Source organism: Burkholderiales bacterium, from assembly GCA_036262035.1.
Lineage (GTDB): Bacteria > Pseudomonadota > Gammaproteobacteria > Burkholderiales > SG8-41 > JAQGMV01.
Genome location: DATAJS010000009.1, coordinates 227,148 through 284,818, shown reverse-complemented (window position 1 = coordinate 284,818; position 57,671 = coordinate 227,148). Strand labels below are relative to the sequence as shown.

The following is a 57,671-nucleotide window of genomic DNA, read 5'->3' as shown; positions in this document are numbered from 1 at the left end:
CGCCGCCAGCGCAGGCCTTCCGGGCGGCTCGTTCAACGTGAGCACCGGCAGCACCGCGCTCAAGAACCTCACGATCTTCGCGAGCTCGAGCGGCGCGTCGGTCACGCCCGGCAGCGGTCCGCGGCAGGCGAGCCGCGTCACGAGCGAGGCCAAGACCTACACCTTCGACGGCTTCGGCGGCGAGCTGGTCGTCGATATCGGCACGGTCCCCGATGCGGGCACTCCGTCGCAGACGCAGTTCGTCAACGGCACGCTCGCGGTGACGAACAACCTCGGCAACCTGCGCATCGCGAGCAACACCAACATGGGCGCGGGCGGCCTCACGGCCGAAGCGCAGCGCGGCAGCGTGCTTTCCGACGCCGCGACCTTCGACGGACGCGCGCTCGACCTGCGCGCCGGAACCGCCGGGCTCCTCGCACCTTCGACTTCTGTCGTCGTTTCGACCGCCGCGATCGGCACGACGATCGCGCCGGAGAGCGTCACGTTGCGCGCGGGGCGCGCGGCCGGCGACTCGCTGCCGGCGGTGACGGGCTCGGTCCAGACGAGCGGCGACGTCGTGGCCAGCGCGGTCACGATGGAAGCGTTCAACGGCAGCATTCGCGTCGGTCCGACCGGGACGGGCGCAATCGGCTCGGCAGCGTCGCGGGGGGCGATCAACCTCACGCTCAACCGCTCTACGCTCGACCCGGCCGCCAGCATCCGCACCGGTAACATCACGGGGTCGAACGTCAACGGCACCAACATCGCCAACGCCATCGTCACCGGCAACATCGACGCGACCGGCGACGTCGTGCTGAAGTCGCGCGAGTCGGTCACGACCGGGAACATCGACGCCGGAACGATCCTCATCACCGACGACCAGCTGATAACGACGACCATCACGACCGTCGGCGCCATCGGCCAGACGCGCGCACCGACGAGAGCCACGCTCATCGGCGCGCCGCTCACGATTGGCGGTGCGGTGACCGGGGCGGCCGGCTCGACACTCGGTTTCTTCTCGAACGGTCGCGGCAGCGCCGTGGGCACCACGACGATCAGCGGTCCGATCACCGCAGGCGACGGCAGCACGATCACCATTCTGTCGCGCCGGGATTTCGACTTCACGCGCATCGATGCCGGCGCCGGCGAGAGCTCGGTATCGGTGACCGCCGATACCGGGTCGATACGGCAAACGGCGGGCGGCGCCGGGGGCGGGATCACGGCGAAGACGATCTTCGTGTCCGCGCCCGACGCGATCACCAAGACCGCGGCGGGCGGAACCGACCCCGTCGATCTGTTCGGCGTCACGAATCTGACTGCCAGGGCGACCGGACGCGCGACCTTCGACGCGCACGCGAGCACGCTCGAACGCCTGAGCGTCAACAAGGGGCCGATCGGCCCGACCACGCCGTTCGGCGTGAGCAACCTCGGCAGCGGCCAGACCGTCTCGGTCACCGGCGGTCCCGACATCACGCTCGTGGTCGACAGCCCGACGAGTCCGCTCAATTTCGAGCTCAACTACATCGGCGGCGCGATCACGCTCGCGGGGCTCGGCATACGCACCTCGGGCGGCGATGCGACCGTGACGTCCAACGGTACCTTCACCGGCCTGACCGATACCAGCCCGACGGGGCTCACCGGAAACGGCATCCATACGGCGGGCGGTGCGGTCGTCCTGCGGGCCCCCAGCATCGTCACCGGAACCATCGATACGCGTCCCGGCATCGGTGCTTCGGGTGGCGGGATCGACATCAACACGAACTTCGGCACCAACATTCTCGTGAGCGGCGATCTCAGGACGGGTGAGACCGGCGGCGCGATCGTGATCGGGACCGGCGGCGGCTCGATCACGCGCTCGGGCACCGAAACGATACAGTCGGGAACTCGCGCCGACGTGAGGGCGAGCGGCGACATCGGCGCCGCGGGCAACCGCCTGGTGATCGAAGCGCCGACCGTCGTGCTGGCCGCGGCGGGCACGGGCACTGCGTTCGCGCAGCTTACCGGCACGAACAACCTGGACCTGCGCGGCGACCATGGCTTCAACGTCTCGTCCGACACCGCGTTCAACACGCTGACGGTGTCGAGCAGCGCCACCGGCGCCGGCACCGCGGCGGCCGGCACGCTCAATCTGACCGCGCCCGGGCAAACCTTCGACTTCGCACACCCGGGCACCGCGTTCCAGGTCGTCAGGGCGGATCTCGGCGCCTCGCAGCCCGATGCCAATCGCGCGACGTTCACCACCTCGGCCGGCGATCTGCTGATCTTCGGCGGGACGTCGTCGACGCCGTCCCTCATCAACGTGCCGAACCTCGATCTGTTCGCCGCGCAGGATGTGAGGCTCGAAGGGGATGCGGCGAATCGCCTCGTCCTCACCAACGCCCTGCAGAATTTCAGGCCGACCCGCGATCTGCTCATCACAGGCAACGCTGCGATCACCGCGACCGCACCGGGGAGCGCGGCGCCCAGCGGCACCGCGGCGCAGATCTTCCGTCCGGGCCGTGACATCGTCGTACAGGCGCAGGGCGGCAGCATCGCCATCGACGCACCGACGCAGGACTTCACCGCGCTCAACGGCAACATCTCATTCCTCGGCGGCAGCGGCGCGGACGATGCGGTGACCGTCACCGGCAGCGTCAACCAGTTCATCTCGACCGCGCAAGGCGCGGCACGAAACATCGTGCTCGGCGCCGGCAGCGGCGCACGCTCCAACGTGAGCGTGGTGTATTCGGGCGGGGCCAACGTGTCACCGTCTGGGGACGGCAACCTGGCCGATCAACGGATAGAGGCCGGCGGCGACGTACGCGTGCTCGGCGGCAGCGGCGCCGATGCGATCGGCGAGATCAGAACGGGCGCAGGACGCCAGCAGGTGCGGGCGGACGGCACGGTGCTCGTCGCCGGCGGCGCTGGCACTGGTGCGCGCGCTCGCATCCTTCACAGCGGTACCGCGGACCATGCGCAGCAGATCGGTGAAAGCCGCCTCACCGGCGGGCTCGATCCGGTGCCGTTCCCGTACCAGACCGACGCGATCGAGGTGCGGGGCGGGACCAATACCGATGCGACTGCGGAGATCACGTCCAGCGCGCGGCAACAGGTGTTCGTTCAGAACCTGTCCGGGACGCCTGGGAGTGCGGGAACCCTCAAGGTGCTCGGCGGCAGCGGCGCGGGGACCACGGCCCGCATCGACAGCACCGGCACGACCGAACAGGAGATCGGGCTGCCCAACTATCTCGTCGACCGCCCCGGCTTCAGGATGGGCGACATCACCGTCGAAGCGGGCACCGGCGTCGGCTCGGCCGTGCGCATCACGTCCGCGGCCTCGCAGCGCGTCACGACGAGCAGCGATTTCGGGGCACCGGGCGCGCTCGCCGTCAGAGGCATGGCGACCGATGCGTCGGCGTCGCTCACGGGCGCGGGCCAGGACATTCGCGTCAAGGGACTGACCGTCGAAGCCGGCGCAGGCAACAACGCCAACGCGCTGGTGCAATCGAGCACGACACAGACCATCCAGCACTCCGGTGTCAACGTTTTCGGCGGCGGCGGTGCGGGCGCGACCGCGACCGCCCAGATCCTCGCTGCGGAGAATCAGGCCATACAGCAGTTCTTCTCGGCCAACAGCGTCGTCAGAGGCGGCGCGGGCGCGAACTCCTTCGCGCGCATCAACACGCCGGCGACCCAGACCCTCTCGTTCAGCAACCTGCGCGTCGCAGGCGGCGACGGCGCGGGCGCTTTCGCGCGCGTCGATTCGGGCGCCGATCAACGACTGAGTCTGTCCACGATGACGATCGCAGGCGGGGCCGGCACCGACGCGTTCGGCAAGATCGACGCCGCCACCTCGCAGGCCGGCACGTTCGGCAGCGGCAACATCGGCGTCGCGAGCCTCACCGGCGGCGGCGGCACCGGTGCGTACGCGGCGTTCGAATCGGGCACGCTGCAATCGCTCGGGTACTCCTCGCTAACCCTGCAGGGCGGCACCGCGACGAGCACGCCGGCGCGTTTCGTCGCGGCGACCACACAATCGCTGTCCGGCGGCAACATCACGCTCCAGGCCGGCGGCAACGCGGATACCGCGGTCGCCGATGCGGGCGCGCTGCTCGAGGGGCGCTCGCAGTTCTTCTCCGGGTTCGGCGCGGTCATGGTCAACGGCGGCGCAGGCGTCGCCGGCAGCACGTCCGACGCGATCATCCGCAACCTCGCCGGCAATCAGACGCTGAACGCGGGCAGCGTGACCGTGCGCAGCGGTTTGCGCAATTCGCTGGGCGCGATCGTCAATGCGGGCGACGGCACCCAGATGCTCAGCGCATCCAGCGGGATCGCCGTTGCCGGCAGGTCGGCGGATACGACGGCGAACGCCATGATCCAGAACGTGCCGGCGACCACGCAGACGCTGAGCGCAAGCTTCGGCGGCATCACGATCGCCAATACCGGCGCGGGCGAAGCGCGCATCATCTCGGCCGCCGCGCAATCGACGACCTCGCAATTCCTGCACGTCACTACGGATTCCACGGGCTTATCGAGCCTCTCGGCGTCGGGGAACCAGCGGGTGGTCACGACCAACGGCGGGGTCGCCGCCGCCGGCGGTCGCAGTCTGCGCGTCGCAGGCATCGGCAGCGGCACCGCGAGCATCGTCTCGGGCGCGACCCAGCTCTTCGAGATCGACTACCCGGGTGTCATGACGACGGTATTCGGGACGCCGCCGCCCGGGTCCTTCGTGATCGGCGACACGACGTCGACCGGAACCTCGCTGATCCAGGGCAACAATCAGTTCATTTTCGCCGGCTCTGCTACCATACAGTCGGGAAGCGGTTCGGCATCGTCGGCCAAGCTCGATGCCGCCGGCACACAGGTGGTGAGCACACTTCCCGGCGGCATAACAATAGCAAGCGGCAGCGGCGCGGGTTCGTCGGCATCGATCGACCCCGAGTCGCAGAGTCTCGTGAGCAATGGACCGATGACCTTGAACGCCGTGGGAGGACCGGTGACGCTGGTGTCGAACGGACCGCAGAACATCATCGTGACCAACGGTCCGTTGACCGTGGGAGGCAGCTCGAGTGCCGCCGCCTCGTCGATCTTCACGTCCGGCACCCCCGACCAGCAAGTCATTATCGCCTCGGGCGGGGTCACCATCCTGCCGTTCGGAAGCATCGGGGCGAGCCCGGCGGGCGCGAGCGCGGGCGCTCTCGCAAGCAGCGCCTCGACCAACCAGCTCGTGCGCACGCAGGACGAGCTGGAGCGCACCCAAAGCGAGTTCGAGCGCCTGCTGGAGGAGGCGGAGGCCGAAGACCGACGTAGCCGCCGCGGCATAGGAGCCTGCCAGTGAGCGCCGCGGCGATGGCGTTCAGGCTGGTCGGGCTGCTCGTCGCTTTCTTCGGGTTCGCTTCCGCCGCCTTGTCAGCCGTGCCGGAGGCCGCGGGTGAAGTCACGTTCGTGCAAGGCATCGCGACCGCCCAGACGCCCGGTTTCGCCGCACGCTTCCTCGCCAAGGGCGAGCCGGTCTACGAAGGCGAGATCCTGAATACCGGTGCAAAGGCCTTCGCGCTGATCACCCTCAAGGACGGCACCAAGCTCACGCTGCGCCCGAACTCGAGCTTCCAGCTCGAGCGCTTCAAGCAGGGCGGCAACGACGAATCGGCGATCTTCAGGATATTGAAAGGCGGCGTGCGCGCGCTCACCGGCCTCATCGGCAAGCGCAATCCGCAGAACGTCGAAGTGCGCACGACGACCGCGACCATCGGCATACGCGGCACCTCGTTCGACGCGCGCCTCTGCGAGAACGACTGCGCCGAGGAACAGCGGCGCATGACGACCAAATCGCGCGTTCCGCAGCCGGAGGCGATCGTCGCGCGCGTGGCGGTGCTTTCGGGCTCGGCGACCGCCGCGGGTCCCGACGGGCAATCGAGGCGGCTCAACGAAGGCAGCGCGCTCTTCAGCGGCGACACGGTGCGCACCGCCAAGGCCTCGCACGCCGTGCTCGGGTTCCGCGACCGCTCGAAGGTGACCGTGACGGCCGACAGCGAATTCAAGCTCGAGGACGTGCGTTTCGCCGGTCCCCAATCCGACAGCGGCAATTTCGCGGTGCGGGTGGTACGCGGAGGCATACGGCTGCTGACGGGCCTGCTCGCCAAGCGCGATCCGAAAGCCGCGACCGTGAACGCGACGACCACGGTCATCGGTCTGCGCGGCACCGGCGGCGACTTCTTCGTCGGACCGCACTGCCTCGCCCCGCAGGACTGCGTGAACGAAGCGGTGCTGGCATTCGTGTGGGAACCCGAAATCGAGATGCGCGTCGACGGCCGGGTGCTGCAAATCCCGAACGGGCAGGTCGGCCTCTACGTGCCGAGCCGCAACCTCCTCACGCTGCTCGACGCGATACCCGACATCATCCGCAACGAGCCGGCGCCGCGGCCGGACGGCGTAGACGTCAACTTCGAAGCGCTCTTCGCCGCGGTCGATCTCGACAATATCGGCCCGGGGTTCTACGTCGGCATGCGCGACGGCGACATCGTCCTGCGCGGGCCGGACGGCTTGATCTATCTGTCCCGTGACGAGGCGGGCGTGCTGCGCGACGGCCAGACCGTGCCGATCCGCATCACGCCGTATCCGCTCTTCCTGCTGAACGATCCGTATCCGACGCCGGAAGGCTTCGACGAACGCGCGTTCCGATTGCTCGAGCTGCTCAATCCCGGGGATGTGATTTGCGAAATTCGATGACGATGCGCTCCAAAGTTTCGTGGGTCCGCAGGCACAAGCGTGCATTCGCCGGTATCTCCTGCGCACTCGCGCTGGCGTTCGCTCCCGCGCTGCACGCCGCCGACACGCCGGTGCTCGAAGTCAACCGGTTCGTCATCGAAGGCGACAACCCGCTCTCGCAAAGCGAGACCGACGAGATCCTCAAACCCTATCTGGGACCCCACTCCAGTCTGCAGACGCTGGAACAGGCCGCGGCAGCGCTGGAGAAAGCGGTCAGGGCGCGCGGCAACTCTTTCCACCGCGTCATCGTGCCCGCGCAGCAGCCGACGGCAGGCGAGCTCACGCTGCGCATCCTGCCGTTCACGCTCGACCGCGTGACCGTCGTCGGCAACCAGCACTTCACCACCGAGAACATCCTGCGCAGCGTGCCCGGGCTCAAGCCCGGCCGTGCACCCGACGTGCGCCTGCTAGGGCAGCAGCTCAGCCTCGCCAACGAGCACCCGTCCAAGCGCGTCACGCTGCAGATCAAGGAAGGCACCAAGCCCGATGCGGTCGACGCGGACCTGCGTGTCGCCGACGTCGCGCCGTCGCAGTTCTTCGTGAGCCTGATCGGCGGCACGCGCGATTTCGACAACACGCTCAACCGCAACACCGGCTACACGCGCCTCACCCTCGGTTACCAGCACAGCAACCTCTTCAACCGCGATCACACCGCGACGATCGCATACACGACCTCGCCGGACCACGTGAGCGACGTCACGCAGATCGGTGTTTTCTATACGATCCCGTTCTACGGCTACAACACGATGCTCAGCGCGTACTACACGCACTCGGACATCGACAGCGGCAGCATCGGGCTAGGTACCCAGAGCTTCGACGTGAGCGGAAGCGGCGACTTCTACGGCATCAAGGCGACGTACCTGCTGCCGCGCTTCGGCGAGCTCGTGCACAACGTGTCGATCGCGTACGACTCGCGCTACTTCGAGAGCAACGTCGCATTCGGCGGCACTGCGCTGCCGGCGACCGCCGTCGGCAGCCGCCCGATCACGTTCCGCTACGCCGCGCGCATGGAAAAGGACCAAGCTGCGTACGCCGGCTTCGCCGAATACAGCCGCAATATTCCGGGCGGCCGCGCCGGCAGCGATACCGCTTACATGAACGCCCGCTTGCCCGGCGGGGCGGAGCGAGACTGGTCGGCGTTCCGCTACGGCCTGGATGGAACCTACAGCTTCGGCGCGCGCTGGAGTCTGAGCGGACGCCTGCGCGGCCAGTACACCGACGATCCGCTGATCCCCGGCGAGCAGCTCGGCATCGCCGGCATCACCGCGGTGCGCGGCTTCCGCGAGCGCGAAGTCACGGGCGACCGGGCGTACTTCGTGAACCTCGAAGCGAACGGGCCTGCGTTCTTCTTCAATATTGCGCCGTTCGCGTTCTTCGACTTCGGCTGGAGAAAGCTCGTCACGCCGGTGACCGGCGCGTCCCAGACCGACAACATTTCGAGCGCGGGCGCGGGGCTGCGCTGGAAATGGCAGGGGCTCGACCTCAACGTGGCGTACGCGCACGTGACCAACGGCGTGGCGTTCGGCACGCCGCGCGATCACGACAAGCTGCACTTCACGGCGTTCTACCGCTTCTGATTTCCCGATAGAGCAGGAACACCGCCGGCCGCCGGTTGAGCGCGGGCTTGCCGCGCTTCCAGTCGGCGATCGGCCGCGTGCGTACGAGCTCTGAGCTCAGAGTGAGATCCGCCGCCACGCACAACAGCGTGTCCGCGCGGCATGCCTCCAACACCGCGCCGAACATCGCGTCGTTGCGGTAAGGCGTTTCGATGAAGGCCTGCGCGGCGCCGTGCCGTTCCGACTCGCGCTCGAGCTCCTTCAATCTGCGATCGCGGGCGGCGCGCTCGACGGGCAGATAGCCGTGGAAAGCGAAACGCTGGCCGTTCAGGCCCGACGCCATGATCGCCAACAGCAGGGCCGACGGCCCGACGAGCGGCTTCACCGTGATGGCCGCGGCGTGCGCTTTCCTCACGAGGCCGGCGCCCGGATCGGCGACGGCGGGACATCCCGCCTCGGACAGGAGCGCGCAGTCGGCGCCGGCGACGATCGGTGCGAGCAGCCGATCGAGAGCCGCGGCCGGGGTGTGCTCGTCGAGCGTATCGATCGGCAGCCCTTGCAGCGGCCGCGGATAGCCGATCGCCTTGAGGAACGCGCGTGCGGTCTTGGGATTCTCGGCGACGAAGCGCTCGCAGCGCATGACCGCCTCCAGCGTCGCCGGCGGCAACAGCGGCAGGGCTTCGCCGCCGAGCCCGGTCGGCACGAGATAGAGCGTGCCCGGAGCCATCTACAGCACGGCTATGCCGGCGCTCTCGAGCATCGTGACGAGCGCGACGAGCGGCAGGCCGATGAGCGCGGTCGGATCGGCGCTCACGACCTCGGACACGAGGGCGATGCCGAGCGACTCGATCTTGGCGCTGCCGGCGCAGTCGTACGGCTGGTCGGCCGCCAGGTACTTCGCGGCTTGGGTTTCCGAATACCGGCGAAAACGCACCGCGGTCGGTACGCATTCGACGTGCGCGCCGCGGCTGTCCAGGACGCATAACGCGGTATGGAAGACCGCGCTGCGCCCGCGCATCTCCATCAATTGCGCCAGCGCTGCATCGTGCGTCCCGGGCTTGCCGATCGCCTTGCCGTCGAGGCTTGCGACCTGGTCCGACCCGATGACGACCGCGTTCGGGAAATCCGCGGCAACGGCCCGCGCCTTCATCTCCGCGAGCCGGCGCGCGGTCGCCTCGGGCAGTTCTCGCGGCAGCGGCGCCTCGTCCACGGCGGGGACCGCCACCGCGTACGGCACCCGCAGGCGGTCGAGCAGCATGCGCCGGTACGGGGAGGAAGAGGCGAGGACGAGCACGGGGTTGGTCGAAGGTGCGGCTGTAAGTGTCTGCTGAAGTTGAACTTTTTTAAACCGTGGCTTTGACAGCAGGCTGCAAAAATACTATCATCCGCCGCTTATGTCTGCACCGGCGGTCATCGATGCTCTGGAGTTCGCCCGCTCGGCGCAAGAATCGTCCGGCAGCGTCCCCGTTTCAGCCCTCGAGCGTCTCGAAGACCTCCTTTGCGATTCGGCCGGTATCCTCGATTGGAGGATCAAAGGCCGGCGCGACGAGCGCAATCGGCCGCTGCTCGACGTCGCCGTCGACGGAGAGCTGCACCTGCAGTGCCAGCGCTGCCTGGGACTGCTCGAGTATCCGGTCGCGGTCCGCAATTCGCTTCTGGTGGTGCCGGAAGGCGCTGCGCCCGAGGACGATCTCGAGGACCCGGAAGCGCCGGATACGCTGGACGCGAACCCGGAGCTCGACGTGAACGCGCTGGTCGAAGACGAGGTGCTGCTCTCGCTGCCGCTGGCGCCGCGCCATCCCGAAGGGACGTGCGAGAGCCGGTTCGCAACGCAATCACAGGAGAGCGCCTCACCCAAGGCGTTCGAAAAGCTGGCCGCTTTGAAGCGCCCGCAAAACAAGCATTAAGGAGCACGTAAATGGCTGTTCAGCAGAACAAGAAGTCCCCCTCCAAGCGCGGCATGCACCGCTCGCACGATCACCTGTCGGCGCCGCCGCTCGCGGTCGAGCCGACGACCGGTGAAGTCCATCTGCGCCACCACGTCAGCCCCACGGGTTATTACCGCGGCAAGAAGGTCGTCAAGACCAAGGGCGAATAAGCAGCCGGCGCCCGGCCGCGCGGGCTCGCGCCCGCCGATCTACAAGAACAAACGGCGGACGTTTGAAGTGGAGGAAACTCGATGGACGTGACCGTTGCCATCGACTGCATGGGTGGCGACCACGGCTCGCACGTGACGGTGCCGGCCGTGCTCAAGTACCTCGCTGACGATCCCGAATCCGCTTTTGTGCTCGTTGGACAGCAGCCCGCGATCGAGGCGGAGCTCGCTCGTCTGCGCGCGCAGCCCTCGGCGCGACTGCGCATACGCCACGCGGCGGACGTCGTGCAGATGGACGATCCGCCCGCGACGGCGCTGCGCGGCAAGAAGGACTCGTCGATGCGGGTCGCGATCGATCTCGTGAAGAGCGGCGAAGCGCACGCGTGCGTGAGCGCCGGCAACACCGGCGCGCTGATGGCGATCTCGCGTTTCGTGCTGAAGACGCTGCCCGGCATCGACCGCCCCGCGATCGCGACGACGCTCCCGACGCTGACCGGCCATACCTGCGTGCTCGACCTCGGCGCGAACGTCGACTGCACGGCCGAGCATCTGCTCCAGTTCGGCATCATGGGCTCGGAGCTCGTCGCTTCGGTCGACGCGAACCCTCGTCCCAGGGTGGGATTGCTCAACATCGGCGAGGAAGCCATCAAGGGCAACGACGTCGTGAAAGAAGCCGCGGAGCTCCTGCGCGCGAGCGAGCTCAACTTCCATGGCAACGTCGAAGGCGACGACATCTTCAAAGGCACCGTCGACGTCGTCGTGTGCGACGGCTTCGTCGGCAACGTCGCGCTCAAGAGCTCGGAAGGCGTCGCGCAGATGCTTTCCACCGCGCTGCGCGAGGAATTCAAGCGCAACTGGCTGACGCGGCTGGCGGCGCTGGCCGCCTGGCCCGTACTCCAGCATTTCAAAAAGCGCCTCGACCATCGCCGCTACAACGGCGCGACGCTCATCGGTCTGAAGGGCATCGTCATCAAGAGCCACGGCTCGGCGGACACGTTCGCGTTCGGTTTCGCGATCCGCCGCGCGGTCGAGGAAGCGCGCACCGGCGTTCTGCGTCACATCGAAGAGCGCATGTCTCACATCCAGAAAACGGCGGCATGACCATTTATTCGCGCATCGTCGGCACCGGCAGCTATCTCCCGGAGAAGATCCTCACCAACCGCGACCTGGAGAAGCTGGTCGACACGTCCGACGAATGGATTTACACGCGCACCGGAATTCGCCAGCGCCATGTCGCGGCCGAGCAGGAGAACGCGAGCGACCTCGCGCTCGCGGCGAGCCGCCGGGCCCTCACCGCGGCGGGGCTCACGCCGCAGGACATCGATCTCATCATCGTCGCGACGACCACGTCGGATATGGTGTTCCCGAGCACCGCCTGCATCCTGCAGGCGAAGCTCGGTGTCAAGAACTGCCCGGCGTTCGACATGCAGGCCGTGTGCAGCGGTTTCGTCTACGCGCTCGCGACGGCCGATCAGCTCATGAAGTCGGGCCAGTACCGCAATGCCCTCGTCGTCGGCGCCGAAGTGTACTCGCGCATCCTCGACTGGAAGGACCGCTCGACCTGCGTGCTGTTCGGCGACGGCGCGGGCGCCGTGGTGCTCAGCAGGAGCGACCAGCCCGGGGTGCTCGCTTCGCGCCTGCACGCCGACGGCAGCTACGCGCACATCCTGTCGGTGCCGGGCAGCGTGTCGCGCGGCGAGATCGCGGGACGGCCGCTGCTGCAGATGGAAGGCAACGCGGTCTTCAAGTTCGCAGTCAAAGTGTTGAGCGAGGTCGCCGATGAGACCTTGCACGCGGCGGGTATCGACAAGTCGCAGATCGACTGGCTCGTGCCGCACCAGGCGAACATCCGCATCATCCAGTCGACGGCGAAGAAGCTGGGATTGAGCATGGAGCGCGTGATCGCAACGGTCGAGCGTCACGCCAATACGTCGGCCGCGTCGGTGCCGCTCGCGCTCGACGAAGCGGTGCGCGACGGCCGCATCCGCGAAGGGCACAACGTGCTGCTCGAAGGGGTGGGCGGGGGCTTTACCTGGGGCGCGGTGCTGGTGCGGTGGTGAGCAGAGAACGACAGAGATGAAAAAATTCGCATTGGTGTTCCCGGGACAGGGCTCGCAGTCGGTCGGCATGATGCACGGCTACGCCGAGCTTTCGATCGTTCGCCGCGTTTTCGACGAAGCGTCGGATACGCTGTCGCAAGACCTGTGGCAGCTCGTGGCCGAGGGTCCCGCGGAGGACCTGAACGCCACGGTGAACACCCAGCCCGTCATGCTCACGGCCGGTTACGCCACTTACAAGGCGTGGTTGGAGCAGGGCGGCGCCGAGCCCGCGATGGTGGCCGGGCATAGCCTCGGCGAATACACCGCGCTCGTCGTTGCCGGCGTGCTCGAGTTCAGGGACGCGCTGCCGCTGGTGCGCTTTCGCGCGCAGGCGATGCAGGAGGCGGTGCCGCTGGGCACCGGCGCGATGGCGGCGATCCTCGGACTCGCCGACGACGCGGTGCGCAAGGCGTGCGCGGATGCGGCCAACGGCGAAGTGGTCGAGGCGGTGAACTTCAACGCGCCGAGCCAGGTGGTGATCGCCGGGCACAAGGCGGCGGTAGAGCGCGCGGCCGCGGCGGCGAAGGCGGGTGGTGCGAAGCGCGCGCTCATGCTGCCGGTCAGCGCGCCGTTCCATTCGTCGCTGCTGCAGCCGGCGGCGCAGCGGCTCGCCGAGTACATGTCGAAGCTCACGCTGAAGGCGCCGCGCATCCCGGTGGTCAACAACGTCGACGTTGCGGTGATCGACGATCCCGCGGCGATCCGTGACGCCCTCGCGCGTCAGGCGTGCAGTCCGGTGCGGTGGGTCGAGGTCGTCCAGGCGCTCGCGCGCGGGGGCGTGACCGACGTGGTCGAGTGCGGACCGGGCAAGGTGCTGGCGGGTCTCACCCGTCGCATCGATCCCTCGCTGCAGGGCCACGCGGTCAGCGATCCCGCGTCGCTCGCAAACACCCTGGAGGCGCTCAAGTGACGACACTCGAAGGCAGGGTCGCGCTGGTCACCGGCGCTTCGCGCGGTATCGGCCGCGGCATCGGCATCGCGCTGGCAAAAGCCGGTGCCTCGGTCGTGGGCACCGCCACCGGCGAATCGGGCGCGAAAGCGTTCGCCGACGCGCTCGCGGCCGAAGGATTGAAAGGCGCCGGCATCGTCATGAACGTGACCGATGCCGCGCAGGTGGACGCGGGACTCAAGTCGATCGAGAAGGACTTCGGCGCGATCGGCATCCTCGTCAACAACGCCGGCATCACGCGCGACAACCTGCTCATGCGCATGAGCGACGAGCAGTGGGACGACATCATGTCGACCAATCTGAAGTCGGTTTACCGGCTGTCGAAGGCGGTGATCCGCGGCATGATGAAAGCGCGCGAAGGCCGCATCATCAACATCACGTCGGTGATCGGCGCGATGGGCAACGCGGGACAGACCAATTACGCGGCGGCGAAGGCGGGTGTCGTCGGTTTCTCGAAAGCGCTCGCGCGCGAGCTCGGCAGCCGCAACATCACGGTGAACTGCGTAGCACCCGGTTTCATCGAGACCGACATGACGAACGCTCTGCCCGAAGAGACGCGCAGGGGATTGCTCTCGCAGATCCCGCTCGCTCGTCTCGGACATGTCGACGACATCGCACAGGCCGTGCTCTTCCTCGCTTCGCCGGGTGCTTCGTACATCACCGGATGCACGCTGCACGTCAACGGCGGCATGCATATGGATTGAGCGTCTCGTCTTTGTTTTTACAGCGCTTTTCGCTGAAACTAATGTGGTAAAATCCACGCCTGTCGAAAACCCCATCCCGCTTCGTCAGGGATGGCCGCAATTCACTGAACCCACAAAGCAAGAGGAAAGGGGACCGTATGGAGAACATCGAGCAACGGGTCAAGAAGATTGTTGCCGAGCAACTGGGTGTGAACGAAGCCGACGTGAAGAACGAATCGTCCTTCGTCAACGACCTCGGCGCTGATTCGCTGGACACCGTTGAGCTCGTGATGGCCCTCGAAGAGGAGTTCGAGACCGAGATCCCCGACGAAGAGGCCGAGAAGATCACGACCGTGCAGCAGGCGATCGACTTCATCAAGTCGCACGGAAAATCCTGATCGCGAGCCGGTGCTGATTTGGCAAGACGCAGAGTAGTCGTAACCGGCCTCGGCATCGTTTCGCCCGTGGGCGTGGGCGTGCCCGAGGCCTGGGCCGGCATCCTCGCCGGAAAATCCGGCATCGGCCCGATCACCCGCTTCGACGCTTCCCAATTGCCGTCGCGCATCGCGGGTGAAGTCAAGGGGTTCGACGTCGCCCAGTATCTCGCGCCCAAGGAAGCGCGGCGCTTCGACACTTTCATTCACTATGGGCTTGCAGCCGGCATAGAGGCCATCAAGGACGCCGGCCTCGATTTCGAAAAGCTCGACCGCGAGCGCATCGGCGCGGTCATCGGCTCCGGCATCGGCGGCCTGCCGCTGATCGAGGAGACCGACGACGCGGTCGACGCAGGCGGCCCCCGCAAGATCTCTCCCTTCTTCGTCCCCGGTACGATCATCAACATGATCGCCGGCCAGCTCTCGATCATGTACGGTCTCAAGGGGCCGAACCTCGCGATCGTCACCGCGTGCACGACCGCGAATCACTGCATCGGCGACGCCGGCCGCCTCATCGAGTACGGCGACGCCGACGTCATGGTCGCGGGCGGCGCGGAGTCGACGGTGAGCCTGCTCGGCGTCGGCGGGTTCTGCTCGGCGCGCGCGCTCTCGACCCGCAACGACGATGCCCAGGGCGCCAGCCGCCCGTGGGACAAGGACCGGGACGGCTTCGTCCTGGGCGAAGGCGCGGGCATGCTGGTGCTCGAGGAGTACGAGCACGCCAAGGCGCGCGGCGCGAAGATCTACTGCGAGCTCAAGGGCTACGGCATGAGCGCCGACGCCTATCACATCACCGCGCCGAGCGAAAACGGCGACGGCGCAGTGCGCTGCATGATCAACGCCCTGCGGAACGCGGAGATGAATGCCGACAGCGTCGATTACGTCAACGCGCACGGCACGTCGACCCCGCTCGGCGACATCGCCGAAACCACGGCGGTCAAGCGCGCGTTCGGGGACCATGCGCGCAAGCTCGCGGTGAGCTCCACCAAGTCGATGACCGGGCACCTGCTCGGCGCGGCGGGCGGCATCGAAGCCGTGTTCTCCTGTCTCGCCATCCGCGATCAGGTCGCGCCGCCGACGATCAACCTCACCAACCCCGATCCACAGTGCGACCTCGATTACGTGCCGAACACCGCGCGACCGATGAAGATCGACGTGGCGCTCTCGAACTCGTTCGGGTTCGGCGGGACGAACGGCACCCTGGTTTTCCGCAAGGTGTGACGCCCGCGCGCTCGGCGAGGCCGTCTCGATGATCCTCGTCGACGGCGTGCCGGCCGGCCAGGTGCGCGCCACCGATCGCGGGCTTGCCTACGGCGACGGCGTTTTCCGCACCTTCACCCTGACGGCAGGCAGTCCGCGTCACTGGCGCCGGCACTATGCGAAGCTCGCCGCCGACTGCGCCGCCATCGGTCTCGCGTGTCCGGCGGAACCGCTGCTAGGCGACGAGCTCCGACGGGCGTGCGGCGACGCCCCCGGCGAGCACGCGGCGAAAATCACCGTGACCCGCGGCGACGGCCCCCGCGGCTATGCTTACGCCCACGATGCCATCCCGACCCGTATCGTTTCCGCCTCACCCCGTGTGCCGTATCCCGCGGAGTACGCCGCGCGCGGCGTGCGCGTGATGAGGTGCGTTCTTGCGCTCGGCCACCAGCCCGCGCTCGCCGGGGTCAAGCATTTGAGCCGTCTCGAAAACGTGCTCGCACGGGCCGAATGGAATGATCCGTCGATCGCCGAGGGGCTGTTGTGCGACGCCGACGACAACGCGATCGGCGGAACCATGACGAACCTCTTCATCGCCGCGAACGGCGCGCTTGCGACGCCGTCCCTCGCGCGCTGCGGCGTCGCGGGCGTCACGCGCGATCGCGTGCTCGACGCTGCGCGCAGGCACGGCGTGGCCTGCGCCGTCCGCGACATCCCGTGGGCAGACGTGCTCGCGGCCGACGAAGTGATCCTGACCAACAGCCTGGCCGGGGCCTGGCCGGTCCGGGAGATCGACGGGCGCATGTTCGAGGCCGGTCCGCTCGCGCGCTCGGTTCAGCGCTGGCTCGAAAGCGACGATGAAGAAAGCGCTTAAGCTCCTCACGTTAGCGTTCGGGCTGGTCGCCCTCGCCGCGATCGGCTGGTGCGTCTATTACCCGACGCACGAGCTTCCGCTCGCGCGCTCGCCGATGCAGTTCAGCATCAACGCCGGCAGCAGCCTGCGCGCGGCCACCCAGCAGATGGTCCAGGCCGGCGTGGTCGACAATGCGACCGCCTTCGAGATCCTCGCGCGTGTGTTCGGCGATCCGCGCAACATCAAGGCCGGAAACTACGAGGTGGAGCAGGGCACCTCGCCGCTCGACCTCATCGAGAAGATCTCGAAAGGCCGCAACAGCACGCTCGCGATCACGTTCGTCGAAGGCTGGACCTTCAGGCAGATGAGGAAGGCGCTCGACGACAATCCCGAGCTCAGGCACGACACGCAGGGACTCTCGGATGCCGAGGTGCTGGCGAAGCTCGGCATCAACGAGCACTCCGCCGAAGGGTTGTTTTTCCCGGACACGTACCACTTCAGCACCGGCGTGCCGGACCTGAACATCCTGCGCCGCTCCTACGATCTCATGCAGAAGCACCTCTCGGCGCAGTGGGACCAGCGCGCGCCGGACCTGCCGCTCGCGACGCCGTACGAGGCGCTGGTGCTCGCGTCGATCGTCGAGAAGGAGACGGGCAGGGCGGTCGAGCGATCGATCATCTCCGCGGTGTTCCTGAACCGTCTGAAGCTCGGCATGAAGCTGCAGACCGATCCGACGGTCATCTACGGCCTCGGCGAATCGTTCGACGGCAACCTGCGCAAGCAGGACCTGCTCGCCGACTCGCCCTACAACACTTATCTGCGCACCGGCATGCCGCCGACGCCGATCGCGATGCCGGGGCTGGGGTCGCTGTACGCGGCGCTGCATCCCGCCTCGACCGACGCGCTCTACTTCGTCGCGAAAGGCGACGGCAGCTCGCATTTCTCCAAGAGTCTCGAAGAGCACGACCGCGCGGTGACGAAATATCAGAAGGGCGGCAAGAAATGAGGCGAGGGCGGTTCGTCACCATGGAAGGCCTCGACGGCGCAGGCAAGACGACGCAGCTCGACGTCGCCGCCGATGCGCTGAAAGCGCGCGGTCTCCCGCTGCGCGTGACGCGCGAGCCCGGCGGGACTCCGCTCGGCGAAGCGCTGCGCGGCCTGCTCCTCGATCCGGCGGCCCGCTATGCGCCGGAAACCGAGACGCTGCTCATGTTCGCCGCGCGCCGCGAGCACATCGACAAGGTGATCGCGCCCGCGCTGGCGGAAGGCACGTGGGTGCTGTGCGACCGCTTCACCGACGCGAGCTTCGCCTATCAGGGCGGCGGCAGCGGCGTCGAGTGGCCGAAGCTCGAAACGCTCGAGCACTGGGTCCACGCCGATCTGCACCCCGATCTCACGATCTATTTCGACGTCAGCCCCGAGATCGGGCGCTCGCGCGCGAGCGCGATCAAGACACCCGATCGCTTCGAGCAGGAGCGCGCGGAGTTCCACGCGCGCGTACGTGCGGCGTATCTGGAGCGCGCGAGAGAGCATTCGAACCGCATCCGCGTCGTCGACGCCGGCGCGACGGTCGACGAGGTGAGCGCGGCCGTGCGCGCGATCCTCTCCGGCTTCTGCGAGGCCGCATGATGCTGCCGCTGCCGTGGCATCAGGGCGAGTTCGACGCGCTCGCGAGCGCCAAGGACCGCCTCGCGCACGCGCTCCTCATCCACGGCCCGCGCGGCATCGGCAAGCTCGATTTCGCCCGCGCGCTCGCGCAGGCGCTGCTGTGCGAGACGCCGACCGAATCGAACGCGGCCTGCGGCGGCTGCACCGCGTGCGCGTGGTTCGAAGCGGGCGCGCACCCGGACTACCGGCAGATCGAACCCGCCGCCGAGAGCGAAGACGACGAAGACGAGGAGGGCGGGAAACCGGCGAAGGCGGCGAAGAAGAAGTCGGTCTTCATCACGGTCGCCCAGATCCGCGCCCTGCCCGAGCTCATCAATATCACGAGCCATCGCGGCGGTCCGAAGGTGATCGTGCTGCACCCGGCCGAAGCGCTCAACGTCAACGCTGCCAACGCGCTCCTGAAGAGCCTCGAGGAGCCGCCGCCGGGCACCCATTTCGTGCTCGTGTCGCATCGCCCGCACCAGCTCCTGCCGACGATCAAGAGCCGCTGCCGCCAGGTGGCGTTGCGCGCGCCGGACCGCGACAGCGCGGCTCGATGGCTCGCGTCGCGCGGCGTCAGGGACGGCTCGCTCGCGCTTGCGCATACGGGCGACGCGCCGCTCCTCGCCCTCGAGCTCAACGACTCCGATTACTGGGGCGCGCGCAAGGCGTTCCTGCGTCAGATCACCGCGCGCGAGGTGGACGTGCTCGACGCCGCCGAAGCGGTCCGCGACTTGCCTGTACCCCATATCGTGAGCTGGCTGCAGAAGTGGTGCTGCGACATCGCGTTCTACGGGACGTTGGGCCGCGTGCGCTACAACCCGGACGAGCGCGAAGCGATCGCGCGCGTCGCCGACCGCGTCGACCCGCTCGAAGCGCTGAGGCTCTACCGGCGCATGACCGAATACCAGCGGATCGCGCAGCATCCGCTCAACGCCAAGCTGTTCATCGAGCACCTGTTGCTCGCGTACCGCAACCTCGTACAACCGCAATGACTCTCGTCGATTCGCACTGCCACCTCGATTTCCCCGAGCTCGCCGCCGACCTGCCCGGCGTGCTCGACGACATGCGCGCGCACGGCGTCACGCACGCGCTGTGCGTGTCGGTGACGCTCGAAGATTTCCCGAAGGTGAGGGCGCTCGCGGAGGGGCACGAAAACCTCTACGCGTCGGTGGGAACGCATCCCGATTATCCGGACGCGCCGCTGGTGACGGTCGACGCGCTCCTGCGGCTCGCCGACCATCCCAAGGTCGTGGCCGTCGGCGAGACCGGCCTGGATTACTACCGGCTCGAAGGCGATCTCGAGTGGCAGCGCGAGCGCTTTCGCACGCATATCCGCGCCGCGCGCGCGTGCGCGAAGCCGCTCATCATCCACACCCGATCGTCCGCCGCCGACACGCTCGCGATCATGCGCGAAGAGAGCGCGTCGGATGCGGGCGGCGTCATGCACTGCTTCACCGAGACCTGGGACGTCGCCCGCGCCGCGCTCGACCTCGGGTTCCACATCTCGTTCTCGGGGATCGTGACGTTCAAGAACGCCGTCGAGCTCAAGGAGGTCGCGAAACGGGTCCCGCTCGACCGCATGCTGGTGGAGACCGACTCGCCGTATCTGGCGCCCGTGCCGTACCGCGGCAAGACCAACCGGCCCGGATGGGTGAAATACGTCGCCGAGGAGATCGCCAAGCTGCGCGGCATCGCTTTCGAGGAGGTCGCCGAGGCCACGACCCGCAACTTCTTCGGCCTGTTCAAGCGCGAAGGAGCGCCCGCATGAGCGCCCTGCTGCGCGTCCTGGCGCTGGCCGCCGGTCTCCTCGTCGCCGCGCCCGCGCTCGCCGACACCTACGACGACATGCTGCGGGCGATCGAGATCGACGACCACCGGACCATCGCCGGCTTGCTGCAGCGAGGCGCGGACGTGAACATGGTCAACCCCAAGGGCGACACGCTCCTCATGGCCGCGGCCCGCGGCGGCAAGCCCGAAGTCATCCGGACGCTGCTCGCTGCGAAGCCGCGCCTCAATGCCCGCAACGCCTACGGCGAGACCGCGCTCATGCTGGCCGCGATCAACGGCCGCGCCGACATCGTCAAGATCCTGCTCGACGCCGGCGCGGAAGTGAATCAGACCGGCTGGACGCCGCTCATGTACGCGGCGGTCAACAATCACGTCGAGGTCGCCAAGCTGCTGCTTGCGAAAGGCGCGCAGGTCAACGCCATCGCCCAGAACGGCACCAGCGCTCTCATGATGGCTTCCCGCGAGGGGCACCTGCCGATGGTGCTGCTGCTCCTCGAGCACGGGGCGGACGTGAACTACACATCGGCCTACGGCCACAACGCGTTGAGCGTGGCGACCGACAGGCACCAGAACGAGGTCGCCGACGTGCTCGTGAGGGCGGGCGCAAAGCGCTGACCGCGGGCTTTCTCGATGGGCGACGGATTCATCCCGAATTGCGCATAATGTGTATTATGTAAAATGAAGGGCATGTCGAACGATTGAGGCTTGCAGGACGCTGCGTCGGGTGATCCCCTGCAGCCCTATTGGCCGATTGCTCTTACGATAGGCCTGCAAGGACACTCGATCTCAGCAAGAACAACAAAGCATCGACCGACACACCGCGCGCCGGTTTTCCGGAAACCCATCGACCATGCGGCAGCTTTGGGACATCGCTGCGGGAGCCCCTGTGCCGTCGCGCGCAGGCGTGCGCCCGGATTCGTCAAGGCGCAGCCCGAAGTCCGTGCTGTGCCTCCTGCCGCGCTCCTCGCGCATCAACCCCCTCGCCGGCCTGCTGAGGGCCTACGAACTGTGCGTGGGCGACAGCCTGGGTCAGCTCGTGAAGCTCTCGCGCGAGCGCACCTTCGATCTCTACGTCCTGGAGAGCCCGCTCGGCTGGATAGGCGCGCCGGAGCTGTGCCGCCGGATCCGCCGATTCGATCCGCACACCCCGATCGTTTGTTACGCGATGCACGCCGATTCGCAGGAGCGCCGCGAAGTGCTCGGCGCCGGCGCCCAGGCCTACGTGCCGCGCGCCCAGGGCTCGCACGTGCTCTCCGGGACCGCTGCTCAGCTCGTGATGCTGACCGAGCTGAGGAGCGACGAAGCGCTCGCCGCACGGGGTCCTACGATCCGCGAGGAGCTGGCAAAGCAGCTCGCCCGGTCGCGGGCGCTGCGCAATCCTGCAGGGACGATGCTGCGGCCGCATTCGCAGGCGAAGCTGAAGGCCGAGGCGCGGCGGCTTTTCGCTGCCGCGGGCGGCAGCCGGGCGAACTTCGAGCGGGCGTGGCCGGCGTTCTATCGAGAGTTGCTCGACGAGATCTCGGCGTCGGCCGGCGGCGCTTCGCAGTCGCAGAAATAAAAAAGCCGGGAACGCATCCCGGCTTTTTCGATGCCGCCGCAGCGCGTCAGACGCGCTCGAGCACCGCCGCGAGACCCTGACCGCCGCCGATGCACAGGCTCACCAGGGCGTAACGGCCGCCGCTGCGCTGGAGCTGGCGAGCGGCCGTCAGGGCGAGCCGCGCGCCCGACGCGCCGAGCGGATGGCCCACGGCGATCGCGCCGCCGTTCTGGTTCACCCGGCTGTCGTCGAAGGCGACGCCGAGCCCTTTCAGGCACGACAGGACCTGCGCGGCGAACGCCTCGTTGATCTCGATGACGTCCATGTCCTTGATCGTGAGGCCGGCGCGCGCCAGCGCTTTCTGCGACGCCGGCACCGGGCCGATGCCCATGATGTCCGGACGCACGCCCATGGCGCCGGTCGCGATCACGCGCGCGAGCGGTTTGACGCCGGCTTTCTCGCCCGCTTTCTTCGAGCCGACGATCAGCGCCACCGCGCCGTCGTTGACGCCCGAAGCGTTGCCCGCGGTCGTGACGCCGCCCTCGTACAGCGACTTCATCTTGGAGAGCGCTTCGACGGTCGTGCCGGGCCGCGGATGCTCGTCGTCGGTGACCGGCGGCACCGGGCCTTTGCGCGTGGCCGGCATTTCCACGGCAGCGATCTCGCCCGCGAAGAAGCCCTCGCCTTTCGCGATCTGGTAACGCTGCTGCGAGCGCGCCGCATAGGTGTCCGCCTGCTCGCGCGTGATGCCGTATTCCCGCGCGAGGTTGTCCGCGGTCTGCGGCATCTGGTCGTTGCCGAATTTCTTGACGATCTTGGGATTCATGAAGCGCGGGCCGATCGTGCTGTCGGCCATGTGCTGGTCGCGGCCGAACGCCATCTCGGAGCGGCTGATGACGATGGGCGCGCGGCTCATGCTCTCCACGCCGCCGACCAGGATGACGTCGCCTTCGCCGCAGGTCACCGCGCGCGACGCGTAGACGAGGGCGTCGAGGCCGCTCGCGCAATTGCGCTGGAGCACCGTTCCCGGGGTCTCGATCGGCAGGCCCGCGGCGAGACCGGCATGGCGCGCGACGCAGCGGCTGTCCTCGCCGCCCTGGTTGGCGCAGCCGACGACGAGGTCGTCGACCTCCTCGGCCTTGAACGCCGACTGCTTCATGAGGTTGCTGATGACGTCACCGAGCAGATCGTCGGGACGGACCCTGGCGAGCGTGCCGCCGTGGCGGCCGAACGGGGTGCGGAGGCCTTCGTAGAGATACGCGTCGAGCATGGGATGTCCTTTTCGGTGGTCGGTCAGGATTCGGCCGTGAGCAGCGGGACGCCGAGCTTCGCCCGGCGCGTGAGCCAGATATTGGGACGATACCGCGGATCCGCATAGATGCGGTTCATCGACGACAGAATGCGGTGCACGGTGGCCGGCCCCAGCAGCTCGCCGAACGCGAAGGGGCCGTTCGGGTAATTGAGGCCGAGCGTGACCGCTTTGTCGATGTCGGGCGGGGTCGCGGTGCGGCTCTGCGCGATCGAGCACCCGATGTTGACGATCATCGCGACGATGCGCTGGGCGATGAAGCCGGGACTGTCACGGCAGACCGTAACCGGCACGCCGTCTGAGGCGAGGAGCCCGTGGGCGGCTTCACGGTAGTTCGGATCGATGATCGGCGTCGTCATGATCGTGCGGCGCTTCACCATCGGGAACAGGGTGTCGACGGCGACGGTGCGCCTGGGGTCGAGTCCCTGCTCGGTCGCGCACGTCGTCGTGTCTTCGCCGACGGGCGTGACGAGGATCAGCGCTTTCGCGCTCGGCTGGTCACCCGATTCGACGTTGGCGCCGAGCTTCGACAACAGCTCGGTGAGCACGCGATGTCCGCGCTCCTCGGCGCGGCTCACCCACACGCTGTCGGGACGCGCCGAAGGCGCCGGCGCCTCGGGCGGCTGCGTCGCTTTCATCTCGGCGTCGTATTCGTAGAAGCCCTTCTTCGTCTTGCGCCCCAGGATGCCGGCCTCGTAGCGCGACTGCATGATGAGGTTGGGCCGGTAACGCTGTTCCTGGAAGAACTGGTTGTAGATGAGGTGCGACGCGGGCTGCGTGACGTCGAGACCGGTGAGGTCCATCAGCTCGAATGGCCCCATGCGAAAACCGCCGACGTCGCGCATCACGCGATCGACGTCCGCGAACGTGGCGACGCCTTCGTAGACGAGGTGCGAGGCCTCGAGGTTGTAGCCGCGGCCGACCTGGTTCACGAGAAAACCGGGGGCGTCGACGAGGCGCACCGGTTCGCGCGTCATGCGTTTGCCGATCGTCATCAGCGCTTCCGACACCCACGGCGCGGTCTGCAGGCCTTCGATCACCTCGACGAGCTTCATCAGCGGCACGGGGTTGAAGAAGTGAAATCCCGCGAAGCGCTGCGGCGTCTTGAGCTTGGCCGCGACCGTCGTGACCGACAGCGACGAGGTGTTCGTCGCGAGGATGCAGTCGGGGGCGACGATGTCCTCGAGCTGCGCGAAGAGCTCGCGCTTGGCGTCGAGGTTCTCGACGATCGCCTCGACGACCATGTGGCACGCCTTGAAGTCCGAGAGCGCCTCGACGACCTTGATGCGTCCGACGGCGGCGTCGGCGGCCTCCTTCGTCAGCTGACCCTTCTCCGCCGCGCGCGCGATCATCTTCGCGACGAAGTCCTTCGCTTCCTGCGCCGCGCCCGGGCGTGTGTCCTGGATCAGCACGTTCATGCCGCCGGCTGCCGCGACCTGGACGATGCCACGCCCCATCGCGCCGGTGCCGACAACGCCGATCGTGAGATCGGATCTGGATGCGTCGAATGCCATGGTGCTCTCTCTGAGTGTTTCTTCGGGTAAACCGGATTGTCGTTGTCGAAACGCTGCCGCGGTGCGCTACGATCGCGAGCGGCGGATCGATTGCGGCGTACGCGTGCCGGGACGGATGCGAGCGGTGCGTCGAGGGGCCGATGATACCAAATTCTCACTCTCGGACCGGATGGCCCTGCTCACACAGCTCCTCCGCTACTGCATGGTCGGCGGCGTCGGCTTCGCGGTCGAAGCGGCGGCGATCGCGGTGCTCCAGTACGGCTTCGGCTGGTCGGCGCTGCCCTGCCGCGCGGTGTCCTTCCCGCTCGCGGTCCTGGTCACGTACTGGCTCAACCACCGCTACACCTTCGGCAGCCGCGGCGGGCTCGCGGAGCTCGCGCGCTACATGCTAAGCCAGGGTGCGGGCCTGATCGCCAATCTGGCCGCATACGCCGCGACGATCTTCGCGGTGCCGCAGCTCGACCGGCACGCGCTCGTCGCGCTCGTCATTGGATCGGCGCTGGGGCTGCTGGTAAATTTCGTGCTCGCGAAGCTCTTCGTCTTCGGCGCTCCCGACGACAAACGGGGATAAACAGAACGTGTCCAGCGCACCCAGCGTCGCGGTGATCATTCCGTGCTACAACGAAGCGGCCGCGATCGCCAGGGTCGTGCGCGATTTCCGCGCCGCCCTGCCCTGCGCCGACGTCGTGGTCTACGACAACAACTCGCGCGACGATACCGCGCGCCTCGCGCGCGAGGCCGGCGCGCAGGTCTTTGCCGAGCCGCTGCAGGGCAAGGGCCACGTGATACGCCGCATGTTCGCGGACGTCGACGCGGACGTGTACGTGCTCGTCGACGGCGACGACACCTACGACGCCGCCGCAGCGCCGGCCATGGTCGACAAGCTCCTCGCCGAGCGCCTCGACCTCGTGAACGGCCGCCGCCGCGAGACCGACGCCCAGAACTGGCGGCGCGGCCATCGCTGGGGCAACCGCGTGCTCACGGGCATGGCGAAGCGCCTGTTCGGAGATCGTCTCGACGACATGTTGTCCGGCTACAAGATCTTCAGCCGGCGCTACGTGAAGTCGTTTCCTGCGCTGTCGACCGGTTTCGAGATCGAGACCGAGCTCACCATCCACGCGCTCGAGATGAACATGCCGATCGCCGAAGTCGACACGGCGTACCGCAACCGGCCCGAAGGCTCGGTGAGCAAGCTCAACACCTTCCGCGACGGCTTGCGCATCGTCGCCATGATCGCGCGCCTGCTCAAGGAGGTGCGGCCGCTCGCGTTCTTCTCCACGATCGCGGCGCTGCTGGGAGCGGCCGCGCTGTTCCTCGCGGTGCCGCTCGCTACCGAATATCTCGAGACCGGGCTCGTGCCGCGCCTGCCGACCGCCGTCCTCGTCACCGGCATGATGATCGTCGCCGCGTTGAGCTTTACCTGCGGCGTGCTCCTCGATTCGGTCGCGCGCAGCCGCCGCGAGATCAAGCGGCTGCACTACCTCGGCATCCCGCTCGTCTTCCGGCCGCCGACATGACCGGGCGATGGCGGCCGGGTCGCGGGCTCGCGCTTTTCGCGGCGCTCGTGTTCGGCGCCTGCGTGGTCATCGATCTCGCGGTCTTCCCGCTCGCGCCCCGCTTTCCCGACGAGCAGCGCTTCATCTCGGAGGCGATCGCATTCGCGCAGTCGGGCCAGTTTCGAATCGGAGAGGACCGCGCGTGGGAGATGCCGCTCACCGGTCTCGTGTACGGCGTGCTGTACGCGGCGACGGGCAGCGAGCCTGCGCTCGTCGCGGCCGCGCGCTGCCTGCAGGCGCTCATGCTCGTGGTGATGGCGTGGCACGCTGCAGATCTCGCCCAAAGGCTCTTCGCGCCGCGCGCCGCAGGCACGCTCGCTTTCGCGGGCGTGCTCGTCTACCCGATGTTCGTCGCGTTCCAGACGCTGCTGCTGTCCGAGACGCTCTTCATGACGCTGCTGACGGCGGCGATGCGCTGGCTGTATGTCTGGGCCGAAGAGCCCGCCCGGTACTCCAGGCTCGCCGCGTATGCCGCGCTGATGGCGGCGGCCACGTATGCGAAACCGAGCCTTACATGGCTGCCGCTGGTACTGCCGCTGTTGTTCGCGCGGCGTCCTTCGCATTCATGGCGTGAAGCCGCGCGCATCGTCGCGGTGGCCGCGACGGTCTATTGCGCCGCGTTGAGCCCGTGGTGGATCCGCAATGCGCTGATCCTCGGCGAGCCGGTGTGGTTCACGACCGGCTCGGCGAGCAATTTGTATCTGGGGAACAACCGCGCCAACACGACGGCCGGCGTCGACTGGAACAGCGACGTGGAGCAGCCCTTCACCGACGAGACCGAGAAGCTGCCCGAGGTCCGGCGCGACCGCCGCTATCATGCGCGTGCGGTCGAGTACATCGTCGCGGAACCGGGCCGCTTCGTGCACGACGCGGGACGCAAGCTTGTCCGGTTCTGGAACGTGTTCCCGAACTACGAGCTGTTCCGGCAGGGACCGTACCGCTTCGTCGTCGCCGCGAGCTACGGCCCGGCGCTGCTGCTCGCGTTGTGCGCGGTGTGGCTGTATCGCCGCGAGTGGCGGCGCCTCTTGCCCATCTACGCGTTGTTCGCCTACTTCACGCTGGTGCACACGGTGACGATCGCGTCGCTGCGCTATCGCCTGCCGCTGGAAGTCTTTCTCGTGGTCTTCGCGGCGGGCGCGCTGGCGCGCTTGGCCCAGCGCCGCCCCGGCGTCAGCGGCCGGTGAAGACCGGTTTGCGCTTCTCCATGAACGCCGTCTGCCCTTCCTTGTAGTCCGCGCTCGCGTAGCAGGCGTCGACCATCTGCTGGCAGCGGCCGAGGTCGCGCTTCTCGGGATCCTGAGCGCACTCGAGCAGCGCGCGCTTGACCGACGCGATCGTGAGCGGCGCGTTGTTCGAGATCGTGGTCGCGTAGTCGAGCGTGTACTTCTCGAGCTCCGCGGCGGGCACGAGCCGATTGATGAGGTTCATCTGCAGCGCTTCCTGCGCGTTGAACTGGCGCCCGGTGTAGAAGATCTCCGCAGCGAACGACGGGCCGACGATGTCGGTGAGCCGCTTGATGCCGGCGAACCGATAGCCCAGGCCGAGCTTGGCGGCGGGAACGCCGAAGCGCGCGTCGTCGGCCGCGATGCGGATGTCGCAGCCCACCGCGATGCCGGTGCCGCCGCCGATGCAATAACCGCGGATCATGGCGATCGTGGGCTTGGGCGAATTGCGCAGCGTCTCGCCTGCCTCGTCGGCCGTCGCGTTGTAATGCGCGACCGCTTCGGGGCTCGAGCGCTTTTCCTTGAACTGCGAGATGTCGGCGCCGGCGACGAAAGCCTTCTCGCCCTCCCCGCGCAGGATGATCACCCGCACCTCGGCATCCTCCGCGTAGGCCTTGAGCACGTTGGTGAGCGACTGCCACATCTCGAGCGACACCGCGTTGTGGCGCGCGGGATTGTTGAAGACGATCCAGCCGATGCCGCCTTCCTTGCGGGCGACGAGCTTGTCCGTGATCGAAAGCGGAGTGCCGGGATGGTTCATGGGACGGGCCTTGTGCGGGAGGGAAAAGACGAAATTCTAGCGCATCGGCCTCCGTCCGGAGGGTTGCTGCGGCGCTACGAGTGCTCGATGACGCGGCCTTGCGAGCCGCCCGGGGCCGCGGGAACGGCTTCATCCCCTATCAGCTTCGAAGGCGTCTCGCGCGTGAGCCTCTGCGCCAGCGCTTCGCCGCCCATTTCGACGAGCGCGGCGTAGGCGAGGTCGAGGTTCGGCGGCCGGTGCTTGAGGTTGTGCGCGTCGGTCGCGACGACGTGCGCCCAGCCGCGCTCGAGCAGAACCTGCGCGCAGTCCTGCGCGGGCTTGCCGAAGTGGCCGATGATCGACCCGCCGGTGAGCTGCAGCAGGCAGCCCATGTCGACGAAAGGCGCGATCTTGTCGACGCTGCGCATGACCTCCTTGTTGCGCTCGGGATGCGCGATCAGCGGCCGGATGCGCCGCGCGAGGAGCCACTTGACGAGCTTGTCCGCGCCGAGCAGGAGATGGCTGTGCGGGAACTCGAGCAGCATGATGCGATAGCCGTTGGAGACGCCGAGGAACGGTATCTCCTGGTCTTCCACCATCTGAATGATGTCGGCCGAGATGCGCACCTCGCCGCCGGCGCGCACCGCGAGCGGGATCTGCTTGTGCGCGAGCACGCGCTGGAACGCGGCGGCGAGCTTGGCGATCGACGAAGCGTTGTTCTCGTAACGGCCGGGGTGCACGTGCGGCGTCATGACCGCGGTGGTGATGCCGGCGGAGACCGCGGCGCGCGCGAGGTCGAGGGACTCCTCGAGAGTCTGCGCGCCGTCGTCGATCCCCGGCAGGTAATGACAGTGCAGGTCGATCACGTGCGCAGCGCGGGCACCGCGTCTTTCGACGTCCGCGTGTAATACCCGTCGTATTTGTAATACGCACCCGTATACGCGCCGTAGTAGCGTTCGGCGCGCTTGAAATCGAGCTGGTTGAGCGTGATGCCGAAGAGCTTGGCGTCGACCTCGTTGAGCGCGCGGATGCAGCGGCGCGCAAGCGGATACGGCGTCGAGTCCGCCTTGACGACGAACATCACGCCCGTGACCATCTTCGACAGCACGAGCGCATCGCTCACCAGGTGCACGGGCGGCGAATCGATCACGAGGAAGTCGCACGTGCCGGACAGCGCCTTGATCAGTGCTTCGAAGCGCCGCGAGAGGATGAGCTCGAGCGGGTTGACCGGCACAGGACCGGTGGCGATCGCGTAGAGCGACGTGCCTTCGACGCGCTGCAGGCATTCGGCGAAAGTCGCCGATCCCGACAGCAGGTTCGTCAGACCGGGCTTTTTCGGATCGAGCCCGAGCTTCTCGCCCACCGAGGGGCGCCGCAGGTCGGCGTCGATCAGGAGCACGCGCTTGGTCTGCGCCTGCGCGAGCGCGAGGTTCACCGCCACCGCGGTCTTGCCTTCGCCGGGCACCGACGACGTCACGAGCACCGTCACCTGCGGGGTATCCGCGGCGGACAGCAGCACGCCGGTGCGCGCGGTGCGGATCGCTTCGGAGAACACCGACTTCGGGTCCTCCAGGTAGTGACGCCCGACCGACTTCGCTTCGTCGCCGTGCAGGAGCGGCAGCGTCGTCAGCATCGGCTGCCCGAGCTTCTCTTCGACGTCGTCGGCGGACTTGAGCGTGTTGTCCAGGCGTTCCAGGAGCAGCGCGACGAGCGCACCGACGAGCAGGCCGATGACGAGCGCGATCGAGACCACCTGTTCCTTCTTCGGCTTCACCGGATACTGCGAAGGGCGCGCCTCGTCGCTGATGCGCGCGACGGCGTTGGCCTGCAGGTCGCGCGAAGCGCGCGTCTCGCGGAAGCGGTTGAGGAACAGATCGTAGATCTGGCGGTTCGTCGCCACGGCGCGCTCGAGCGACGCGAGCTCGAACTCCTTGCGGTTGATCGACTGCACCGTGCCCTTCGCCTGCGCGACGCCGGCTTCGAGCGCCTGCTCGTTGGTGCGCGCGATGTCGTATTCGTTCTTCAGGCTGGCCACGACGTTCTGGACCTCGCGCCGCGTGTTCTCGCGCGCCTGCTTCAGCTCGGCCTGCGCCTGGATCATGCGCGGGTGCTCGGGCCCGTGCTTGTTCGAGAGCTCGATCACCCTCTTCTCGGCTTCGCCCTCGGCTTCCTTCAGGCGCTGTATGAAGGGGCTGCGCATGACGACCGGCAGCACGTCGAGCTGTCCCTTCGCGTCCCTGACCTGCGCGTAGGCGTGCTCGGCGGCGTAGCGCCGACTGCGCGCGGCCGCGAGGCGCGTGAGCTGCTCTTCGATCTGGCGCGTGGCTCCGCTCTGTGCCAGCCCCTTGGTTTCGATGAGGCGCGCCTTCTCCCGGTACTGCTGCAGCGCGCGCTCCGATTCCTCGAGGTTCTTCTTCAGTCCGCCGAGCCGCCCGCCCAGCCATTCGCTCGCGCGCATGTTCATCTCGTCGCGCGCTTCCATGTCGGCTTCGATATAGGTTTCGGCGATCGCGTTGGCGATCTCCGCCGCGACCTGGGGGTCCGACGATTCGAAGTGCACCCGAATCAACTGGGAGAGCCGTACCGGCTCGACGGCCATGCGGCCCATCACCGAATCCACCGCGGCCTTCTGCAGGGCCTCCTCGGACAACGGCTGGTCCGGCGGGCCGAAGCCGAGCTGCTTCTTCAGCTTGTCGGTCCACGACGGCTCCTGCTGGCGCGGGTCGAAGTCCTTGTGCTTGGTCAGGTCGAGCTTTTCGACCAGGCGCACAGCAAGAGCGCGCGCCTTGAGGATCTCGGCCTGGGTCTGGAAGTGCTCGCGGCTGTCGCCGATGCTCGCGTAGACCTCCTCGGTCGGCGCGATCTTCGCCTTGTTCTGCTCGATCAGCAGCGTGACGGTCGAGCGATAGATCGGCGTCTGGAGGTTGACCATGACCGCTGCGATCGCGCTGAGCGCGACGGCGAACGCGAGGATCGCCCATTTGCGCTTGGCGATCGCACGCCAGTAGATGACGAGATCGAGCGTCTCGCCCTTCTGGCGCATCGCGCCGACCATGGATTGCAAGCTGAATTTGCGTGCGTCTGCCGCCATCGATTCAGGATCCGTAGTGGACAGTCAGAGCACGCCGCGGACCGCGGGGAGCGCGTGGAGCACTGACATGGATAATATAGCTAAACAGCTGCCGAAAGTAGGTCGCGGTAAACCGCGAACGTCTTCTCGAAAACAATGTCCTGGTCGAAGTACTCGAGCACTGCGCAGCGCGCGGCCGACCCCATCCGCGCCCGCTCTTCGGGCCGTTCCCACATGAAGCGTATCGCCGCCGCGAGCGCCGCCGGGTCTCTCGCCGGCACCAGCAGGCCGTTCACGCCGTGCTTCACGACTTCGCGGCACCCCGGCACGTCGGTGGTCACGATCGGAAGCCCGCAGGCCGCCGCTTCGAGGAGGCTGCGCGGTACGCCCTCGCGGTAGCTCGGCAGCACGGCCACGTCGATCTCCGCGAGCAGCCGCGGCATGTCCGCGATGTGCCCCAGGTAACGCACCGCCTGGCCTTCCTGCCATTTCGCGATCTGCGCTTCGGGCACCGAGGCCGGATTGCCCGGGTCCGGATTGCCGGCGAGCAGAAACTCGACCGGTAGCCCGGCCTCCTTGAGGAGGTTCGCAGCATCGATGTATTCGCGTATCCCCTTGTCCCACAGCAGCCGCGACGCCAGCAGCACGCGCATCGTGTCCGATTGGCCGGGCTCCGCGGCCGGATGAAAGCGCGCCGTGTCCACCCCCGAGCCCATGATCACGTGTGTGCGCTCCGTCGAGGTGAGATCGGCCGCGAGAAAGGCTGCGAGGTCGTCCCTGTTCTGCAATATCAAGCGTGAGCCCTCGCCCCCCAGGGTCGCGCGGATCAGGTTGCGGACGACCGGCCGGAGCAGCCGCGCCTTGTAACCCTCGTCCGAGAACACATAACCCATGCCCGTCACCGCGTTCACGCGATTGCGTATGCCGTGACGGCGCGCGATCAGGGAACCGTATACCACGCATTTGATGGTGAAATGATGAACTATGTCCGGTTTTTCAGCGGCATACACCGCGGATATGCGACGGATGAGCGCGAGCTCGCGAGCCGGATTGAGGCTGCGCCGATCCATGTCCAAGCCGATCCAGCGGAACCCTTCGGCCTGCAGCAGCGGCCCGTACGAGCCGGCCGGCGACAGCATCACGACCTCGAATCCCCGTGCGCGCAGGAACTTGGCCAGCGGCAGCCGGAAGTTGTACAGATACCAGTCGGTGTTCGCGAAAAAGATGACCTTCAATAGAGCGTCCTTCGCCGCGTCAGAAGCGCAGCCGCGGCTGCAGGGCATCCAGCATCGTGAGTCCCGGTACGTGGCTTAACGTGTGGACGGCGACGATTCTTCCGTCCCACGTCGGTTCGATGCGCTCGATTTCGCGCTCGCGATACTCCGCCTCGTCCAGCCGTTCGATCTCGTGCAGCCTCACGCCATAGCCGTAGCGCACCGAGCAATCCTGCGCCGGACGCAGCAGCCGCCCTTCCCGTCGCATGATCGCGCCGGCAGGGCGCGCCCGGCGGGCATCGGAGACGATGGGGTTGCGCCGGTGCGGCTTCCACGGACCCGTGAGCGCGTCGCTGTGAAAGAGGTACAGCTCGTCGGAGAACGATGCGCCCGGGTTGTCGACGACGTTGGCGAACAGCCACCAGCGGCCGTCGTGCTCGATCAGCGTGGAGTCGGTCGCCGCGATATCTGTCAGGAGTGTCCTGACATGCTCCCAGTGCTGCGGAAAGTCGGTGCAGCGGTAGAGATCGATCGTGCGGTTCGCTTCGGATTCCGGGACCATGTAGAGCTCGCCGTCGTGCTCGAACACGAACGGGTAAGACAGATGGTACTCGCGTTCCAGAACCTTGACGGGCGCGGACCAGGTCCCGTCGTCGCCCAGCGAGAGCACCGCGATGTGTCCCTTGCCCGTATCGAACGGACACTCTTCGATGAACGCGTAATAGCGGCCGTGGCGTCGCACCAGATGCGGATCGGCCCAGAAGCGGTCTTTCGGCGGAACGAGCTTGGTGAACTCTGCCGGTGCCGTGGACAACGCGTCGCCGCGCCGGTAGAGCAGTATCCACTGATCGAGCATGAAGCGGCGGGCAGCGGACGCGCGGGCGCGCCGCGTGACGTTGCGCGCGACATAGCGTGCGAGCGCGGCCGTTCCCGGCGCCTCGAGCGGCGCGTCGGATCGCATTGCGGACGGCGCGCGGTCCGTGCTCTGCGGCAAGCGTTGTGCTCCCTCCTCGTGCAGCCGCCGCAGCGTCTGCGGAACCAGCGCAGCGATGCGCCAGCACAGCGCGCTCGCGTTGAGCTTGAGCGAAAACGGATTGGTCGCGGGCGTGGTCGTCGCGAGCGCGACACGCGAACCGTCCGCGCGCGTCTCCTCGAGCACCGCCTCGCCGACAGCCCAGCCGTGATACACCGGCCAGAAGCTCGCTTCGGCGGCATCGGCCGAAACGCTGTACGGCTGTGTGACACTCCACACGCCGTGGCGCACGAGCGCGGCGATCTCGCGCGGCGGCGCGACGCCTCCTAGGTCGACGAGCACGTCGAGCCCGCGGCCGGCCAGCGCTTCCGCGATGACGGCCGGGGCGCGCTGGAGCACGCTGACCCTTTCGAGCAGGGCACGCGCGTCCTTGAGCTCGAGCGCGTCGACCTCGCACACCATCCTGGCGTCCAGACGCGCGACGATGCGTGCGAGGATGCTCTGCGCGGCGCTTCGGACTTGGGTTCCCTCGGCGCCGCCAGGCACTACGATCGCCAGCGCGAGCTCCGAATGACTCGAGCCGGCGATGCTTTCCAGCGCCGCATGCTGCCACACCGGAATGTCGAGCGCGCGCAGCAGCACGCCGACCGCAAGTTTCGGTGCAGGAGCCGGCGTCGCGGTCGCGTGCGTAACCGGGTCGGCGGCGAGATCGGGTCGGGTCACGCGGCGTCCGCTTGCGTCGCGAGCCACGCCTGGAACATGAGGACGTCCCACAGCCAATACTGCCAGTTGCGCGTGCCGGCGAGATGCTCGGCCCATTTCTCGCGGATAGGCACCGGGTCGAAATGTCCGCCGTCGCGCAACCTGCGCTCGTCGAGGAGGTCCTCCGCCCAGTCGCGCAGCGGGCCGCGCAGCCAGCTGTCGATCGGCACGCCGAAACCCATCTTCGGCCTCTCGACGAGCTCGCGCGGCACGTAGCGATACAGCACCTGCCGCAGCAGCCACTTGCCGTGATCGTCGCGGATCTTCATCGACAGCGGCACGCGCCACGCGTACTCGACCACGCGATGGTCCAGCAGCGGCACGCGCGCTTCGAGGCTCACCGACATGCTCGCGCGATCGACCTTCACGAGGATGTCGTCGGGCAGATAGGTCACCGCGTCGAGGTACATCATGCGCGACGTGAAGTCGTCGAGCGCAGCCCACTGCGCGGGATCGGTGATCGGCGTGGCGGGCTCGCGCGCGCCGTAAACGATGGAATCCGGCTGCGGCCAGTGCGAGATGAGGCCGTGGTACAGCACGTCCGCCGACGGCACCGACAGCACTTCGGCGAGCTTGTGCACGCGGTCGCCCGTGATCTCGCCGAGGCTCGCCGGAACCAACCGGGTCACTCCGCCCATCAGCGTGTTCCACGATTGCGGCGAGAGCGCGGTCAGCGCACGTCCGGCGAGGCTGCGCAGGCCGCTCGGCACCTTGCCGATCTTGTTCCAGATGCGGCGTCCCCAGAAATAACGCACGTAGCCGCAGAACAGCTCGTCGCCGCCGTCGCCCGACAGCGTGACCGTGACGTCGTTGCGCGCGAGCTGCGAGACGAGGATCGTCGGTATCTGCGACGAATCGGCGAACGGCTCGTCGTAGACGTGCGGCAGCGTCGGGATCACCGCCATCGCCTGCCCCGGCGTGACGTAGAGCTCGGTATGGTCGGTACCCAGATGCGCCGCCACCGCTTTAGCGTGCCGCGCTTCGTTGTACTCCTCCTCTTCGAAGCCGATCGAGAAGCTCTTCACCGGCCTTTGCGACTGCGCCTGCATCAGCGCGACCACCGTCGACGAGTCGATCCCGCCCGAGAGGAACACCCCGACCGGCACGTCGGCGACGGTGCGTATCTTCACCGCGTCGCGCAGCAGCGTGTCGAGCTCGTCGACCGCTTCGCGCTCGCCGACTGCGAGCGGCGCGCGGGCGCCGGCTTCGGCAGCAGTGCGCAGGCTCCAGTACGCACGAGGCTGCGCATCTCGGCGATCCGCAGAGACCGTCAGGTAGTGCGCCGCCGGCAGCTTCGCGACGCCTTTGTAGATCGAGTACGGCGCGGGCACGTAGTTGTGGCGCAGGTACGCGGAGAGCGCGTTGCGGTCGATGTCCGCGCTCCATCGCGGGTGCGCCCGCAGCGCCTTCAGCTCCGAGCCGAAGAGGAACGTGTCGCCGATCCAGCCGTAATACAGCGGCTTCTCGCCCATGCGGTCGCGCGCCAGGTGCAGGACTCGCTCGCGGGTGTCCCACAGCGCGAACGCGAACATGCCGTTGAAGCGCTCCAGCGCGCCGGCGATTCCCCAGCGCTCGAACGCCGCGAGCATCACCTCGGTGTCGGAGTGTCCGCGCCAGCGAAAGCCGTCGAGGTCGCGGCGCAGGCTTTCGAAGTTGTAGATCTCGCCGTTGAACGCGATGACGTAGCGTCCCGACGGCGACACCATCGGCTGGTGGCCTTCGGGCGAAAGGTCGATGATCGAGAGGCGCCGGTGTCCGAGGGCGATGCCCGCGGCGGGATCGGTCCACACACCGGCATCGTCGGGGCCGCGATAGCGGATCGCGTCCGCCATCCGCGTGACGGTGTCCGGCATCGCTTCCGCCGAAACGATCGCGCCGCGCTGAAGAAATCCCGTTATGCCGCACATGCCGTCAAAGACCTTTCCGCTCTCGATGAACCTCTAGGTAAAGCGCTTCGTACTGCCTGACCACCGCGTCGAGCGAGTAGCGGTCCACCGCACGCGCGCGCGCCTGCCGCCCAAGCGCCTGCAGACCGTCGCGTCCGAGCGCGATCAACTCGGCGATGCCGGCTGCGAGCGCTGCCGGATCGCGCGGCGGGACGACGATGCCGGTATCGCCGACGACGGCCGCGGATTCCCCGACGTCGGTGACGACGCACGGCACCGCGCAGCACATGGCCTCGCCGACCACGTTCGGAAAACCTTCGCCGCTGGAGGAGGACGATACCTGGATGTCGAACGCCGGCACGATGGCCGCAACGTCGTCGCGCGGACCCAGGAGATGGGCGCGCTCGAGGGCGCCGTTCGCGCGAAGCGCGCCGACGAGCGCCTCGTTGCCGGGCTCGACGCCGAGCCCGACGAGCACGAAGCGCACCTCGCGACGCGCGGCCGCGACGATGCCCGCGGCGCGGGCGAAGGTCGCATGGTCCTTCATCGGGTGGTGCCGCGCGACCATCCCGACGACGATCGCATCGTCGGGGAGACCGAGCGAGCCGCGCAGCGCCGCCCTCGCCTCATGCGACGGACAGTAGCGCGTCACGTCGAAACCGTTGGGCACGATCACGCGCTTGGCCGCCGGATAGCCCATGAGCTCCTCGTGCTCGAGCGCGCTCGCGACCGAGTTGTTGACGATGCGCCTGGCGAAGTACGCGAGCTTGCCGCCGGCACGGATCAGCAGCAGCGTCAGCGGATTCTCCAGCCGCCGCTCCATGAGCGAGGCCCGCACGTTCCACAGCACGGGCGGCGCATCGCGCCGCCACGCGGTGACGAGCGTCGCGCCGATGTTGCCGTGGTACATCCAGCCCTGCACGACGTCGGGGCATGCTCTGTCCAGCGCGCGCGAAAGCTGCCGCAGCCCGCGCAGCACATCGAGGCGGCGGCCCGGTTTCCAGTCGAGCAGCTCGCACGCGATGCCCAGCGCGCGAAACGAATCGACCATGCGCGCTGCGTGGCCGTGCAGGACGATCACCGAAGGCTCGAAGCGCGCGCGGTCGATGCGCGAGAGCAGCTTCCACAGCATCATCTCGGCCCCGCCCACGTCGAGGTCGGTGATGACGAACGCGACGCGCAGCGGCCGCGCGGCCGCTGCACCGTCGTCGCCGATCGCGAAGCGCGAGGGATCGTTCGCGTCGCCCATCAAACCGGGGTGGCGGCATCCCGCGCGACCGTCCTCGGACGCACGTAGCGCCGCGCGTCGGCCGTTGCAACCCGGCGCGCACCGAACGCCGCCGCCGTGAGGAAGGCCATCAGGAAGACGGTGAACGGGTCTTCGAGCACGTTGTGGCTGAAGAAGCCGTAGACGGCGAGAGCCATGCCGAAAAGCGCCATGGAGTTCCCGATGTCCCTGTCGCGTACGCTGCGCGCCCATCGCGCCACGCTTCTACCCTGGCGCACGAGCAGCGCACACAACGAGATGTACAGCAGAAACCCGAAGATGCCGTGCTCGGCCATCAGCATCAGGTACATGTTGTGGGGCCCGTCCAGGTCGACCGCGAGGGAGGTGGCGCCGATACCGTTGCCGATCGCCGGCGAATCGAGGAAGGCCTCCCACGCACGCTTCGCACCCCATTTGCGTCCCTCGACCGCGGAGTCCTCCTCAGCAGTGTCGCGAAACCAGTTCAGGCGCTCCACCACGCCCTTGACGTGGCGGTTCTCCGAGGTATCGATCGCGTAGTCGTAGGCGAGGCTCACGCCGCCGACCAGCACCGGCAGCGCCAGCACGAGCACCATCCCCTGGGCTCTCTTCACGAGCTTGAGCCAGATCATGCCGGCCATCGCAATGGTGACCATGACGAAGGCCCCGCGCGAGAATGTGCCGGCGACCCCGAACACCGCGGCAACCAGCAGCAGCCCGCGCAGACGCGACGGAATCATCGGCAATGCGGCGATCGTTCCCATCACGATGAACGAGCCCGCGATGTTGGGATTGATGAACAGCCCGGCGCCGCGCTCGGAGGAGCCCTCGATGCCCTGCGGCACGATGCGGCCGGGGCGCAGCACGTCGAACCAGCAGAGCGCGCACGCGAGCAGCACGCAGCCCACCATCACCCAGCCGATCAACCGCCGCTGCGAGCCGCTCGCGAGTATGGTGATCGTGTAGAAGAACATGAGGGCGAGCAACCGCAGGCGCCACTGACGGGCGGCGTTCTCCATGAAATCCTGCGCGAGCAGGAGCGAGAACAGGCCTATCACCACGAACACCACGAACCACCAGAACAGCGGATCGCGCAGGAAGCGCACCGCGCTGCCGGGATCGGCGAACAGCATGGGGATGATGAGCACCGCGGGCAGCGCGTAGAAATACAGCGGGATCGGCCCGCCGCGCACCTCGTACTGATAGGTCGGCCAGTTGGTGAGCAGCAGCAGCGCCACGATCGCCGTCGCGATCGTGGCATAGGTGATGAGCCCGGTCAGCCGCGGCGCGTCCGCATCAGAATTCATTGTTGCCTCCCATCGATGCGCGCACCAGCGGGACCCGCCCGCCGAGCAGCGGAGCGAGCGCTCCGATCGTGCGCTCCAGCAAGGCAGCCGAGCTGTAGGCGCGGCTGACGTGCTCCCGGTTCGCCTTGCCGTCGCGCGGGAGCGCGCCGATCGCCCGGGTCATCGCATCCGCGAGCGCTGCGCTGTTCCCCGGCGGTGCGACCCAACCCAGCGCACCGACGATCGTCGCCGAATCTCCGACGTCTGTCACGACGCAGGGCACGCCCGTCGCCATCGCCTCGACGATCGAGTTGGAGAACCCTTCGCCGTAGGACGACGACGATACCGCGATATCGAGCGCGTTGTAGACCGCAGGCATGTCGCCGCGCGCGCCGGCCCACGTCAGGCGCCCCCCGAGCCCCAGGGTCGAAGCCTCGCGCTGCAGCGCGTCGCGATACCCCGCGGGCCCGTCCCCCACACAGACGAAACGCGCACGGGGATGCGTCGTCGCCACGCGTGCGGCGGCCGCGAGAAAGCTGCGATGGTCTTTCATCGGGTCGAGACGCGCCACGAGGCCGAGCAGCACGTCGTCGGGCGCGAGGCCCCACTCGGCGCGCAGCGCCCGCCGCGCGTCTTCATCGGGCGCGAAGCGCTGCACGTCGACGCCGTTGGGGATGACGACCATCCGTTCCGCGGGGTAGCCCCTGGCGACGTGGTAGGAGCGGCCCGCCTCGGAGTTGCAGATGAGCAGATCGGCGTAGCGCGAGAGCGCGCGCGCGAATCGGGACTCGACAGCCGCGAGGCGATCGTAGTGCGTCAGGTCCATGTTGGACGCGCGGATCCCCCACACGACGCGTGAGCCGCCGAGGAACGGCCGCAGCAGCGCCAACAGCACGTTCGAGGTGTCGAGGTAGCCGTGGACGATGTCCGGGCGCTCGCGACGCAGCAGGCCCAGCAGGCGCGCCGCGAAGGCGAAGACGTCCCAGCGGCCGCTCTTGCCGAGGCTCACCGTGGTCACGCCCGCGGCGGCGAGCTGCGCCGCGAGCGCTCCGCCGCCATAGAAGGTCGCCACGACGACACGCCAGCCCGCGGCGTGCAGGCCGAGCGCGAGCTCGACGAGCTGACGCTGCGCCCCGCCGACATCCAACCGGCGGGTAAGAAATACGATCTTCGGCGCGCCCGCCGACGCCGAAAACGGCGTTACGCGCGCTTGGTCGCGCATGGTTCCCTCAGGACTGCATCCCACATCGGCACGACGCGGTGCGGCGAATATCGCTGCGCCGCCGTGCGGGCGTCGGCCGCGAGCCGCTCGCGCAGCGCGGGGTCGCCGAGCAGGCGACGCAGCGCCGCAGCGAGCGCGGTCACGTCGTCGATCGGCACGACGTAACCATTCCGGCCCTCCTCGATCATTTCCTCGGTGCCTCCGCACGCCGTGCTGATCACCGGCAGCCCGGCGCCCATCGCTTCCAGCAGCGCGTTCGGGAAACCTTCGTAGCGCGACGACATCACGAACACACCCGCGCACGCAAGCACTTCTTCGGGAACGTCCATCCAGCCCGGCAGGGCGACGCGGTCGGCGACGCCGAGCGAGGCCGCGAGGGCGGTCAGCGCCTCGCGCTCGGGGCCCTCGCCGACGATCGTCAGGCGCCATTCCGGATAGTCGGGGGCGACCGCCGCGAATGCCCTGATCAGCACGTCGTGCCCTTTCTCCAGCCACAGCCGGCCGAGCGCGGCGATCACCGGCTCACGCGCCCCGCCGGCGCGTGCGCAGCCCTTGAGCGTGCGCAGCGGGTTCGGGATCGCGTGCGCGGCACGCCGCCGCAGCGCGGCTCGACGCGCCCAGGGCAGGAGGCGCGCGGTCTGTACGACGACCGCGTCGGCGAGCGGATAGGTCAATCGCCTCAGCACCGCCCACACCACGCCGATCTCGTGATGCGTGGGATCCGTGCGCTCGGAGACGACGCGACGCACCGACAGCCCGAGCGTCGCCACCACGACGAGCACGTTCGTGCGCTCTTCGAAGCTCAGGACCGTGCGGGCGCCGGTGTGACGCACGGCGCGCCTCACCGCGCGCAGCCTCTGCCAGTTCATCGCCAGCGCGCGCCCGAGGTCGGTCGACTCCCGGACGAGACCGAGCGCCACGCGCTCGATGTTCGGCGCGAGCGGATACGCGTCGAGGTCGATCGTGTCGAGGGTGATCAACGTGACGCGGTCGCCGCGCTCCGCGAAGTGGTTGGCGAGCTCCGACATCACGCGCTCGGCGCCCCCGGTGCCGAGCGACGCGATGACGAGGGCGATGTTCATCACGGTGCGGCGGGCTCCGCTTTCTCCTCGCCTGGCCCGCCCTGGGCATCGGATTCGGCGAGGTAGCGCCGCACCAGGATCCAGATCATCGTCATGGAGACCATGTACACGACGGCGGACGAGAGCGCGATACCGCTCACGCCGAGCCAGCGCATGAACACCAGGTTTCCGACCACGTTCACGGCCAGGTTGACCACCGACATCGCGGTGATCAGGTACGTCCTCGACGTCGCCAGTAGCAGCCTCACCCCGAGCATGCCGAGCATGAAGAAAGGCACCTGGAGGAAATACATCTGCTGGATGAACGCCACCAGCGACGTGTCGTCGCGCGTGAACGCACCGCGCTGGAACAGGATCGCGATGATCCATTCCGAACCGACGATCAGCGCCGCGGTGACGGGGACGCTGAGCGCCAGGATCGCGAAGGCGTACGTGCGCAGCACGTGCCGCAGCGACGCGTGGTCGCCCACCGCGATCAGTCGCGAGAAGTGAGGCAGCACGGCCGTGCCGATGGCGCTGACGCCGATCGCGGTGAGGAACGACGGTATCTTGTTACCGAAGCTCAGCGCCGCGACGGCTCCCGAGCCCAGCCACGAGGCCATCGCCTGGTCGACGACCCCCGCGCCGCTCATGATGACGGTGCTCGCCATCAGCGGTACGTAGTGCCTCAGGACTTCCGCCGTGGCGCTGCGGTCGCGGTGCCATCGCGGCAGCGGAAAAAGCCCGCGGCGCGCGAGCGTGACGCCGATGACGACGAGCTCCACCGCCGCGCCGAGCACCGTACCCCATGCCACCGCGGTGATATCCGCGCCGACCGCGATGAGGAGCGCCACGATGAGCAGCGGCGTAGCGATAGGCGCGAGGGCGACGAGCGCGAACTTCTCGCCGGCATTGAGCACGGCTCCCCACAGGCCGCATTGCCCGGTGAGAACCACCATCGGCAGGAGGATCATGTACAGCTCGTGCGTGAGCTCGAGCTTGGACGCGCTGAATTCGGGCGCGAGCACCCGGAGGATCGGCAAGCCGAACACGGCGAGGAGCGCGGCGGCCGCGAGCAGGATCAGCAGATCGAGGAGCATCACGTGCGCGAAGATGCGTCGCGCGCGCGCTTCGCCTTCCTGTTCGCGCACGCGGATGAAAGCGGGCATGAAAGCGCCGATGAACGCCTGAGCCAGCACGGCGGTCGCGAACGTCGGCACGACGAGCGCGATCAGGAACGCGTCGAGGTCGTCGCCGAGGCCGAATTTGCCTGCGACGATCATGTCCTTGATCATCGCGGCGGCTTTCACGCCCACCGTGGCGACGGCGATCACCGCCATCGCGTGGAAGATGCGCCGATTGATGCTTCCGCTGGTGAAGCCCTTCCAGACGTTCAGCGCTCTGGCGAAGATCATGGTGCGTGCCGCGCGCGCGTCAAAGCGATCGCGCCTGGGCCTCCGCGGCATGGCCGTAGTACCCGAGGTACCACTCGACGAATCTCTTCACGCCGACCTCGACCGGCGTCGACGGGCTGTAGCCGACGTCGCGTGCGAGGTCGGCGACGTCGGCGCACGTGTCGGGCACGTCGCCCGGCTGCAGCGGCAGCAGGTTCAGGCGCGCTTTCCTGCCGAGGTTCTGCTCGATGAGCTCGATATACCGCATGAGGTGCGTCGCGCTGTCGCTGCCGATGTTGTAGACGCGGTAAGGCGCCCTGCTCGTCGCGGGATCGGGCTGCGCGCCGCTCCATTCCGGGTCCGGCGCGGCGGTGCTGTCGAGCGTGCGTATCACGCCTTCGACGATGTCGTCGATATAGGTGAAGCCCCGGGTGTGCTTGCCGTGGTTGAAGACGTCGATCGGACGGTCGGCGAGGATGTTCCGCGTAAAGAGGAATAGCGCCATATCGGGGCGGCCCCACGGTCCGTACACGGTGAAGAAGCGCAGACCCGTGGTCGGCAGCCCGAACAGGCCGCTGTAGGTGTGCGCCATCAGCTCGTTCGCCTTCTTCGTCGCGGCGTACAGGCTGAGCGGATGGTCGACGTTCTGGTGCACCGAGAACGGGAGCGTGGTGTTCGCCCCGTAGACCGAGCTGCTCGACGCGTACACCAGGTGCTCGACCTCGAGCTGGCGGCAGCCTTCGAGGATGTTGCCGAAGCCGACGAGATTGGCGTCGATGTAGGCTTGCGGATGGGTGATCGAGTAGCGCACCCCTGCCTGCGCGGCGAGGTGCACGACGCGCTGGGGGCGGTGCATCGCGAACGCCTGGGCGACCGCATCGCGGTCCGCCACGTCCGCCCGCACTTCGGTGAACCCATCCGAACGGCAGAAATGCGCGAGGCGCGCTTCCTTCAGGCGCGGATCGTAATAATCGTTGACGTTATCCAGGCCGATCACTTCGTCGCCGCGGGCGAGAAGCCGGGCAGAAACGTGAGCGCCGATGAAGCCGGCCGCGCCGGTGACGAGGACTTTCAATGTTCGTATTTCCCGGTTGGCGCGAGCTGCCGCCCCGACGCACGGTCGAGCGGCGGCGCTGCAACTCGCGGAAACTGTCGCTGGTCAGGAGTCAGAGATGCTAGCGCAGCTTGTTCGCTTCGCGCACGGTTCGGCGCGACGCTGCTGCACGGTGCATCGTCGCCATGCGCCGCAGCACGTAGCCGGCGCCCAGCGGACCGGCGCGCGACTTCGAGCGGGCGCCGAAGCGCACCAGCCGCCGGTAGATGACGAGGTAGACGAATACGTACGCGAAGGCGGCCGCTACGAGGTAAGTGCTCTCCTGCCACCACAGCACCGCGGGCACCGCGCTCCCGCACGCGAATAGTATCATCGATACCGACGCATCCGAGTTGCGGCGCGAGCGCGCCTTGCCGTCCTGCATCGGCTGCTTCACGCGCTTGTAGAACAGCGTGTGCATGTGCAGCTTGTCTGCCGAAGACGCCGGCCTGCCGCGCAGGATACGGCGGCGATATGCGGAGAACAGCGTCTCCCACACCGGATAGAGCACCAGCAGCAGCGGGAACCACGCCGACACCTGCGCATGCCGATGCACGAGCAGCGCCGACAGGATGGCGACGAGCGCGCCCAGGAAATACGCGCCGCCGTCGCCGCAGAAGATGCGGCCGCTCGGATAGTTCCACACGCGAAAGCCGATCACCGCGCCGGTGCCGATGCCGCACAGGAGCAGGATCTCCGAGTCGCCGACCTGGAAAGCGACGTAGCCGAGCGCGAGCAGCGCGATCAGGCACACGCCCGAGGCGAGGCCGTTCAGGCCGTCGATGATGTTGATCGCATGCGCCACCCCTCCGACGGCGAAGCACGTGAACACGAAGGCCGCCACCGGCATGGCCAGCAGAAGGTCTATCCAGGGCACGTCGATCCGCGATACCGAAGCGCCCAGCCAGGTGTAGGCGAGGCCCGCGGCGAAGAAGCAGGCGACGAGCCTCATCGCGGGGTTGACGCGCTTGGTCAGGTCCTCGGCGAAACCGCCCGCGAATGCGGGCGCGAGGCAGGCGAGCCACATGCCGACGATCGCAAAGTCGAGACTGCCTGCAAAACCGGAGGCGATCAGGGCGACCAGCCAGCCCGCGAACACCGACAGCCCGCCGATGCGGGTAACCGATCGCCTGTGAACTTTGTGTGAACCGGCGACCGCGACATCGCCGGTGAAATGGCCGTGCAGGTGTTCGAAGCGGAGGGTCAGGTAACCGACGCCGAGCGACACAGCGAACGACAAAAGGAACAACCGTAGCAAGAGCTAGCCCCTGTTTCGTGATGCTGCCGGATGATCTTTTTTTATGGCGCTGCGCCCGGTCGACGCCGAGGGACTTCCGACCACGTTGTTTCCCCGGCGGTTTTTTCGCGACCAGCGAGGGCTGATTATCCTAGCAGCCTAGTTGCGGGTTAAGGCATAAAGTCATCCTAATGACCGCCACCTGTCGGTCTAACAAACCTTCGATGCGGCGCGTCAGCCGGGCGTTCCCTGATAGGCGCCATACTCTTTCGCATAGCCGGTGTAAGCCCCGTAGTAGCGGTCGGCTTGCGTGAAATCGAGCTGATTGAGCGCAACGCCGATGATCGGCGCGCCCGCGTCGTACAGCGACCGGATGCAGCGGCGCGCGACGGGATACGGCGTATCGTCGGCCTTCACGACGAACAGCACGCCCGTCGCGAGCGTCGAGAGCACGACGGCATCGCTGACCAGGTGAACCGGCGGCGAGTCGATGATGACCACCTCGCACGCCGCTGCGACGCGCTCGATGAGCTGCGCGAATCGATGCGACGAGAGCAGCTCCTGCGGATTGTCGGGCGGAGGGCCGGAAGGCAGCACGTAGAGCGACGAGCCTTCCACGCGCTGTACGCATTCGGTGAAGTTCGCGTCGCCCGCGAACAGGCTCGTCAGGCCCGGCTTGGACGGATCGAGCGCGAGCTGCTTCACCACCGACGGCCGGCGCAGGTCGGCCTCGATGAGCAGCGTCTTCTTCGCCTGGGCGTGTGCGAGCGCGAGGTTCAGCGCGAAGGACGTCTTGCCTTCGCTCGGCACCGACGAGGTCACGAGCAGCACCTTGTTCGCCGAGTCGATCGCGGAGAGCAGGATGCTCGTGCGCGCGGTGCGTATCGCCTCGGAGAATACCGAGCTCGGGTTTTCCAGGTAGTAACGGCCCGCATTGCCGGCGGCATCGCCGGTGAGCAGCGGAACGACGGCGAGCGTCGGCAGGCCGAGCTTCTGCTCGACCTCCTCGGCCGTCTTGATCGTGCTGTTCATGCGCTCGAGGAGCAGCGCGACGATCGCCGCGAGCAGCAGGCCCGAAGCGAAGCCCGCCATGACGATCTCACGCTTGCGCGGCTTGTACGGGACGCCGGGACGCACCGCCGGATCGATCACGCGTGCGACGAGGCTGCTCTGCGTGTCGCTCGCCGCGCGGGTCTCGCGGTAGCGGTTCATGAACTTCTCGTAGATCTGGCGGTTGGCGGTGAGGTCCTGCTCGAGCGCGTCGAGCTGGAACTCTTTGCGGTTGATCTGCTGCACCGACCCTTTGGCCGCGCCGAGCGCGCGCTCGGCGGAGCGCTCGTTCGCGAGCGCGACCTGGTATTCCTTGGCGAAGCTCGCGATCGCGCTGTCCACGCCCTTCTTCGTGTTTTCCCTCGCCTGCGCGAGCTCGTTCTTCGCCTGGATGAGACGCGGATGCTCGGGGCCGTAGCGTTCGGAGAGCTCCGCGACTCTCTTTTCGGCGCCCCCCTCGAGCTCCTTCAGGCGCTCCACAGCGGTGTTGCGCAGGACGATGGGCAGTGACGTCCGGTCCTTCGCCTCCTTCGCCTGGCGATAGTTCGCTTCGGCCTCGACGCGCCGCTCGGTCGCGTCGTTGACCGCGCTGCTCAGCACTTCGAGCTGCCTGACCACGCCGCTTTGCGCGAGGCCCTTGGTGTCGGGGAGCCCTTCGCGCTCGCGATACTGCTGCAATGCGCGCTCGGAGCCTTCGAGATTGCCTTTCAGATCGGACAGCCGCTCTGCCAGCCAGTCGGTCGCGCGCTGGCGCAGCCGCGCGCGTATCTCGATGTCGGCGTCGATGTACACGTCGGCGATCGTGTTGGCGATGCGCGCGGCGAGCTCCGGGTCGGCGGCGTCGAAGCCGACCTTGACGAGCTGGGTGAGGCGGATCGGCTCGATCGTCATGCGGCGCAGGAAATCGTTCAGCACCACGGCCTTCACCCGCTCTTCGCTCCACCCGTCCTTCGTCACGGGCTCGTCGCCGCCCGGCAGCCACGAGGTCCAGGCGGAAAGCTTCTGCTGACGCGGGTCGAATTCCGGGTGCGTCATGAGGCCGAGCTTCTCGATGACGCGCGCGGCGAGCGCCGGGGAGCGCAGCATCTCGGCCTGCGTCTGGTAGTGCTCGCGATTCGGCGAGATGCCGCTGTAGACCTCCTCGATCGAGACGAGCTTCGCCTTGTTCTGCTCGATCATCAGGGTCACCGTCGCGCGATAGATCGGCGTGAGGAACATGACCGCAACGGCGGTAAGGACGGCGCACACGAGCGCCGTGCCGAGCAGCCACCACTTGCGGCGGAAGATCGCGCGCCAGTACAGCGCGAGCTCGAGAGGCTCGCCGCCCGCGCCTTCATTCGGGGCGAAATCCTCGCGGTTGTCGGTCAGGGCCTCTGCAGCCATCGCCGGTCCTTTTGCAGTGCGGTCAGAAGAAGCTCTCCTCGACGTTGATCGTGTCGCCGGGGCCGACCGGCGTGTTCAGGTCGACGTTGATCGGGGTCGGCGACGCGCCGCTCTCGGGGAGCAGAAAGATCTTTTTCAGTGAAGCACGCTCGCGCAGGCCGCCGGCGATCGTGATCGCCTTGCGCACGGTCAGCCCGGGCTGATACGGGTATGCACCCGGGCGTCCGACCTGGCCGTCGACGAAGAACGGACGGTACTCGTCGATGTTCACCGACACGCGCGGATTGCGCAGGAGGCGCCCTTTCACGCTGGCGGTGATGTCGGTCTCGATCTCGCGCGTCGTACGGCCCTGCACCTTGAAGTCCCCGAAAGGCAGGACGAGCGTGCCCGATCCGTCGAGCCGCATGCGCTCGACGCGGATTTCTTCGTCCCCCCCGTAGACGCGCACCGAAACGACGTCACCGGAGTTCAGGCGGTATTCCTGCGGCACGACGTAGTTCGTTCTTGCGACATGGGGGCGATTGCCGCCGTCGAACATCGATTCGCAGCCGGCGAGCGTGAGCACGGCGGCTATCAGTACTGCGATGCGGAGTAGAACCATTGATCGTTCCGTGAGGCTGTGGAAGGTGGGGAGTCTAGAGCGCGGTCTCTAGCGTCAACAGCATGATGTTGCGCGTGTATTCCAGGGTCGCCGCGGTCGAATCGCGCGATTCGTGCCGCAGCTCCGCGCCGACGCGCGCCCAGCGCCGCAGCGGATAGCTTACCCGCCCGGCGAGGGTCTGGTAGGTGTCGGTTCTGTTCAGCCCTTCCTGCTCCGCGCGGCCGTACGCGTAATTCAGGGTCGAGGCGATCCCGGTGTTCCAGACGTGGTTCCACAGGACATTGACGTAGCTGTTGATGACGAACGACCCGCCGATGTCGTAAGTCTCGGTGAGGAAGCGGCGTGCGCTCACGTCCACGAGGGAATAGCTGCGCGGGCGCCACGACGCGCCCAGCTCGAAGTTGGCGCCGGAAAAACCGGGACGCAGGGCGACGTCGAACTTCTTGTCGGTGTAGCCGACCGAGGCCCGGCCCGTCGTCGCGGCGAGTGCCTCCCACGTCGCGCCCACGTCGACATGCACCTCGCGGTTGTCGAGGGTGGCGTCGTTCGGATGGTCGATATCCGCCCACCGGCCGCGGATCAACGCCTGCGTCTTCGACCCGAGCCGGTAGTAGAAAGTCCCGTCGAGCTCGAACCGGTCGAATTCGCCGACGCTCGAAGCCCCGCTGGCGGTGGTGTAGCGCCGGCTCTGGTGGATGACGTCGCCTTGCAGGCCGCCCTGTGCGCCGACCGCGCCGTAGTTGACTGTGCCGCGAACGGTGTGCACGGCCCACCGTTCGGATTCCGACAGTGTGGCCACAGTCAGACCGCGCGGGGTGTGGCCGCGGTAGAAATCGTACGACAGCATCGTGCGCAGGCGGTCGGTCCAGGAGCTCAAAGCGGCGAGCGTGACGCTGTGGTCTGCGTAATCGTTTTGCGGGCCCGTCGCGTAAGCGCCGTAATTGCCGCGGTACACCGCGTAGAACCGCTGAGTCGCGCCTTCGAGCGCGGCCGACACCGCCGGCGCCACGGTGTAGAACATGGAGCCGATCTTGTCGGTGCGGGAGAGCACGACGTTGTCGTTGTAGCCGATCGCGGCCTGGGTCGCGACACGAACCGTCGCGGGACCGGCGCGAAAGCCGCGGGCGTCGACCTGCCCGATCGGCGCGTAGGTTCCGAAGCCGAGCGCCGGCTGGCCGTAGTCGGTGCTCAACTGGAGCGCGGGCACGCCCTCTCGGGTCGGCGCCGAGATGAGGGGCGGCTCTTCGGGCGTCACCGCCGCCGGTTCGGGCGCCTCCGCTGCGCCCGCAGCGAGCGGCAGCGCCATCGCGGCAAGCAATGCCGGCGCCGCGGCGCGCGACGCGAGCAGTCCGAACGGTGATCGGGCGGTCTTACGCAAGTTAGCTCGGGGATGTCCCACGCGGCGCCCTCGCGCCGTTTATTGGAGATGCCATGTTACGTTCTCTTCCGCGGGCGCGGTGCCTGGAAGCGGCCAGCGAGAACTTTACCGGTTTTTGGCACGCCGTGTTCGCGGCCGTCGCCGGCTCCGTGCATTGATGCCGCATCCGAGCGGGACCGGGCCGCGGGCCCGAAGCTGACGTCCGTCACTGCCGCCCGTAGGTGTCTTCGTAGCGGACGATGTCGTCCTCCCCGAGATAGAGCCCGGATTGCACTTCGATGATCTCGAGCGCCACCTTGCCCGGATTGCTCAGCCGATGCTTCACCCCGAGGGGGATGTAGGTCGACTGGTTCTCGGTGAGGATGAAGACCTCCTCCCCTCGCGTGACCTGCGCCGTGCCGGTCACCACCACCCAGTGCTCGGCGCGATGATGGTGCATCTGCAGCGACAGCGACGCGCCCGGCGTGACGACGATGCGCTTCACCTGGAACCGCGGTCCGAGGTCGATCGTGTCGTACCAGCCCCACGGCCGATACACCTTGCGATGGCTCTCCGCCTCGGGCCGCCGGTTCGCCTTGAGCCACCCGACGACGTCCTTCACCTGTTCCATGCGGTCGCGCTTCGCCACGAGCAGCGCGTCGGGCGTGTCGACGACGACGGTGTCACTCAGTCCGATGCACGCGACCAGGCGGCCGCCGCCCACGACCAGGCTGTCGCGGGTCTCGACGAGGTGCGTGTCGCCACGGGCGACGTTGCCGCTGTCGTCCTTGCGCGCGACTTCCCACAGCGCGCCCCACGCACCGATGTCGGACCAGCCCGCGTCCAGCGGTATCACGACCCCGCGCGCGCTGTCACCTTCGCGCGGCGAGCCCAGGCCTTCCATGACGGCGTAGTCGATCGATTCGGAGGGGCATGCGGCGAACGCTTCACGGTCGAGCCGCAGGAAATCACGGTCCGACCGGCCGCGCGCGCACGCCGCCTCGCACGCTCGCGCGATGTCGGGCCTGGCGCGCGCGATCTCGGCGAGCCACGCCGAGGCCTTCATCATGAAGATGCCGCTGTTCCAGAGATACTCGCCGCTCGCCACGTAGCGCTGCGCGGTGGGCAGATCGGGTTTTTCCACGAAGGCGCGCAAGGCCGTCGCTTCTCCGCTGCGCGCGGTCGCGACTCGGATGTAGCCGTAACCGGTGTGCGGCTGCCGCGGGGTGATGCCGAAGGTGACGAAGGCGCCGCGTTCTGCATGTACGGTGCCTTCCCGCACCGCTTCGCGGAAGCGCTCGACGTCGCCGATGACGTGATCGGCCGGCATCACCAGCAGGACGGGGTCGCCGCCGTCGTTGCGCGCGCGCAGCGCGGCGACCGTCAGCGCCGGCGCCGTGTTGCGGCCGAAGGGCTCGAGGATCAGCGCAGCGGGCGTGATCGACGCCTGGCGGAGCTGCTCGGCGGAGATGAAGCGGTACTCCTCGTTGGTGACCACCAGCGGCTGCAGGATGTCGATATCCGGCCACGAGGTGCCCTCGGTCACCCGCAGCGCGGTGGCCTGCAGCATGGAATCGGCGTCGTTCAGCGCGAGAAGCTGCTTCGGAAACTGGTGACGCGACAACGGCCACAACCGGGTGCCGGAACCGCCGCAGAGGATGACGGACTGCAGCTTCAACGTGCGTGCTCTCCCTGTAAGAAATCGCGATAGGCGAGCACAATGCCGTCACGCAGCGGCAGCTTCGCTCGCCAGCCGAGCGCCGTCAGCCGCGAGACGTCGAGCATTTTGCGCGGCGTCCCATCGGGTTTTGACGAGTCCCACACGATCTCCCCCTCGAAACCTACGACCGATTTCACGAGCTCCGTCAGCTCCCGTATCGTCAGATCCTCGCCGCAGCCGATGTTGACGAGGGGCTGGTCGTGCTGCAACAGCGCGTCGAAGCGGGCGTCGTCGAGCCTCATGAGGAAAACACAGGCGTCGGCGAGCTCGTCGCTGTAGAGGAACTCGCGCCGCGGCGATCCGGTTCCCCATGCCGTGACGCTGGGCTCGCTCCTCTGCTTGGCCTCGTGGAATTTGCGGATCAGCGCCGGCAGCACGTGGCTGTTCTGCAGGTCGTAATGATCGTTCGGACCGTAGAGATTGGTCGGCATCACGGCGAGGAACCTGGTCCCGAACTGGCGATTGTACGAGCCGCACATCTCGATCCCGGCGATCTTCGCCACCGCATACGCGCGATTCGTGCGTTCCAGAGGTCCCGTCAGGAGGTACTCCTCACGGATAGGCTGCGGACAATCTCGCGGATAGACGCACGACGAGCCGAGGAACAGCATGCGCCGCACACCGTTGTGCCGCGCCGCTTCCAGCACGTTCACCTCGATGGACAGATTCTGGTAGATGAAGTCGCCGGGGTAGGTATCGTTTGCGCTGATGCCGCCGACCTTGCCCGCGGCCATGAACACATATTCGGGCTTTTCGCGCTCGAAGAACGCGTGCACCGCGGGAGCGTCCGTGAGATCGAGCTCCGTGCGCGTGCGCGCGATGACGTCCGCGCCGTCGGCGCTCAGGCGGCGCAGCAGCGCGGAACCGACCATGCCGCGATGGCCGGCCACGAAGACCCTGCTCTGCGCGCTCACGTGGGCGCTCATCGGCGCGGCGCTCATTCGTGGCGGTCCGGCGCCTTGTAGCCGTGCTGCTTCACCAGCGCGTCGCGCTCGGCGTCGCGCAGATCGGACTGCGCCATTTCGGCGACGAGCTCCGCGAAGGTGGTCCGCGGCTTCCAGCCGAGCTTCGTCTTCGCCTTGGTCGCATCGCCGAGCAGCGTCTCCACTTCGGTCGGCCGGAAGTAGCGCGGGTCGACGCGCACGATGACGCGGCCCTGTTCATCGGTCCCCTCTTCCTCCAGGCCCGAGCCACGCCAGTGGATCTTCATCCCGATCTCGCCCGCGGCTGCCTGTACGAAGTCGCGGACGCTGTATTGCTGGCCGCTCGCGATGACGAAATCCTCGGGCCGGTCCTGCTGCAGCATGAGCCACTGCATCTCGACGTAGTCCCTGGCGTGTCCCCAGTCGCGCTTCGCGCTCAGGTTGCCGAGGTACAGACAGTCCTGCATGCCGAGCTTGATGCGCGCGAGCGCGCGGGTGATCTTGCGGGTGACGAACGTCTCCCCGCGCACCGGGGACTCATGGTTGAACAGGATGCCGTTGCACGCGTACATCCCGTAGGCTTCGCGGTAGTTGACCGTGATCCAGTACGCATACAGCTTCGCGACCGCGTAGGGTGAGCGCGGATAGAACGGCGTGGTCTCCCGCTGCGGCATCTCCTGCACCAATCCGTACAGCTCCGACGTCGACGCCTGGTAGAAGCGCGTCCTCTTCTCCAGCCCGAGGATGCGCATCGCCTCGAGGATGCGCAGCGCGCCGAGCGCGTCGGAGTTCGCGGTGTACTCCGGCTCTTCGAACGACACCGCGACGTGCGACTGTGCCGCGAGATTGTAGATCTCGTCCGGCTGCACCTGCTGGATGATGCGGATGAGGCTGCTCGAATCGGTGAGGTCGCCGTGATGCAGGTGGAGCCTGACGTTCGCCTCGTGCGGATCGCGATAGAGATGGTCGATGCGGTCGGTGTTGAACAGCGACGTGCGCCGCTTGACGCCGTGAACGGTATACCCTTTGTTCAGGAGAAATTCGGCGAGGTATGCGCCGTCCTGTCCGGTGACGCCGGTAATCAGCGCGACCTTGCCCTTGTTCATGCTTCTACTCTGTGCTCATGGTCAGCAACGAGCTGCGGATTGTACGCAACTCCCGCGGTCTCGCCGACCTCCGTTTGAAGCCGCGCGCCCGTCGCGCACGCCGTGAGCACGGCACGCCAGCGCTCGAACGCCTTTTCCTGCGACCATTCGGCGTCGAGCGCGCGGCGGGCATTGCGCCCCATTCGCTCCCAGCGGTCCCGATCCTGCGCGAGCTCGGCGATGAACCCGGCAAGCCCCGCGGCGTCGCCGACGGCGAAGGACCGGCCGCAATCGAATCGATGCAGCAGCCTGCCGATCTCGCCGAGCAGATGATCGCCGATGAACGCCGTGGGCCTTTGCGCCGCCGCGATGCCGTAGAACTTGCTCGGCACGATGCAGCCCTCGAGGCCCGGCACCAGACTGACCAGATGCAGGTCACCGGCGCCGAGGCTGAGCGGCAGGCGCTCGCGAGGCTGGTACGGACGCTCGACGACGTTCGTGAGCCCGTAGTCCTGCACGAACTCGCGGACGTGGTCGAGCTGCGCGCCGCCGCCGATCATGAGGAATACGATGTCCTCGCGGTCGCGCAGCAGATACGCAGCGTCGAGGATCGTCCTGAATTCGTGCGCGCGCCCCAGGTTGCCGGAATAGGAAACGACGAACTTGCCGTCGAGACCCCATTCCCGGCGCAGCGGATTGTCGGCATGCGCGACCGGCAGGATCGTGCGGTCATCCGTCCAGTTGGGAATCATCGCGATCGCCGCGCGCGGAATCCCGAGCAGCCGCACGCGGTCCCACATGCGGGTGCCGAGCACGACGTTGGCGCGTGCGCGGCGCAGCGACCAGTCGCGGGCCGCCTTCGCGGCGCGGGCGAGCGAGCCGTTGACGAGGTCCGGGCGGAGCACGACCGCGACCTCGGGAAACAGGTCCTGGAGCCAGTTCACCTGCTTCGCCCCGCGCAGCCACGCCGCGAACGCGGCGACGACCGACATCAGCGGCGGGTCCGTCTTCGCCACGAGCACGTCGCCTTTGCGCAGGACGAGGAGCAGCTTCACCAGCGCCGCGACGTAGAAGCTCGCGTAGTCGATCGCGCGTCCGAGGAGCCGATTGCGGCCGAAGCCGGTGGTTCGAACGCGCACCACCTCGACACCCGAAACGCGCTCGCGCGGCGCCAGGCTCGCCTTGGGGTCGGTATACGTCTGCCGGCCCGTCAGGACGATGACCTCGTCGCCTTCGGCCGCCAGGCGAAACGCGAGATCCGTCAGGATCTGGCTGGTCGCCGACAGATCGGGGTAGAAATAGCGGTTGACGAAGACGACGCGCGACACTGCCGGCCCGTTCACGCGGTCCGCGAGACGAAAAAGTCTCCCAGCACGAGGACGTCCATGCGCGTGCGCAGGAAACAGTCGAGCGCTTCCTCCGGGCGGCAGACGACCGGCTCGTTCTCGTTGAACGAGGTGTTGAGAACGATCGGAATGCCGGTGAGCTCGCCGAAGGTACGGATGAGCCGGTGATAGCGCGGATTCGCGTCTTCGCGCACCGTCTGCAGGCGTCCCGAGCCGTCGACGTGCGTCACTGCGGGGATGAGCTTGCGCTTGTCTTCGCGCACCGGATAGACCTGCATCATGAAAGGCACGTCGTCGTCCGCTTCGAACCATTCGGGCACCGCTTCGCGCAGGATCGAGGGCGCGAACGGCCGGAACGACTCGCGGCGCTTGATCTTGAGATTGAGGATGTCCTTCATGTCGGTGCGCCGCGGATCGCCGAGTATGCTGCGGTTGCCCAGCGCGCGCGGGCCCCATTCCATGCGGCCCTGGAACCAGCCGATGACCGAGCCTTGCGCGATCGCCGCGGCGGTCCTGGCGCACAGCTGCCCTTCGTCCGCGATGCGCTCGACGGTGCAGCCTTGCGCGGCAAGGTCGGCCGCGCGGCCGTCGAGCAACGCCCGAATCTCGCGCTCCTCGCAGCCCGGCCCCCAGTACGCGTGATCCATCCTGAACCCGCGCTCCGAGCCCGCCTCGCCGAGGGTATGCCAGACCTGGAACGCCGCGCCGATCGCACCGCCCGCATCGCCGGCGGCGGATTGTATGTAGACCCTGGTGAACGGCGTATTGCGGTACACCTTGCCGTTCGCCACCGAGTTCATCGCGCACCCGCCGGCGAGCGCCAGCGCCTCGACGCCATGCCGGCGGTGGATGCTGTTCAGCAGGTGGAAGAACGCTTCCTCGTACATCACCTGCGTGGAGCGGGCGATGTCGCGATGGCGCTGGCCGAGCTCCTCCCCTTCCGCGCGCGGAGGGCCGAGCAAGTCCTCGAGAGCCGAAGTGAACAACAGTCCCACCTTCGGCGAACCGTTCTCCCACTGGTACTCCACCTTCTCCCGGTGGTGCCTGAAGTACGCGAGGTCGAGCGCGTAGCTGCCGTCGTCCTGCAGACGCACGATGCGCCGCATCTCGTCGAGGTAGACGGGCTCTCCGTACGGGGCGAGGCCCATGACCTTGTACTCGTCGCCGTAGTGGTGGAAGCCGATGAATTGCGTCATGGCTTCGTAGAAGATCCCGAGCGAGTGCGGATAGAAAACCTTGTCGTCGATGTCGATCCGCGTGCCGCGCCCGATTCCCCAGGCCGCGCTGGCGAAATCGCCGAAGCCGTCGACCGACACCACCGCCGCCTCGTCGTACGGCGAGACCAGGAACGCCGAGGCGAGGTGCGCGAGATGATGCTCGACGTCGTGGACCTTCCCGCTGAACCGCTGGCCGGGAAAGGCGCGCTCGAGATGCTCCTGCACGCCGGCACGCTCGCGCTTGTTCTTCAACCGGTCGAGCACCAGCGACAGATCGGGGCGTTTCGCGACGGTGAAGCGCACCTTCTGCCAGAGGTTGGCGTTCGAATCCTGATTGATGGCGACGTGATCGACGCGGTCCAGTCCTATGCCGGCTTCGGCGAGGCAATACGCGATCGCCTCCGACGGGAAGCCGGCCCAGTGCTTGATCCGCCGAAAGCGCTCCTCCTCGGCTGCGGCGACGAGCTCGCCGTCGCGCACGAGGCAAGCAGACGAATCGCCGTGGAACGAATTGAGGCCAAGAACGTAGGTCACGACAATTCCTCTCGGTTCGACGCTTGCGCGGACGTGCGCGGCGTATCGCCGCGCAGCCGCTGCTCGAGGAGGTACGCCGACAGGATCAGCTCTGCCAGGGTGCGCTGGATCGTGTAGTACAGGCCGGCCTGTCCGTCCAGGATGTTCTTCTTCCAGAAAAGGCAGTAGAAGAACATGACGAGCGGCCCGAGCACGATCGTGTTGCGCAGCCGGTCCGCCGCAGACAGAGAGCCCGAAGCGGCGCAGGTGAGCTTCACCGCTTCGCGCCGCATGTATCCGGCCTGAGAGCCGAGCCATCGCGCCAGGGACTTCCGATCGTCGTGGCTGATGGTGCCCTTCAGCGCCGCCACCGGACCGGCAATCGCCAGCCGCTGCGTATGGCCGTCCTGCTCGAAATGGCCGCGGTCGCGCCTGAAGAGCGTCACCTTCGCGGGATAAACGCTGCCCCGCAGAGTCTCACCGTAGATGCAATACCGGAACCGGGTCTCGAAGCCCACCGTCTCGGCCGCCGGCTCGACGCGCTCGAGCTCGGCCACGAGCTCCGGCGACAGCACGTAGTCCGCGTCCAGCGCCCACACCCAGGGCGTGCGAATCCCGGTCTCGCGCACCGCGAAGTTCCATTGCAGCGCGTGTTCGTCGAACCGGCGCTGGAATATGCGTACTTGCGGATAACGCCCCGCGATTGCGAGCGTGTCGTCTTCGCTGAAGCTGTCGACGATGACGATGTCGCGCGCCCAGGCCAGCCTCTCGAGCGTACGCCCGATGTTGGGCGACTCGTTGTAGGTGAGCAGGACGGGGGTGATGTCAGACAGCAGCATGAAGCTGTGATCGCGATGTTGTTCCGGCCGGCCCAAGGCACGGCGCGATCGGACTCCGGAGTTTAAATGAATCCGCGCGCCCCGGAGCGGTGAAACGGCACTATTCCCCGCGGCCAGCCGAGCCGATTGTCTCGGCGCGCTGCCCGCAACTCACGGTGTGCGCTTTGCGGCCGAGAGTCGATCGGCCAGTCGCAGCGTCAACGCCATCATGGTGAGCGTCGGGTTGGCGCTGCCGCCCGTCGGAAACACCGAGCAACCGGCGACATACACGTTCGGCACGCCATGGACCTGCAGGTGCCGGTCGACCACGCCTTGTGCGGGAGAGTCGGCCATGCGCGTCGTGCCCGCCTGGTGGTAGGTGTCGTGCACGTGTCCCCGCCAGACTTCCAGTGTTTCGAGCTCTCTCGAGCGCCAGTCTATCGCCCCGCCCGCGAGTCGGCCGCACTCTTCGGCAAGGCGCTGTACGAACACCGCGGCCGTGCGCAGCTCGCGCTCGGTGATTCTCCAGTCGATTCGAAGTCTCGGCATGCCGAGGCGGTCGACCTGATCCCCGAGCAGGACGCGGGAATCGCGGTTCGGTGCCTGCTCGACGTCGACCTGGAAGTAGCGATCGGCGCCCGGCGGCACCGGCACCCGGCCGCCGCAGGCGAAACTCGCTGCCAGCCGGAAGAAGTACGGCAGGTCCGTGACGATGTCGACGGTCTCGCCAAGCCGCGGCAGGAACCACTCGCGCTGCTGCAGCCGCCGCAGCACCGATCGCATCGCGGTGAAGGCGCTGCGCGCCCCGTGCTCGAACTGCAGATGCGCGAAAGCGGCGCTGCACCCGTACCGCGCCTGCGCGGCGGGGGTGAGCTCGAGCCGCGGATAGTGCATGACCTGTCTCGAAAACCGGGGCGAGAACGCGCGCAGCAGCGCCGGCGCAGCACGCACGAGCTGCGCGGCCCGAAAGCTCAGGTGGTCGTGAAAATAGCGCCCTACGTTGTCGTGCTCGTTGCCGAGCCCGGCCGCGGCGACATCGTTCGACGCGAGCATCAGCCGCGCCGTTTCGAGCGTACCCAGACAGAGCACGAACGTGCGCGCACTCACCTCGACGCGCCGGCCGTCGGCTCGAGCCACCGCGGCGCCGGTGACGCAGCCGCTGTCGCGATCGAGCCTCAGGCGGACCACCGGCGCGTGGTAGAAAACGTGCACATCCGTGCTCCGGGAGAGCGCCGGCCCCAGCAGCTCCCAGACGTTGCGGTGGCGAAAACGCGCCCACTTGGAGTAACGCCATGCAAACGCG

The 57,671-nt window shown here is 67.6% G+C and carries 47 protein-coding genes and 1 pseudogene (2 of these 48 cut by a window edge); 21 read left to right on the top strand and 27 right to left on the bottom strand.

All coding sequences use genetic code 11. The features are described 5' to 3' along the window. The 3 genes in view from VHP37_07295 to VHP37_07285 are tightly spaced (at most 2 nt apart) and all read left to right on the top strand, a layout consistent with a single transcriptional unit that may run on beyond the window. A protein-coding gene (locus tag VHP37_07295; protein HEX2826133.1) for a filamentous hemagglutinin N-terminal domain-containing protein crosses the window boundary here: on the top strand, positions 1-5,296 show its 3' portion. Its footprint begins 3,506 nt before the window's first position; only the last 5,296 of its 8,802 coding nucleotides appear in the window; its start codon lies off the left edge, out of view; the stop codon is at positions 5,294-5,296. Next, a complete protein-coding gene (locus VHP37_07290) occupies positions 5,293-6,687 on the top strand; it encodes a FecR domain-containing protein (GenBank protein ID HEX2826132.1) in 1,395 nt (464 codons plus the stop codon). The genes VHP37_07295 and VHP37_07290 overlap by 4 nt, the downstream gene beginning before the upstream one ends. 2 nt (positions 6,688-6,689) lie before the next feature. Next, the gene (locus VHP37_07285) at positions 6,690-8,303 is read left to right on the top strand and encodes a ShlB/FhaC/HecB family hemolysin secretion/activation protein (GenBank protein HEX2826131.1); all 1,614 of its coding nucleotides are present in this window, start codon (positions 6,690-6,692) and stop codon (positions 8,301-8,303) included. Here the strand turns inward: VHP37_07285 and VHP37_07280 are convergent. Together VHP37_07280 and VHP37_07275 are read right to left on the bottom strand one after the other, a co-directional pair. Further along, on the bottom strand, positions 8,281-9,009 hold the full coding sequence (locus tag VHP37_07280; GenBank protein HEX2826130.1) for an SAM-dependent methyltransferase: 729 nt from the start codon (positions 9,007-9,009) through the stop codon (positions 8,281-8,283). The two genes, VHP37_07285 and VHP37_07280, sit on opposite strands and share 23 nt — an antisense overlap. After that, positions 9,010-9,576, bottom strand: coding sequence for a Maf family nucleotide pyrophosphatase (locus tag VHP37_07275; protein ID HEX2826129.1), 567 nt, complete (start codon positions 9,574-9,576; stop codon positions 9,010-9,012). Positions 9,577-9,676: 100 nt separating this feature from the next. On the opposite strand from VHP37_07275, the gene VHP37_07270 reads away from it, so the two are divergent. From VHP37_07270 to VHP37_07200, 15 genes and pseudogenes are all read left to right on the top strand, one after another. Beyond that, positions 9,677-10,189 (top strand): DUF177 domain-containing protein, encoded by a 513-nt coding sequence (locus VHP37_07270; protein HEX2826128.1) that lies wholly within the window; start codon positions 9,677-9,679, stop codon positions 10,187-10,189. An 11-nt stretch (positions 10,190-10,200) separates the two neighbouring features. Continuing rightward, entirely contained in the window at positions 10,201-10,380 is a 180-nt protein-coding gene (gene rpmF, locus VHP37_07265) for a 50S ribosomal protein L32 (protein ID HEX2826127.1), read from the top strand. 81 nt (positions 10,381-10,461) lie between these two features. Further along, positions 10,462-11,430, top strand: a pseudogene (gene plsX / locus VHP37_07260) (phosphate acyltransferase PlsX). Positions 11,431-11,474: 44 nt separating this feature from the next. After that, positions 11,475-12,437 (top strand): beta-ketoacyl-ACP synthase III, encoded by a 963-nt coding sequence (locus VHP37_07255; protein ID HEX2826126.1) that lies wholly within the window; start codon positions 11,475-11,477, stop codon positions 12,435-12,437. Positions 12,438-12,453: 16 nt separating this feature from the next. Beyond that, positions 12,454-13,386, top strand: a complete 933-nt coding sequence (gene fabD, locus VHP37_07250; protein HEX2826125.1) for an ACP S-malonyltransferase — start codon at positions 12,454-12,456, stop codon at positions 13,384-13,386. Next, complete coding sequence (gene fabG / locus VHP37_07245; protein ID HEX2826124.1) at positions 13,383-14,129, top strand: 3-oxoacyl-ACP reductase FabG; 747 nt, start codon at positions 13,383-13,385, stop codon at positions 14,127-14,129. The genes fabD and fabG overlap by 4 nt, the downstream gene beginning before the upstream one ends. Positions 14,130-14,266: 137 nt before the next feature. Further along, a complete protein-coding gene (acpP, locus tag VHP37_07240; protein ID HEX2826123.1) occupies positions 14,267-14,506 on the top strand; it encodes an acyl carrier protein in 240 nt (79 codons plus the stop codon). An 18-nt stretch (positions 14,507-14,524) separates the two neighbouring features. After that, complete coding sequence (fabF, locus tag VHP37_07235; protein HEX2826122.1) at positions 14,525-15,763, top strand: beta-ketoacyl-ACP synthase II; 1,239 nt, start codon at positions 14,525-14,527, stop codon at positions 15,761-15,763. 28 nt (positions 15,764-15,791) lie between these two features. Next, on the top strand, positions 15,792-16,616 hold the full coding sequence (gene pabC / locus VHP37_07230; protein ID HEX2826121.1) for an aminodeoxychorismate lyase: 825 nt from the start codon (positions 15,792-15,794) through the stop codon (positions 16,614-16,616). Then, a complete protein-coding gene (gene mltG, locus VHP37_07225; protein HEX2826120.1) occupies positions 16,600-17,601 on the top strand; it encodes an endolytic transglycosylase MltG in 1,002 nt (333 codons plus the stop codon). The genes pabC and mltG overlap by 17 nt, the downstream gene beginning before the upstream one ends. Then, complete coding sequence (tmk, locus tag VHP37_07220; GenBank protein ID HEX2826119.1) at positions 17,598-18,224, top strand: dTMP kinase; 627 nt, start codon at positions 17,598-17,600, stop codon at positions 18,222-18,224. Before mltG ends, tmk begins: the two co-directional genes overlap by 4 nt. Further along, positions 18,221-19,237: a DNA polymerase III subunit delta' gene (gene holB, locus VHP37_07215; protein HEX2826118.1), complete on the top strand. Its 1,017-nt coding sequence runs from the start codon at positions 18,221-18,223 to the stop codon at positions 19,235-19,237. The genes tmk and holB overlap by 4 nt, the downstream gene beginning before the upstream one ends. Next, the gene (locus VHP37_07210; GenBank protein HEX2826117.1) at positions 19,234-20,013 is read left to right on the top strand and encodes a TatD family hydrolase; all 780 of its coding nucleotides are present in this window, start codon (positions 19,234-19,236) and stop codon (positions 20,011-20,013) included. The genes holB and VHP37_07210 overlap by 4 nt, the downstream gene beginning before the upstream one ends. Beyond that, positions 20,010-20,648, top strand: a complete 639-nt coding sequence (locus VHP37_07205) for an ankyrin repeat domain-containing protein (GenBank protein HEX2826116.1) — start codon at positions 20,010-20,012, stop codon at positions 20,646-20,648. Before VHP37_07210 ends, VHP37_07205 begins: the two co-directional genes overlap by 4 nt. Positions 20,649-21,045: 397 nt before the next feature. Beyond that, entirely contained in the window at positions 21,046-21,591 is a 546-nt protein-coding gene (locus VHP37_07200) for a response regulator (protein ID HEX2826115.1), read from the top strand. A 46-nt stretch (positions 21,592-21,637) separates the two neighbouring features. On the opposite strand, the gene VHP37_07195 is transcribed toward VHP37_07200, so the two are convergent. After that, a complete protein-coding gene (locus tag VHP37_07195) occupies positions 21,638-22,840 on the bottom strand; it encodes a 3-oxoadipyl-CoA thiolase (protein ID HEX2826114.1) in 1,203 nt (400 codons plus the stop codon). Positions 22,841-22,863: 23 nt separating this feature from the next. Beyond that, the gene (locus VHP37_07190; GenBank protein HEX2826113.1) at positions 22,864-24,393 is read right to left on the bottom strand and encodes a 3-hydroxyacyl-CoA dehydrogenase; all 1,530 of its coding nucleotides are present in this window, start codon (positions 24,391-24,393) and stop codon (positions 22,864-22,866) included. Between the two features lie 169 nt (positions 24,394-24,562). On the opposite strand from VHP37_07190, the gene VHP37_07185 reads away from it, so the two are divergent. From VHP37_07185 to VHP37_07175, 3 genes are read left to right on the top strand one after another with little or no spacing between them, the layout of a single operon-like run. Next, the gene (locus VHP37_07185) at positions 24,563-24,964 is read left to right on the top strand and encodes a GtrA family protein (protein HEX2826112.1); all 402 of its coding nucleotides are present in this window, start codon (positions 24,563-24,565) and stop codon (positions 24,962-24,964) included. Between the two features lie 7 nt (positions 24,965-24,971). Next, positions 24,972-25,910, top strand: a complete 939-nt coding sequence (locus tag VHP37_07180) for a glycosyltransferase family 2 protein (GenBank protein ID HEX2826111.1) — start codon at positions 24,972-24,974, stop codon at positions 25,908-25,910. After that, positions 25,907-27,133: a hypothetical protein gene (locus VHP37_07175; GenBank protein ID HEX2826110.1), complete on the top strand. Its 1,227-nt coding sequence runs from the start codon at positions 25,907-25,909 to the stop codon at positions 27,131-27,133. The genes VHP37_07180 and VHP37_07175 overlap by 4 nt, the downstream gene beginning before the upstream one ends. Here VHP37_07175 and VHP37_07170 read toward each other — a convergent pair. The 23 genes from VHP37_07170 to VHP37_07060 form a co-directional block, all read right to left on the bottom strand. After that, entirely contained in the window at positions 27,120-27,932 is an 813-nt protein-coding gene (locus VHP37_07170) for an enoyl-CoA hydratase (GenBank protein HEX2826109.1), read from the bottom strand. The two genes, VHP37_07175 and VHP37_07170, sit on opposite strands and share 14 nt — an antisense overlap. Positions 27,933-28,006: 74 nt before the next feature. Beyond that, entirely contained in the window at positions 28,007-28,777 is a 771-nt protein-coding gene (locus VHP37_07165; protein HEX2826108.1) for a CpsB/CapC family capsule biosynthesis tyrosine phosphatase, read from the bottom strand. Further along, positions 28,774-31,002: a polysaccharide biosynthesis tyrosine autokinase gene (locus VHP37_07160; protein ID HEX2826107.1), complete on the bottom strand. Its 2,229-nt coding sequence runs from the start codon at positions 31,000-31,002 to the stop codon at positions 28,774-28,776. Before VHP37_07160 ends, VHP37_07165 begins: the two co-directional genes overlap by 4 nt. Before the next feature lie 80 nt (positions 31,003-31,082). Next, positions 31,083-32,216 (bottom strand): glycosyltransferase family 4 protein, encoded by a 1,134-nt coding sequence (locus VHP37_07155; GenBank protein HEX2826106.1) that lies wholly within the window; start codon positions 32,214-32,216, stop codon positions 31,083-31,085. A 19-nt stretch (positions 32,217-32,235) separates the two neighbouring features. Further along, complete coding sequence (locus VHP37_07150) at positions 32,236-33,891, bottom strand: family 43 glycosylhydrolase (protein HEX2826105.1); 1,656 nt, start codon at positions 33,889-33,891, stop codon at positions 32,236-32,238. Further along, entirely contained in the window at positions 33,888-35,837 is a 1,950-nt protein-coding gene (gene asnB, locus VHP37_07145) for an asparagine synthase (glutamine-hydrolyzing) (GenBank protein HEX2826104.1), read from the bottom strand. Before asnB ends, VHP37_07150 begins: the two co-directional genes overlap by 4 nt. Positions 35,838-35,841: 4 nt before the next feature. Continuing rightward, positions 35,842-37,065, bottom strand: a complete 1,224-nt coding sequence (locus VHP37_07140) for a glycosyltransferase (protein ID HEX2826103.1) — start codon at positions 37,063-37,065, stop codon at positions 35,842-35,844. Then, on the bottom strand, positions 37,065-38,369 hold the full coding sequence (locus VHP37_07135) for an O-antigen ligase family protein (protein HEX2826102.1): 1,305 nt from the start codon (positions 38,367-38,369) through the stop codon (positions 37,065-37,067). Before VHP37_07135 ends, VHP37_07140 begins: the two co-directional genes overlap by 1 nt. Further along, positions 38,359-39,570, bottom strand: coding sequence for a glycosyltransferase (locus VHP37_07130; protein ID HEX2826101.1), 1,212 nt, complete (start codon positions 39,568-39,570; stop codon positions 38,359-38,361). The genes VHP37_07135 and VHP37_07130 overlap by 11 nt, the downstream gene beginning before the upstream one ends. Next, positions 39,549-40,652 carry a glycosyltransferase gene (locus VHP37_07125; GenBank protein ID HEX2826100.1) on the bottom strand — a complete coding sequence of 368 codons (1,104 nt, stop codon included), beginning with the start codon at positions 40,650-40,652 and terminating at the stop codon, positions 39,549-39,551. The genes VHP37_07130 and VHP37_07125 overlap by 22 nt, the downstream gene beginning before the upstream one ends. After that, the gene (locus VHP37_07120) at positions 40,652-42,046 is read right to left on the bottom strand and encodes a lipid II flippase MurJ (protein HEX2826099.1); all 1,395 of its coding nucleotides are present in this window, start codon (positions 42,044-42,046) and stop codon (positions 40,652-40,654) included. Before VHP37_07120 ends, VHP37_07125 begins: the two co-directional genes overlap by 1 nt. A 19-nt stretch (positions 42,047-42,065) precedes the next feature. Continuing rightward, positions 42,066-43,100 (bottom strand): NAD-dependent epimerase, encoded by a 1,035-nt coding sequence (locus tag VHP37_07115; GenBank protein ID HEX2826098.1) that lies wholly within the window; start codon positions 43,098-43,100, stop codon positions 42,066-42,068. A gap of 100 nt (positions 43,101-43,200) precedes the next feature. Then, positions 43,201-44,358, bottom strand: coding sequence for a glycosyltransferase (locus VHP37_07110; protein ID HEX2826097.1), 1,158 nt, complete (start codon positions 44,356-44,358; stop codon positions 43,201-43,203). A gap of 231 nt (positions 44,359-44,589) precedes the next feature. After that, positions 44,590-46,788 carry a polysaccharide biosynthesis tyrosine autokinase gene (locus VHP37_07105; protein ID HEX2826096.1) on the bottom strand — a complete coding sequence of 733 codons (2,199 nt, stop codon included), beginning with the start codon at positions 46,786-46,788 and terminating at the stop codon, positions 44,590-44,592. Between the two features lie 22 nt (positions 46,789-46,810). Continuing rightward, positions 46,811-47,389, bottom strand: coding sequence for a polysaccharide biosynthesis/export family protein (locus VHP37_07100; protein ID HEX2826095.1), 579 nt, complete (start codon positions 47,387-47,389; stop codon positions 46,811-46,813). Positions 47,390-47,423: 34 nt separating this feature from the next. Continuing rightward, positions 47,424-48,767 (bottom strand): outer membrane beta-barrel protein, encoded by a 1,344-nt coding sequence (locus tag VHP37_07095; GenBank protein HEX2826094.1) that lies wholly within the window; start codon positions 48,765-48,767, stop codon positions 47,424-47,426. A gap of 205 nt (positions 48,768-48,972) precedes the next feature. After that, the gene (locus VHP37_07090; protein HEX2826093.1) at positions 48,973-50,424 is read right to left on the bottom strand and encodes a mannose-1-phosphate guanylyltransferase/mannose-6-phosphate isomerase; all 1,452 of its coding nucleotides are present in this window, start codon (positions 50,422-50,424) and stop codon (positions 48,973-48,975) included. Next, positions 50,421-51,407: a GDP-L-fucose synthase gene (locus tag VHP37_07085; protein ID HEX2826092.1), complete on the bottom strand. Its 987-nt coding sequence runs from the start codon at positions 51,405-51,407 to the stop codon at positions 50,421-50,423. The genes VHP37_07090 and VHP37_07085 overlap by 4 nt, the downstream gene beginning before the upstream one ends. Then, positions 51,404-52,495 carry a GDP-mannose 4,6-dehydratase gene (gene gmd / locus VHP37_07080; GenBank protein HEX2826091.1) on the bottom strand — a complete coding sequence of 364 codons (1,092 nt, stop codon included), beginning with the start codon at positions 52,493-52,495 and terminating at the stop codon, positions 51,404-51,406. The genes VHP37_07085 and gmd overlap by 4 nt, the downstream gene beginning before the upstream one ends. Then, on the bottom strand, positions 52,492-53,817 hold the full coding sequence (locus VHP37_07075) for a glycosyltransferase family 4 protein (GenBank protein HEX2826090.1): 1,326 nt from the start codon (positions 53,815-53,817) through the stop codon (positions 52,492-52,494). Before VHP37_07075 ends, gmd begins: the two co-directional genes overlap by 4 nt. Then, positions 53,814-55,571, bottom strand: a complete 1,758-nt coding sequence (locus VHP37_07070) for a carbamoyltransferase C-terminal domain-containing protein (GenBank protein HEX2826089.1) — start codon at positions 55,569-55,571, stop codon at positions 53,814-53,816. Before VHP37_07070 ends, VHP37_07075 begins: the two co-directional genes overlap by 4 nt. Further along, complete coding sequence (locus VHP37_07065; GenBank protein ID HEX2826088.1) at positions 55,568-56,389, bottom strand: glycosyltransferase family 2 protein; 822 nt, start codon at positions 56,387-56,389, stop codon at positions 55,568-55,570. The genes VHP37_07070 and VHP37_07065 overlap by 4 nt, the downstream gene beginning before the upstream one ends. 150 nt (positions 56,390-56,539) lie before the next feature. Next, a protein-coding gene (locus VHP37_07060; protein HEX2826087.1) for a GMC family oxidoreductase crosses the window boundary here: on the bottom strand, positions 56,540-57,671 show its 3' portion. It continues 455 nt past the right edge of the window; the window shows 1,132 of its 1,587 coding nt (coding positions 456-1,587); its start codon lies beyond the right edge, outside the window — the gene reads right to left on this strand; its stop codon occupies positions 56,540-56,542.

Excerpts from the sequence above, each read along its gene's own strand:
- VHP37_07170 (HEX2826109.1), bottom strand. The coding sequence starts at position 27,932 with ATGAACCATCCCGGCACTCCGCTTTCGATCACGGACAAGCTCGTCGCC.
- asnB (HEX2826104.1), bottom strand. The coding sequence starts at position 35,837 with ATGTGCGGCATAACGGGATTTCTTCAGCGCGGCGCGATCGTTTCGGCG.
- VHP37_07210 (HEX2826117.1), top strand. The coding sequence starts at position 19,234 with ATGACTCTCGTCGATTCGCACTGCCACCTCGATTTCCCCGAGCTCGCC.
- gmd (HEX2826091.1), bottom strand. The coding sequence starts at position 52,495 with ATGAACAAGGGCAAGGTCGCGCTGATTACCGGCGTCACCGGACAGGAC.
- rpmF (HEX2826127.1), top strand. The coding sequence starts at position 10,201 with ATGGCTGTTCAGCAGAACAAGAAGTCCCCCTCCAAGCGCGGCATGCAC.
- VHP37_07270 (HEX2826128.1), top strand. The coding sequence starts at position 9,677 with ATGTCTGCACCGGCGGTCATCGATGCTCTGGAGTTCGCCCGCTCGGCG.
- VHP37_07160 (HEX2826107.1), bottom strand. The coding sequence starts at position 31,002 with ATGGCGGCAGACGCACGCAAATTCAGCTTGCAATCCATGGTCGGCGCG.
- pabC (HEX2826121.1), top strand. The coding sequence starts at position 15,792 with ATGATCCTCGTCGACGGCGTGCCGGCCGGCCAGGTGCGCGCCACCGAT.
- VHP37_07280 (HEX2826130.1), bottom strand. The coding sequence starts at position 9,009 with ATGGCTCCGGGCACGCTCTATCTCGTGCCGACCGGGCTCGGCGGCGAA.
- VHP37_07125 (HEX2826100.1), bottom strand. The coding sequence starts at position 40,652 with ATGAACATCGCCCTCGTCATCGCGTCGCTCGGCACCGGGGGCGCCGAG.
- VHP37_07255 (HEX2826126.1), top strand. The coding sequence starts at position 11,475 with ATGACCATTTATTCGCGCATCGTCGGCACCGGCAGCTATCTCCCGGAG.
- VHP37_07195 (HEX2826114.1), bottom strand. The coding sequence starts at position 22,840 with ATGCTCGACGCGTATCTCTACGAAGGCCTCCGCACCCCGTTCGGCCGC.
- VHP37_07100 (HEX2826095.1), bottom strand. The coding sequence starts at position 47,389 with ATGGTTCTACTCCGCATCGCAGTACTGATAGCCGCCGTGCTCACGCTC.
- tmk (HEX2826119.1), top strand. The coding sequence starts at position 17,598 with ATGAGGCGAGGGCGGTTCGTCACCATGGAAGGCCTCGACGGCGCAGGC.
- VHP37_07140 (HEX2826103.1), bottom strand. The coding sequence starts at position 37,065 with ATGGGCGACGCGAACGATCCCTCGCGCTTCGCGATCGGCGACGACGGT.
- VHP37_07190 (HEX2826113.1), bottom strand. The coding sequence starts at position 24,393 with ATGGCATTCGACGCATCCAGATCCGATCTCACGATCGGCGTTGTCGGC.
- VHP37_07285 (HEX2826131.1), top strand. The coding sequence starts at position 6,690 with ATGCGCTCCAAAGTTTCGTGGGTCCGCAGGCACAAGCGTGCATTCGCC.
- VHP37_07120 (HEX2826099.1), bottom strand. The coding sequence starts at position 42,046 with ATGATCTTCGCCAGAGCGCTGAACGTCTGGAAGGGCTTCACCAGCGGA.
- VHP37_07085 (HEX2826092.1), bottom strand. The coding sequence starts at position 51,407 with ATGAGCGCCGCGCCGATGAGCGCCCACGTGAGCGCGCAGAGCAGGGTC.
- acpP (HEX2826123.1), top strand. The coding sequence starts at position 14,267 with ATGGAGAACATCGAGCAACGGGTCAAGAAGATTGTTGCCGAGCAACTG.
- VHP37_07135 (HEX2826102.1), bottom strand. The coding sequence starts at position 38,369 with ATGAATTCTGATGCGGACGCGCCGCGGCTGACCGGGCTCATCACCTAT.
- VHP37_07065 (HEX2826088.1), bottom strand. The coding sequence starts at position 56,389 with ATGCTGCTGTCTGACATCACCCCCGTCCTGCTCACCTACAACGAGTCG.
- VHP37_07105 (HEX2826096.1), bottom strand. The coding sequence starts at position 46,788 with ATGGCTGCAGAGGCCCTGACCGACAACCGCGAGGATTTCGCCCCGAAT.
- VHP37_07130 (HEX2826101.1), bottom strand. The coding sequence starts at position 39,570 with ATGCGCGACCAAGCGCGCGTAACGCCGTTTTCGGCGTCGGCGGGCGCG.
- VHP37_07185 (HEX2826112.1), top strand. The coding sequence starts at position 24,563 with ATGGCCCTGCTCACACAGCTCCTCCGCTACTGCATGGTCGGCGGCGTC.
- mltG (HEX2826120.1), top strand. The coding sequence starts at position 16,600 with ATGAAGAAAGCGCTTAAGCTCCTCACGTTAGCGTTCGGGCTGGTCGCC.
- holB (HEX2826118.1), top strand. The coding sequence starts at position 18,221 with ATGATGCTGCCGCTGCCGTGGCATCAGGGCGAGTTCGACGCGCTCGCG.
- fabD (HEX2826125.1), top strand. The coding sequence starts at position 12,454 with ATGAAAAAATTCGCATTGGTGTTCCCGGGACAGGGCTCGCAGTCGGTC.
- VHP37_07205 (HEX2826116.1), top strand. The coding sequence starts at position 20,010 with ATGAGCGCCCTGCTGCGCGTCCTGGCGCTGGCCGCCGGTCTCCTCGTC.
- VHP37_07175 (HEX2826110.1), top strand. The coding sequence starts at position 25,907 with ATGACCGGGCGATGGCGGCCGGGTCGCGGGCTCGCGCTTTTCGCGGCG.